The organism is Dactylosporangium sucinum (genome assembly GCF_014647515.1).
Lineage (GTDB): Bacteria > Actinomycetota > Actinomycetes > Mycobacteriales > Micromonosporaceae > Dactylosporangium > Dactylosporangium sucinum.
The window spans coordinates 1-57263 of sequence record NZ_BMPI01000034.1; the positions used below are offsets into that span (position 1 = coordinate 1).

Below are 57263 nucleotides of genomic sequence, written 5' to 3' on the forward strand. Positions count from 1 at the left end.
ATCTTCGCCGACGAACCGACCGGCAACCTCGACTCGCGCTCGGGCGCCGAGGTCCTGTCGTTCCTGCGCAACTCGGTCCGCGACTTCGGCCAGACGATCGTCATGGTCACGCACGACCCGAACGCCGCCTCCTACGCCGACCGCGTGGTGTTCCTCGCCGACGGCCACATCGTCGACGAGCTCTACGCGCCGACCGCCGACGCGGTGCTCGACCGGCTCAAGCGGCTCGACAAGGTTGAGGCCTGAGCCATGCTGCGTGCCACGATCAAGAGCCTGCTGTCCCGCAAGCTGCGGCTCACCCTGTCCGCGCTGGCCGTCGTGCTGGGCGTGATGTTCGTGTCCGGCGCGTTCGTGCTCACCGACACGCTGGGCCGCTCCTTCGACAACCTCTTCAAGTCCGTCTTCGAGAACACCGGCGTCCAGGTGACCGCGAAGCCCAAGGTCCAGGCCGGCGAGTTCGACGGCCCGGAGTCCGCGTCCACCATCCCGGCCGCGACGCTCGACAAGGTCAAGGCCGTCTCCGGCGTGGCCAGCGCGACCGGCGTCGCCTCCTCCGACGGCGCGCGGGTCGTCGGCAAGAACGGCAAGGTCGTCACCACCTTCGGCCCGCCGCGCATCGGGCAGAACTGGGTCGGCACGTCCGACCTGCTGCAGCTGCGCGAGGGCCGCGGCCCGGCCGCCGACGACGAGATCGCGGTCAACGCCACCACGGCGAAGGCGGCGGGCATCAAGGTCGGCGACGAGGTCAGCGTGCTGACCCTCCAGCCGGGGGCCAAGAAGTTCAAGCTGGTCGGCATCTTCGGGTACAGCGGCGACCGGGACTCGCTCGGGGGAGCCCTGGAGGTCTCGTTCACCACGCCGGTGGCCCAGGAGCTGATGCTCGGCGAGAAGGACGTCTTCAGCAGCATCGACGTCAAGGCGGCGCCGGGCGTCACCAACGACCAGCTCCGCGACAGCATCGCGGCGGCACTCGGCGACGGCTACGTCGCCAAGACCGGCAAGCAGCTGCAGGACGAGACGGTCGACGGCTTCAAGCAGGGCCTCGGCTTCTTCAACAACATCCTCATCGGCTTCGCCGGGGTGGCGCTGTTCGTCGGCACGTTCCTGATCCTCAACACCTTCTCGATCATCGTGGCGCAGCGCACCCGCGAGCTGGCGCTCATGCGGGCCCTCGGCGGCAGCCGCGGGCAGACGCTGGGCTCGGTGCTCATCGAGGCGGTCGCGATCGGCCTCATCGCGTCGGTCCTCGGCCTGGCCGCCGGCATCGGCGTCGGCGTCCTGCTGGCCTGGGTGTTCGGCAACGTCAGCGGGGTGGCCCTGGCCAGCATCGGCGTGCCGGCGACCGCGGTGATCAGCGCGTTCGTGGTGGGTCTGCTGGTGACGGTGGTGGCGGCGGTACTGCCGGCGCTGCGGGCCGGCCGCATCCCCCCGATCGCGGCCCTGCAGGAGGTGGCGACGCCGGACCGGCCGCTCACCAAGCTCACGGTCAGCGGCGCGCTCGTCGGCGCGGCCGGCGGCACCCTGCTGGGCATCGGCCTGTCGGGCAACGGCGGCGACAACACGCTCTGGCTGATCCTCGGCGGCGTGCTGGTGTCGTTCATCGGCGTCGCGCTGCTCACCCCGCTGCTGGCCCGCCCGGTGGTGTCGCTGCTCGGCCGGCTGTTCTCCTGGTCGGTGCCGGGCAAGCTGGGCCGGCTCAACTCGGGCCGCAACCCGCGGCGCACCGCGATCACCGCGGCCGCGCTCATGGTCGGCCTGGCCCTCATCACCGGCGTCAACGTCATCCTCAACTCGGCGAAGTCCAGCCTGAGCCAGCAGGCGGACAAGCAGGTCACCGTCGACCTGATCATCTCCGGCGACGGCGACAGCACCGGCCCGGCCCGCTTCGACCCGAAGGTGATGGACGAGGCGGCCAAGCTGCCGGGCGTGGCCAGCGTGGCGAGCGAGTACTGGGACTACGGCACCGTCAACGGCGAGAACCGCGGCATCTCGGCCTCGACCGACATCGCGGCCTACGCCGGGATGTTCAAGCTGACGGCAGCCTCCGGCGAGCTGCGCTGGACCGGGCCCGACCAGGCCGTCATCGACGAGCAGAGCGCCAAGGACCGCAACCTCAAGCTCGGGGACACGGTCGACGTCCAGTTCACGCGCGGCGAGGTCCACAAGATCAAGATCATCGGGGTGTACCACAAGAGCGACGTCGCGGGCGGCATGCTCGTCTCCGGCGACGTGGTGAAGGACTTCCGCAGCCCGCAGCCCTCCTGGGGCTTCATCCGGGCCGCCGCGGGCGCCTCGGTCGCCGACATCCAGCGCGAGGTCGACCGGCTGCTGGCGGACAACCCGGAGGTCTCGGTGGCCAACCGCGCCGAGTTCGTGGCGGCGCAGTCGGCCCAGTTCGACCAGCTGCTCACGATGATCCAGGTCCTGCTGGCCCTGGCGATCCTCATCGCGGTGCTGGGCATCATCAACACGCTGGCGCTGTCGGTGCTGGAGCGGACCCGCGAGCTGGGCCTGCTGCGCGCCATCGGCATGCGCCGCGCCCAGACGATGCGCATGGTCACGGTCGAGGCGGTGGTCATCTCGGTCTTCGGCGCGCTGCTCGGCCTGGGCGTGGGCACCGGCCTCGGCGCCGCGGTGGTCAGGGCCCTGCGCGACGAGGGCTTCTCGAAGCTGGCCTTCCCGTGGTCGCAGATGGCGACGTACCTCCTGCTGGCCGCCCTGGTCGGCGTGATCGCCGCGGTGCTGCCGTCGATCCGCGCCGCGCGGGTCAACGTCCTGCAGGCCATCGCGCACGACTGACCCTCCCCCTGGGGTCGAGCGGCCCCCCGACCGGTGCGGCGGTCGGGGGGCCGTTCGGCGTCCGGGACCCGGCTCACCGGTCCGCCCCCACGTCCCGCGGGCCCGGGTCCCTGGTCCGGGCGGCGACGGGCTGGCAGGTGGCGTAGGCGCGGATGATGGCGGGTCGCTGGTGCGGATGGCTGTTGCTGAGCGCCTCCTTCAGCCCGGCCAGCCAGACCAGGCGCGAGACCAGCAGCGCGGTGGTGCTGACGACGGCGGTCAGCAGGCTGCCGATGAGCCAGCAGAGCATGCCGGACCCCTTTCCCGATGCGAACCGATGAGCCCAGGAAAGCCGTCCGGCCCGTTGTCCGGCGAACCTCTCGGACGGATCGCGGACAGTGGTTGCGCATGGTCGGTCACCGGACGGTGACCTATGGTGTCCACGTGTCGAGCGACAGCGGTCAGCCGAGCCCGGATCCGGTTGCGGCGTTCGCCGACCGGCTGCGGCATTGGCAGGTGCAGTGCGGCAACCCGTCGGTCCGGGACCTCGAGCGGCTCACCAGACAGGCTGAGCGGCCCTATGCGCGCGGCACCATCCAGGACAAGCTGAGCGGGCGCACGGCGGCCACCCAGTGGGAGTTCGTCGAGGCATTCGTCCGGGCCTGCGCGCTCCACGCCGGCCGCCCCGCCGACGTCGACCTCGCGCCATGGCGGACGTGGCATCGGCAGCTGCTCGAGCAGCTCGCGGCCCGCCGGGCCGGCCAGCGTACCGCGCTCAACGCGGCCCGGTCGCTGCAGAACCCGGCCCCACGGCCACGGTGGAGTCCACGGCAGCGGCAGGCGTTCGCGAACGTGTGGCGGGCGTTCCTGCTCGTCGACCGGTTCAACCGGCACGGCATCGCCGACGCCATCCACTCGGGAACGGTGGATCCGAGCAGGTGGACGGTGATCTTCGACGCGCAGGCGGTGGTGAGCACCGAGCGGCTGGACCTGCCCGCCGACATGTACGACCTGGCCGACCGCGCGCTGCGCGAACTGGAGACCAACGTCAATGCGCTGCTCGACGACCTGCGCCGGCTGGTGGCGCTTCGCGAGCAGGGCGGCGACCCCAACACACCCGAGCGCCTCGACGGCGTGCGCGGCCGGCTTGCGGGCGTCATCTCGGCGTTCGACGCCAGGCTGACCGAGATGCACCAGGCGTACTCCGAGGCCGGCCACGCCGGGCTCGACGAGTGAGGCCCGCGTGCCGCAGGTGACGGCGCAGCCGGCGGCGAGGAGGAGGTCGAGGGGGCCGGGCCCCGGTCGCCGGGCCCCGGCCACCACCTGCGCCGCCGATGAACATCCCGACGCATTCGCCCACCCGGTCGGCGCGTTTCGCGGGAACTCGCGCAGTTGCAACTATCAATGCGCACCCATCGACCGCTATTGCTGCGATTCTGACCGGACGGACCGTGGTGCCGTAGACTCGTTCCGTGGCGGGATCGATCGGCGGACGGTTCGTTCCGCCACCAGAGCGGCCGTGAGCCCGGCGATCCGGCACGTGGCGTCCGCCGAGGTCCCGCGCGCCCTGGATTCGGTTCGCCGGTTGTATGCCGACGCATTTGCGGAGGACCCGTACAACGAAACCGTGGAAGACGCGAACCGCTTCGCCGAGCGCTTGGCCGAGCACGCCGGCCGCGCGGGATTCGACCTCGTGGTGGCCGAGAACGGCGGCGTCGCCGGCTTCGCATACGGATTCACGTTCGGCGCCTCCGATTGGTGGACGAATGCGCACATGCTCCCGCCGGAGGCCGCCGGCCGGGCGAAGTTCGCCGTCATGGAGTTCGCCGTGCGGCCCGGCGACCGGCACCACGGCATCGGCTCGGCCCTGATGCGGTCGCTGCTGACCGGTCGGCGCGAGACCGTCGCGACGCTGTGCGTGGACCCGCGGGCCACGGTCAAGGGCCTGTACCTGCGGTGGGGATGGCGCCACGTCACGGTCCGCCGGTCCTCGGCCGGGCAGGTCATGGACGTGATGCTGCGCCGGGCCGGCACCGGCGGGCTGAACCCGTGACGGCCGGGGCATCCGCCGACGGCCGGGCCATCGCCGCCAACGGCGCGATCGTGGCCATGGCCGCGTGCGAGCTGCCCGGCGGGCGGCTCGCGCTGGTCACCGCCGGCGAGGACCGCACGATCCGGCTGTGGGACGCGGCGACCGACTCCCCGATCGGCACGCTGAGCACCCGCCCCGGCCGGGTGCTGGCCGTGACGCCGTACCGGACCGCGGACGACCGGCCGGCCATCGCCGCCGCCACCGACGACGGCGGCTTCGTCCGCATCGACGTCGAGAGCGACCTGCCGATCGGGACGCCCGTGCGCGGGCACACCGGCGGCGGGGTCCGGGCGATGGCGGTGTACCGCACGGCGTCCGGCCGCACCGCGATCGCGACCACCGGCGACGACGGGATGATCCGCCGCTGGGACGCGGAGACCGGCGCCGAGGTCGGCGCCCCGGTGCGCGGCCACACCGGCGGCATCCGGGCGATCGCCTCCTACCGGACGGTGACCGGAGCTCCGGGGCTGGTCACGGCCGGCATCGACGGCACGGTCCGGCGCTGGGACGCGGAGTCCGGGTCGCCGATCGGGGAGCCGCTCGCCGGTCACACCGGCATGGTGCGCACGGTGACGGCCTTCGAGTTCCAGGACGGCCGCCGGGTCCTGGCCAGCGGTGGCGCCGACGCGACGATCCGGATCTGGGACGCCGCGAGCGGCGCGGCGCTCGCCACGCTCGCCGGGCACTCCGACTGGGTCACGGCCGTCATGGCGTACGACGGACCCGGCGGGCGGCCGATGCTCGCCAGCGTCGGCACCGACGGGGTGCTCCGCCGCTGGGATCCGCAGCAGGCGGCAGAGGTCTCGCCACCGGGCCGGCACGCCGACCGGCTGCTGACCCTGACCTGCTACCAGTCTCCCGAGGGCGTCGTCCTGGCGTACGGCGGCGACGCGGGCACGATCCACCGCGTCGAGGCGGCGACGGGCACCGCGCTCGGCGCGGTGAACGCCGGTCACGCGGGCCGGGTGCGCGCGATGACGCTCGTGACCGCCGACGGCCGGCCGACGATCATCACCGCGGGCAGCGACGGCACGGTCCGGCGCTGGCGGGCACCCAACGCCACGGCGGACGGGACGCCCATCGTCACCGACGGCGGGCCGGTGCTGGCGCTCAACGCCTACACCGATGCCGACGGTCAGGCGCTCGCGACCGGCGGCGGCGACGGGCTGATCCGGCTGTGGCGCCTGCGGTCGGGTGAGCGCATCGGGCGGCCGCTCGCCGGGCACCGTGGCCGGGTGCTCGGCATCGCGACCTACCCCGGGGACGACGGCGCCGCCTGCCTGGCCAGCGTGGGCGACGACGGCCGGCTCCGGCGGTGGCACCCGGGCACGGGTCGTGCGGCCGGCGAACCGGTTGCGGCGCACGACACCCGCGTGCGCTGCGTGACCGCCTACACGGACCTGTCCGGCCGGGCGTGCCTCGCGACCGGCGGCGACGACGGCACGGTCCGGCGGTGGCTCGCGGCGACCGGTGCGCCGATCGGTGAGCCCCTCGCCGGCCACGTCGGCGGCGTCACCGCGCTCGCCGGCCTGACGATGCTGGACGGGCGGCCGGCGCTCGCGGCCGGCTGCGGCGACGGACGCGTGCTGCGGTGGGACCTCGACCAGGGAGTCGCCGCCGGCGACCCGATCGAGGCCCACACCGGCCAGGTGATCGCGGTCGCCGGCTACGTGACCCTGGACGGGCGGCCGGCGGTCGTCACCGGCGGCGACGACCGAGCGGTGCGCCGCTTCGACGCGACCACCGGCGGCCGGATCGGCGGCCCGCTCATCGGCCACGCCGAGCGCATCACCGGCGTCGGCGTCCTGCACCTGGGCGGCGGCACCAGCACCGTGGTGGCCTCCGTCGGCTCCGACGGCTCGATGCTGCTCTGGGACGCCGTCACCGAGCAGGTGCTCCGCCGGGTCTTCGTCCAGCCGATCCGGCTGCACGGGCTCGCCGACCGGCGCGCGTCCCGCGACCTGCTCGGCCGGGCCGCGCTCACCGAGGAGCTCGCCCGGTTGCTCAGCTGGCACGGCGAGAGCGACGGCCCGGACGCGGAGCCCGGGCCGAGCGTCGTCAGCATCGAAGGGCCGTGGGGCACCGGCAAGACCACGATCATGAACCTGGTCCGGGAGCGCGTCGCCGCCGCGGTGCCGCCGCCGGGCCGGCGCCGGGCGCTCTCCACCCACCGGGCGCTGCAACTGCTGCGCACCGACGAGGCCACCACGGACCCGCCGCCGCCGGCCGCCCACCGCGGCTCGGTCACCGGCTGGTTCAACCCCTGGGTCCACCAGTCGAGCGACCAGGTCTGGGCCGGCCTGGCCCACGCGGTCACCGAGGCGGTCCGGCCGGTCCTGTTCCCCGACGCGGCGAGCCAGCAGCGGTACTGGCTGACCCGCAACCGGCGGCGCGTCGACCGGTACCGGCTCCGCCGGCAGCTGCGCTGGCGCGCGTTGTCGCCGTTCTTCGCGCTGGCGAGCCTGGTCGCGGTCAGCACCGCCCTCTTCAAGCTGGCCGACGTCGGCGCACACACGTTCGGCCGGATCGGCGGCGTCCGGGTGACGCCGGGCTGGCTGGCCTTCGCCATCGCCGCCCTGCTCGTGCTCGCCGGCCTGGCCGACACGGCGCGACGGTACTTCGGACCGGCGTCCGCGGTCATGCCCACCGGCCTGCTCGCCGGCCCGGTGCTCACGGACGCCGACGGGACGCCGACCGGTGTCGAGGCCCGCCGCGACCCGCTGTACGAGGCCCGGTCCGGCTACCTCTACCTGATCCAGCACGACGTCGTGCAGATGCTCACCGACCTGCGGGCCGCCGGCTACGACCTGGTGCTGTTCATCGACGACCTCGACCGCTGCGGCGCGGCGACCACGGCCGAGGTCTTCGAGGCGGTCACGCTGTTCCTGTCCGGCACCACCGAGGTGCACGCCAGGTTCGTCATCGGCATCGACCCGGCGGTGGTCGCGGCGCACCTCGACAAGGTGTACCGCGACCTGGGATCGACCGAGGCGGTGCTGCACGGCGAGGATCCGAGCCCCGGCTGGGCCTTCCTGCGCAAGGTGGTCCAGCTTCCGGTCAGCGTCCCGATGGTGCAGCCGCCGGCGGTCGACCAGTTCGTCGCCGGGGTGCTGGCCGTGCCGCTGGCCTCCGTCTCGCCGGTCGCCCCGGGCCCGGCCGGTGCGCCGGCCAACCGGACCGCGCCCGCCCGGCCGTCCTCCGGCCCGCCGGCGGCGGCCGCCGCCACCCGCAGCGGCGCGGTGGAGAACCAGCCCGAGGTGCTCGCGATCATCCGCGAGCGCATCGCCGAACAGCCGGAGCGCTCCGCCCGCGAGGCGAAGCGCATGCTCAACGTCTGGCAGCTGTACCAGCGGCTGCTCGACAGCACCGATCCCGTCTACGACGACGACGGCGTGGTCGCCCGGGCCTGCAACCTGGTCGTCCTGGCCGAGATCGTGACCCGCTGGCCCGCGCTGCAGCGCCGCCTGAACGCGCCGCTCGGCGACCGGCGGGTCCTGCAGATCCTCGCCGAGGCGGCGGACGACGACGGCCGGTGGGACGAGGCGCTCGCGACCGCGCGGCTGGCCGGCGACGACGCGGACCGGCAACGCCTGCGCGCGCTCGACCGCCTGCGCGAGCTACTGCGCCGCTACGACGGCGAGGCGATCGCCGCGCTCGCGGCCCGGGTGCTCTGACGTCGGGCCGCCCGGCTTCATCGGCTCCTTGTCGGCCCACAGCAGCGCGTGCGCGATGCTGGCCCGGCCGCTCGACGCGAGCCGGCCGGCCCGGGCCGCATGCGGATACTCGCGCTCGAGCGCGGCGGCCGCGGCCACGAACCCGCTCGGCATGAGGTCCGTCTCCGGCTGGTAGAGCAGGTCGTCGGAGAGGTGGATGGGCAGCGGCGCGAGGCCCAACCGCTGCGCCAGCAGGGACGAGAACTGGTAGTGCTCGAGACCGCCGGAGTAGTCACAGCCCGCCCAGTGCCCCCAGGCGGTGAAGTCGAGCAGGTCGTCGGCGAGCACCCGCGGAATCAGGCGGTTCGCCGTCCCGAGCTCGGCGACTCGGGTGGGGTCCACCGTGTGCTCGAGCCGGCACTCGGCGCACTCGGCCCGGGCCGCACCGGCGGGACGGTCGCGCCAGACGAGCCGGAGCCGGCGGCCGCACAGGCAGCGCAGCCAGAAGGGTGCCAGCAACTGGCCCGCCGCCGTGCCGCCGTGGAACGCGTGGCCGGACCATTCCGGGGAGGCATCGACCGTGTCCGCAACCTTGACGATGTCCGGCCACTCCGACCAGATCGCGGCGAAATGCGCACCCATGAGGCGGATCGCCCGGTGACCCGGCACAAACATCGTCGAATAGCCGAGGTCGAGGTTCATGAGGCGGCTCAGGACGATGGCCGTGTACTCCGAGCGGGATCTCGCCTGGCCGGCGGCGAACGCCAGGTGACCGGCGATCCGGTCGAGCCGCTGGTGCAGCAGGTCCCTGGACAGCGCGAGGTTCGGGTGCGCCTTCCGCAGCGCCGCGTGGTCATGATCGAGGCGGAGGTCGAGCCGGCCGACCAGGTCGACCGCGGTCGTCTCGGTCTCCGTGAACATGAAGACGTCGTGGACGTGGCGCATCGCCGGCAGCGAGAGCGCGATCGAGCCGTCGCGGCTGGTCGGGCTGGGCAGCAGCGCGTGCCGGTAGCGGCGGTCGGTGTTGATGTCGTAGTCGATGAGCGTGAACATGTGGACCGCGGGCAGCCGGTCGGCGCTGCCGCACAACCGGCGCAGCCGGTCGGCCATCACCGCCTGGCCGACGATGTTCGACGACGCGAGGTAGTTCGGCTGATGCGCGGTGCGGATCACCGCGGCGCCGGCCCGATACCTCCGGTGCTCGTCCGCGACCGCTTCGGTCAGCGTGCCCGCGCGCCGGTGGAATTCGCGCGAGATCCGCAGAATTCTGGCGCGGTCGAGTTGCGGTCCCCAGCGCTCCTGGACCACGGCGGCCCCCGGAACGTGCGGCGCAAATTCGGCGAGTGGCATCCGGTCGAGCCAGGGCACACTCGCGATCCGACGAGTTGCGCGCGCAGCGGCCACCATTGGGGCTGCGCGCTCGGTCGTCTGCACGTGCACCAGGCTATCCCCTCAGCATGTGATTACACTTCGAAGTCGGGCTAGCGACGATTCACCCTGCATCACCGGAGGGCGGCGCACACCTCCGCGGTGATGCGAGCGGGGTCCTCGGCCGACCAGATCATCCGGCCGACGCAGACACCGTTGGCCCCGGCCGACGCGCAGGCCTTCGCCCAGCGCGCCAGGCCCGCCGGTCCCCCGTCGGCCGGCGCGCCCTGGGCCAGCATCGGCCGGTATGACCAATCCCGGATCACGCCGACCGTGTCCGGGTCGGCGTCGTACGCCACCACCACGTCGGCGCCCAGCTCGCAGGCCATGCGGACGGCCGCGCACCGGTGTTCGAGGCGCAGCGCGGCCGGGGTGCCGGGCGGGTCGACGCTGATCGCCGAGACGACCAGGTAGAGCCCGGCGGCCGCACACTCGGCGGCGGCGCGGGCCACCACGCGCAGCGACGCCAGCTCGCCGGCCGCGCCCAGCACGAGGTTGACCGCGGCGCCGCGGGCACCGGCCCGTGCCGCGTCCGCGGGGCGGTAGAACAGCTCCCAGTCCGGCCAGTCCGGCCAGTTGTCGCCGTACCGGTACGTCTGGTTGCCATCGAGGCGTACAACGAGGTCGCAGCCGTCCGCGTCGCTGCCGCCGGACAGGCGCCGGCACAGCCCGTAGTTCACCACCAGGCCGGCGGGCCCGCTGCGGCGCACCGCGCGGGCGACGGCCTCGATCGGTGCGAGGCCGGGCAACGGCCCGAGCGGTGCGTGATCCATCGCGACCAGGACGCCCGGGTCGGCCAGCATGGCGACAGGGTACTCAGTCAGGGCCCACGACCAGCAAGGTAATAATGACGGTGAGCACGACGACGAGCACCAGGACGCCGACGAGCACGACCGGCCGGTGCAGCAGCCCGCCCGGCGCCGCACGCCCTGTCTTGTCCGGCGGCCGGTGCCGGACCTTGATCTCGTCCAGTGCCTCGTCGAGGTCGCGGTCCAGGCTGGAGATCTTGGCCGACAGCGACGTGATCTGGGTCCCCTGCTCGCGCACCTGGTCCGCGAAGAAGCGGATCTGCCGCCCGATGTCCTTGGTCAGGTCGGCGTACTCCTCGACGAGGTCCATCGCCTCGATCGCGGCCGCGTACGGCAGCCGGACGGTGGTCTCGAGCCGGTGGGTCTGCGCGACGGCGGCGGCGGCCATGAGCGTCACGTTGAGCGGGTCCTCGACCTCGGTGCACTGCCGCATCAGCCACTCGGTTCCCCGCCGGGCCGGGGATTCCTCCCGCCCGCCCGCCGGCGCGAGCGCGAGGACGACCTGCGAGGTGCAGTACTGGGTGATGTGCGGGTCGGCGTTGCCGGGCACCCAGCACCCCTGTCCGGCCTGCGCCTGGGTCAGCCAGAGCTCGGCACGGTGGGTGATGTCGGGCCACAGGTCGTACGAGCCGACGGAGTTCAGCCCGATGATCGCCCACGCGGTGTGCCACTCCGCCGGGGCGCGCGCCGTCCCGTCGCCGGAGTCGGCGGCGAACCGGCCCGACTCGTCGTCCCACCAGGTCCGCAGCTGGTCCAGCACCTTCTGGGCCGCGTCGATGTCGCCGAAGCGGTTGAACACCTCGAGCGCCGCGCCCAGGAACCCCGGACCGAACCAGAACGAGCGCCGGTCGGGCCACTCGTGGTCGACGCAGTCGCGCAGGTAGCCCAGCGCCTTGCGGACCTGCTCGCGGTCCTCCCCGATGCCGCAGAGGTCGAGCGCGCTGAGCACCCGGCAGGTGTCCCAGGCGTCCTCGCCCCAGGTGCCGTCCTTGTGCTGCCGGGTCAGCAGCCAGTCGGCGGCGCGCCGCACCCGCTTCGCCGGGCCCGGCTGGGCGGTGGCCTCCCCCTCGGCGGGATACAGGACGTTCAGCCGGTACAGCAGGTCGATGGTCTGCGCGGTGTAGCAGGGCTTCAGGCGGGGATACTGGTCCGAGCCCCACGAGCCGTCCGGATGCTGCGAGGCCACCGCGCGGGTGACGACCCGGATCGCCTCGACCTCGCTGGTCGGGCCGGCCGCCGCGACCAGCTGGGCCGACACCCGCCGGCCACGTTGGTCGTACACCTCGATGCGCTGCCCGACCGCCGCGGGCAGCGCCGGGTCGGACGGCATGATCTCCCCCTGCGCACTGCCCACCGCAACTCCTCACCCAACAGCGTCCACCCTACCCATTGACGCTGGTCATCGCCGGCCGCACGCGCAGACACGCTGCGGGTCGGGCGGTGTGGCCGCCTGCCCGCCGAGTATCACAGCGCCGGACGCGGAATGCGTTCCGCCGGACGGCGCGAACGGCCGGCGGCGGGCGGTCAGCGGCGGTCGCCGGGCGGGATGAGGATGCGGGTCGTGGGGGCGCCGGCCAGGGCGGGCGCCCGGCCGGGGTCGGACCACACGGCCGTGCGCAGGAAGGCGAGGAACTCCTCGGCGGCGCGGACGTCCGTGAAGTCGAGGTCGACGCAGACGTACCGCTCGTCGTCCACCGGGCGCAGGACGCGGTACTGCTGGACGCCCGCCCGGTCGCGGGCGGGCGCGAACGAGTCGAACGCGCGCCGCCAGGTCTCGTAGTCGGTGATCGGGTGCTCGATGCGGAGCGTGGTCATGCCGCCGACGCTACGGACCGGCGGGGCGGACGCCGTATCCCAGACATCTGGGGTTCTACCGTGAGGGTGTGGTCGACACGGCGGCACTGGAGCGGATCCGGCGGATCGCGGACGCCGCGACCGACTCGCGGGCGCTGCGGTCGGCCGCGCTCGCCGAGATCGGCCGCGTCGTGCCCTTCGCCGCCTACGTCTGGCCGCTGACCGACCCGGAGACGTCGGTGGCGACGGCTCCGCTGGCCGCGATCCCGCCGGCGCTCATGCCCGGCCTGCCGCGGCTCATCCGGCTCAAGTACCTCACCGCGGTCAACCGCTGGACCGGCCTTTCCGGCGCCGCTCGCCTCGAGGTACCCGAACAGAGCCTGTTCTGGCGGGAGCTGCTGCGCGACCAGGGCGTCACCGACGTCGCCTCGGCGGTGTTGCGGGACCGGTACGGCTGCTGGGCGTTCCTGGACCTGTGGCGGTGCGGCGGCACGTTCACCCGGGACGAGCTGGCCTTCCTCGACGAGGTCGCCGCGCTGCTGACCGAGCCGATCCGCCGGTGCGAGGCGGCCACGTTCAGCGCCACGACCGCGGCCCGCGACCCCGCCCCCGTGGTGCTGCTCCTCGACCCGGACCTGCGCGTGCTCGGCCAGACCTCGCCGACGCGGGAGTACCTGGCCCGGCTGCTGCCGCCGCCCGCGGACCTCGAACCCGTCCCGGCCGCGGCCTACAACGTCGCCGCGCAGCTCGTCGCGGTCGAGGAGGGCGTCGACGGGCAGCCGCCGACGGCCCGCGTGCACCTCGCCGGCGGGCGCTGGCTCACCCTGCGGGCGGCCCGGATCGGCGCGGACGCCCAGATCGCCGTCACGGTGGCGGACAGCTCGCCCGCCGACCGCACGGCGGTGTTCGCCCGCGCCTGCGGGCTCGCCGCGCGTGAGGCGGAGCTGCTGCAGCACCTGACGACCGGCGCCGACACCCGCACGGTCGCCGCCCGCATGTTCCTGAGCGAGCACACGGTCCAGGACCACCTGAAGTCCATCTTCGCGAAGACGGGCACCCGCAGCCGCCGCGTGCTGCTGTCCCGCGCCGCCGGCACCGCCTGACGGCTACGGCACGAGCTTGCGCAGGTAGTCGACGTCCACGTCGAGCAGCGAGCCGACCAGCGTGACGCCCTCCGGGTCGAGGTCGACCTCGCACGGGACGGCCAGGACCGCGCAGCCGGCGGCCCGCGCGCTCTGCAGGCCGTTCGGGGAGTCCTCGACCGCCACGCACCGGGTGGGTTCGGCGCCGACCAGGGTCGCCGCGGTCAGGTACGGCAGCGGGTGGGGCTTCGTCTCGTCGACCTCGTCGCCCGCGACCACGGCGTCGAAGTTGTCGGCGCCGATCGTCACCAACGCCACGTCCACCAGGTGGCGGTGGGTTGCCGTGACCAGCGCCAGCGGTACACCTGCGGCCCGAAGCTCGGCCAGGAGCTCCCGCGCGCCGGGGCGCCAGACCAGGCCGTCGCGGAAGAGGTGCTTCACGCGGTCCTCCAGCCAGACCACGCTCGCGTCCGTGTCGGCGCGGCCCGTCGGCAGGCCAAGGTCGGTGTGCAGGATGCGCATCGAGTCGGTCATGTTGGTGCCGACCATCGCCTTGCGGGCCGCCTCGGAGAGGGTGGCGCCGTGGTGGGCGGCCAACTCGGTCAGGCCGACCGACCAGACCTTCTCGCTGTCGACCAGGGTTCCGTCCATGTCGAAGAGCACCGCCTGCAGACCCACACCACGGATCCTGCCAAGCCGGGCGGCGGATCCCGGCACCTTCGTGCGCAACGTCACGACCGGCCGGGACTTCTGGTCCTGACCCGGCCCGAGGAAATATGACCGGAAATATCTGACTTATCACAGCTTGGTAGCTCACGAACTGGTAAGCCTGGCCTTGTAGGTTTGCACGGAATGTGAGGTACTAGGTGCTGACTGTAGTCTTGCGTGCGGTGTCCGCAATGATCCTGACCACCGTGGCGGGGGGCGTGCTCACCGGCGCCCCGGCCCAGGCCGCCGGCCACGAGCAGCACGACAAGCAGCACCGGCGCGCCGCGCACGGTACGAAAGTCGCCCACAGGAAGAAAGCCACGCACGGCAAGAAAGCCACGCACGGCAAGAAGACCGCGGACGTCAAGAAGACCGCCGACACCACGAGGACCGCGGACACCGCGACGACCGCGGACACCACGAAGGCCGCCGACGCCACGAAGACGGCCGACCAGAAGACGAACGGCCGCACGGCGCACGCCGCGCGCGGCCCCGAGACGATCAGCCCCGGCACGCTGCCGGACGCGATCCAGGGCGAGCCGTACAACGTCGGCCTGACGAGCTCGACCGCCCTGCCGCCCGTGTCGTTCTCCATCATCAGCGGCGCACTGCCGAGCGGCATGATCATCAGCCCGACCGGGCTCCTCAACGGCGTCCCGGCGGCCTCCGGCACGTTCGACTTCACCGTGCAGGCCTGGGGTTTCGTCGGCGGCACCGAGTCCCGCCCGTACACGCTGCAGGTCAACCCGGCCGGCCCGACCATCACCACCACGACGCTGGCCGACGCCACCCTGAACACGGCGTACAGCGCGACGATCGCGGTCACGGGCGGCGCCACGCCGTACACGTACGCGGTGAGCGCCGGCAGCCTGCCGGCCGGCCTGACCCTCGACCCGTCGACCGGCGCCCTGGCCGGCATCCCGACCGGCGTCGGCGGGTCGAGCTTCACGGTGGAGGTCACCGACGCGAGCTCCGCCACCGACACCCAGGCGCTCACGCTCGACGTCGTCCCGCCGCCGCTGACCGTCACCACGACGAGCGCACCGGCCGGCGTGAAGGACACCGCGTACTCGGCCACGCTGGCCGCGACCGGCGGCACCGGCGCGTACACCTGGGCGGTCACCGCCGGCGCCCTGCCGGCCGGGCTGAGCCTCGACCCGGCCACCGGCGCGATCACCGGCACACCGACCGTGACCGGCTCGGAGAACCTCACCGTGGAGGTCACCGACGCGTCGTCCGCCACCGACACGCAGGCGTTGACGATCGCCGTCACCGCGCAGGCGCTGGCGGTGACCACCGCGTCGCTCACGGCCGGCACGGCCGGCAGCGGCTACGCCGGCACGCTCGCGGTCGACGGCGGGACCGGCCCGTACACGTGGACGGTGCACGCCGGCAGCCTGCCCGCCGGGCTGCTGCTCAACCCGGTGACGGGCGCGCTCACCGGCACGCCGGCCACGCCGGGCACCAGCCAGTTCACCGTGCGGGCCACCGACGCGAACGCGACCACGGCCGACAGGGCGCTCTCGCTCGGCGTGGCCACCGCGGCGCCGGCCAACGTCCAGGCCGTCGCCGGGATCAGCACGCTCACGGTGAGCTGGGACCCGGCCGCCGGCGCGACCGGGTACACGGCCATCGCCACACCCGGCCCGGCGACCTGCACCACGACCACGGCGACCACCTGCGTCCTCGGCGGCGTCGCCGGGACCGCCTACACCGTCATCGTCGTCGCGCGCAGCGGCGGGCCCGACTCGGCCGGCTCGGCGCCGTCGAGCCCGGTCACGGTCGCCGCGCCGGTGCCGTCGACGGAGCCGCCCGCGACCAACCTGACCCTGACCACGACCCGGGGCGACGTCGACTCGGCCGCGCCCGGATCGCGGATCGTCGTGGTCGGCTCCGGCTTCGCCGCGTTCTCCACGGTGCAGGTCAACGTGTACTCCGAGCCGCGCCCGCTCGGCTCGGTCACCACCGACGGCAGCGGCGCCTTCAGCCTCTCCGTCACCGTGCCCAGGGCGCTGGCCGCCGGCCGGCACACGATCGTCGCGCTCGGATCGGCCCCCGACGGCACCGCCCGTGCCATGAAGCTCAACGTGAACGTCGCGAGCACCGGCTCGCTCGCGGTGACAGGCGTCAACACGGCCGGCCTGGCGGGGACCGCCCTGCTCAGCATCGCGCTCGGCACGGCGCTGCTCGCCCTCGGCCGGGTCCGCCGCGGGCTGCGCACCCGGCTGCTACCGGCCGGATGCGCGCACAACTTCTAGGAACCGCTCGGGCGTGAGACTGCCCGGCGGGGTACCGCGGCGCGCCGCCTCCACCACGAGGCGGCGCGCCGTCTCGTTGGCCGGGGCGGGCACGCCGTGCAGCCGGCCCAGGAGCACGATCTCGCCGTTGAGGTAGTCGGCCTCGACGGTGCCGGTGCCGCGCGCCAGGCTCTGCCACGACGAGCCGCCGTCGCGCCGCGACCGCAGCTGCAGGATGTCGCCGCGCCGCTCGGCGTCCTCCGCGGCCGACACGAACGGGATCCCGGCGGCGCGCAGCACGGCCTCGCCCTCCTCCCGCAGGGGCCGGACCGCCTCGTCGAGGCCGTCGACGTGCCCGCACAGCGCCTCCACGGCGTTGCCGAGATTCATGATGAGCTTGCGGTACTTCCACCGCATCACGTCGGCCCGCGGCTGCGAGTGGAAGCCGGCCTTGCGCAGGCCCTCCGACAGGGACGCGACGGTGTCGTCGAGCCCGCCCGGATACCGGCCGAGGTCGAGGATGCCGGGCACCGGCGCGCACTGCGCCTCCACCACCCCGGGCGCGAGATGGGCGGACGGCAGCATGACGCACACGCTGTACACCCGGGGAAAACGCCGCAACGCGAGCCGCTCGTTGACGACCCCGTTCTGCAGGCACACCACGGGGCCGTCGAACTCCAGCCGCCGGAGGGCGTCCTCGGTGTCCATGCTCTTCATCCCGAGTACCACGACGTCGCCCGGCCGCCGGTCGACCTCGGCCGGGTCGCCGTAACTTTCCAGCCGGTGCACCGTGTCGCCGCCCGGCTGGCGCAGCGTGAGCCCGTCGCGGCGGATCGCGTCGAGGTGCGCGCCGCGGGCCACGACGGCGACCTCCTGCCCCGACCCGGCCAGCCGCCCGGCCACCACGCCCCCGACCGCACCGGCCCCGTAGATGATCCATCGCACGGTCCGACCGTAACGCACGGCACACGAATTCTATTGACATCAATGCCGTCGGTCTCGGACCGTTGGCTGAATGCGTTTAGCCGGGGGAAGCGTTGTTCATGGAGTACAGCACGGTCGTCGTCGGCACTGACGGTTCCGAGGCATCGCTGATGGCGGTGGAGCGCGCGGCGACCCACCTGGCGCCCGACGCCCTGCTGATCGTCGTGTGCGCGTACTGCCCCGCGGGCCACGACTTCGACGGCGGGCTCGGTCTGCGCGCGGCGCAGGAGGCGGTGCGGTCGGCGGTCGCGCGGGTCGTGGCCGCGGGGGCGCCCGAGCCGCAGACGGAGCTGGTCGAGGGCTCGCCGCACCAGGCGCTGCTGTCGGTCGCGGAGGCCCAGTCGGCGGACCTGATCGTCCTGGCCAACCATGGGCTGGGGTCGGCGGCGGGGGCCGGGCTGGGCTCGGTCCCGTCGATCGTCACCCATCGAGCCGGTTGCGACGTGCTGATCGTCCGCGCCCCGGCCTAGGCCCTGCCCGACTTGCCCTCCCGGTCTCGGCCCGCCGCCTGCTCCAGCCACTCGAGCATCGATGGCGGTAACCGGAATGTGGCCGGCCTCACGATGGGCACGTCGCGCTCGTCGACCTGCACCATCGGCTCCATGGCAGGCCGGGCCGCGGTCACCAGTGCGCTGGTGTCGTTGGCCAGGAACCAGTCGCCGATCTCTTCCTTCGTCATGGCGCTGAAATCCGGCAGTTCACTCATCACGATCCCTCCCGAGCCAAGCCTCAAACTCGGTGCCGCTCATCGGCTTCGCCCGCGCGACCCGCCACACGAAGGAGTCGTCCTGCCGGAACAGCAGCACGCCGACGGCGCGGTGTCCTGCTGTCACGGAGTAGACCGCGAGCACGTCCTGGTCGATGCGAACGCGGAACTGGTCGTGCAGTGGTGCCTCCAGTGCCTCGGCCACCTCGGCGATGCTCACGCCGAGGAGTCTCGCAGGCGGTTCGCCGGACGCCGGCATCCGCCGGAGGAGGACCGTCACGCAGCTAGCGTATGCCGCTCCCGCCAGCCGCAGCGGCGGCGCCGCTGCGGCGCCGCCGGCTGCCACCCCGCGGCTACTTGGCGTTGAAGTAGGACGCGTCCGGGTGGTGGATGATGATGGCGTCCGTGGCCTGCTCCGGGACCAGCTGGAACTCCTCCGACAACGACACGCCGATGCGGTCCGGGCGCAGCAGCGCCACCGTCTTCGCCCGGTCCTCCAGGTCGGGGCAGGCCGGGTAGCCGAAGCTGTACCGGCAGCCGCGGAACTCGGTGCGCAGCAGGCCGTCCAGGTCGGCCGGGTCCTCCGCCGCGACCGGGCGGCCGTCCGGCAGGACGAGCTCCTCGCGCACGCGCTTGTGCCAGTACTCGGCCAGGGCCTCGGTCAGCTGGACCGACAACCCGTGCACCTCGAGGTAGTCGCGGTATGCATTCTCGGCGAACAGCTTCGCGGTGTAGTCCGAGACCGGCTGGCCGACCGTCACCAGCTGCATGCCGATGACGTCCAGCCGGCCCGACGAGCGCGGCTGGAAGAAGTCGGCGATGCACAGGCGGCGGTCGCGGCGCTGGCGGGGGAAGGAGAAGCGGGCCCGCTCGCTGTGGCCGTTCTCGTCCAGGACGACGACGTCGTTGCCCTCGGAGTAGCAGGGGAAGTAGCCGTAGACGACCGCCGCCTCCAGGACGCGGTCCGAGGCGAGGCGGTCCAGCCAGTACCGCAGCCGGGGCCGGCCCTCGGTCTCGACGAGCTCCTCGTAGGAGGGGCCGGTGCCGCCGCGGGCGCCGCGCAGGCCCCACTGGCCGAGGAACGTGGCGCGCTCGTCGAGCAGCGCCGCGTAGTCGTTGAGCGGGATGCCCTTGACGACCCGGGTGCCGAAGAACGGCGCCGCCGGCACCGCGGCGTCCTCGGAGACGTCGGAGCGCACCGAGGCGTCGTCGAGCGCGGGCAGGTCGTCGCGGAGCTCGACGGTGCGGGCGCGGCGTTCGCGGCGCGCAGCCAGCGCCGCCTCCCGCGCCGGGTCCACCACCGGCGCGCCGCCCCGCTTCGCCGTCATCACCCGGTCCATGAGCGCCAGGCCCTCGAACGCGTCGCGGGCGTAGTGGACCTGGCCCTGGTACAGGGCGGAGAGGTCGTCCTCGACGTAGGCCCGGGTGAGCGCCGCGCCGCCGAGCAGCACCGGCCAGCGGCCGGCGACGCCGCGGGCGTTCATCTCCTCCAGGTTCTCCTTCATGATCACCGTGGACTTGACGAGGAGGCCGGACATGCCGATCGCGTCGGCGTCCTTGGCCTCGGCCTGCTCCAGGATCGCCGAGATCGGCTGCTTGATGCCGATGTTGATGACCTCGTACCCGTTGTTCGACAGGATGATGTCGACGAGGTTCTTGCCGATGTCGTGGACGTCGCCCTTGACCGTGGCGAGCACGATGCGGCCCTTGCCGGCGTCGTCCTCGGACTTCTCCATGTGCGGCTCGAGGTACGCGACGGCCGACTTCATGACCTCGGCCGACTGCAGCACGAACGGCAGCTGCATCTGGCCCGAGCCGAACAGCTCGCCGACCGTCTTCATGCCGTCGAGCAGCACGTCGTTGATGATGGCGAGCGCGGACCGGCCGAGCAGGGCCTCGTCGAGGTCGGCCTCCAGGCCGTTGCGCTCGCCGTCGATGATGCGCCGCTTCAGCCGCTCGTCCAGCGGCAGCGCGGCGAGCTCCTCGGCGCGCGACGCCCTGGCGGAGGCGACGTCGACGCCCTCGAACAGCGAGATGAACCGCTGCAGCGGGTCGTAGCCCTCGGCGCGGCGGTCGTAGACCAGGTCGAGCGCGACGCTGCGCTGCTCCTCCGGGATCTTGTTCATCGGCAGGATCTTCGACGCGTGCACGATCGCGCTGGTCAGGCCGGCCTGCTGGCACTCGTGCAGGAAGACCGAGTTGAGCACCTGGCGCGCGGCCGGGTTGATGCCGAACGAGACGTTGGAGATGCCCAGGGTGAAGTTGATCCCGGGGTACCGCTGGGAGATCCGGCGGATCGCCTCGATCGTCTCGATGCCGTCGCGCCGCACCTCCTCCTGCCCCGTCGTGATGGGGAACGTCAGGCAGTCCACCAGGATGTCCTCGACGGCCATCCCCCACCGGCCGGTGAGGTCGTCGATGAGGCGGCTCGCCACCCGGACCTTCCACTCGGCGGTGCGGGCCTGGCCCTCCTCGTCGATGGTGAGCGCGACGACCGCGGCGCCGTGCTCCTTGACCAGCGGCATCATCCGCGCGAAGCGGGAGCCCGGCCCGTCGCCGTCCTCGTAGTTCACCGAGTTGACGATGCACCGGCCGCCGAGCATCTCCAGGCCGGCCTCGATCACCTCGGGCTCGGTCGAGTCGAGCATGATCGGCAGCGTCGACGCGGTCGCGAACCGGCCGGCCAGCTCGCGCATGTCCTGCGCGCCGTCGCGGCCCACGTAGTCGACGTTGAGGTCCAGCATGTGGGAACCGTCGCGGGCCTGCTGGCGGGCGATCTCCAGGCAGGTCTGGTAGTCGGCGGCGAGCATCGCCTCGCGGAACGCCTTCGAGCCGTTGGCGTTGGTGCGCTCGCCGACCATGAGGATGCTGGCGTCCTGCTGGAACGGCACGTGGTGGTAGATGCTCGCCACGCCCGGCTCGACCTGCGGGGCCCGCGCGTGCGGCGCCTGGGCGCCGAGCCGCCCGGCCACCGCCGCGATGTGCTCAGGCGTGGTGCCGCAGCAGCCCCCGACCAGCCCCGCACCGTACTCGACGACGAACCGCTCCAGGGCCTCGGCCAGCTCGTCCGGGGTCAGCGGGTAGTAGGCGCCCTGCGCGGTGAGCTGCGGCAGGCCCGCGTTCGGCATGACGGAGACGGGCACCTTCGCATGCTGTGCGAGATACCGCAGGTGCTCGCTCATCTCCGCGGGCCCGGTCGCGCAGTTGAGCCCGATGAGGTCGACCCCGAGCGGCTCCAGGGCGGTGAGCGCCGCCCCGATCTCCGAGCCGAGCAGCATGGTGCCGGTGGTCTCGACCGTCACGTGACAGATGATCGGCACGACCTTGCCGGTCGACGCCATGGCCCGCTGCGCGCCGATGATCGCGGACTTGGTCTGCAGCAGGTCCTGGCAGGTCTCGATGATGAGCGCGTCGGCGCCGCCCTCGATGAGGCCGGCCGCGTTGTCGAAGTACGCGTCGCGCAGCGACCGGAACGGCGCGTGGCCGAGCGTCGGCAGCTTGGTGCCGGGGCCGATCGAGCCGAGCACGAACCGCGGCCGCTGCGGCGTGCCGTGCGCGTCGGCGGCCGCCCGGGCCAGCCGCGCGCCGGCCTCGGACAGCTCGCGGATCCGCGACTCGATGCCGTACTCACCCAGGTTGGCGAGGTTGGCACCGAACGTGTTGGTCTCCACGGCGTCCGAGCCGGCCGCGAAATACGCCTCGTGGACGCCGCGCACCACGTCGGGGCGGGTCACGTTGAGCACCTCGTTACAGCCCTCGTGCCCCTCGAAGTCGTCGAGGGTCAGGTCCGCGGCCTGCAGCATGGTGCCCATCGCGCCGTCCGCGAGCAGCACGCGCTCGCGGAGGGTCGTCAGAAACGTGTCCGCCATACCCAAAGGCTATCGGGAAGACGGCGCTCCATCGGCCTCGGGCAAGGGCGACGCGGGCCACTCCATGTTCACGCCACTCTGCCGGAGGATGGGTGAGCCGTCCCCGTCCGCGCGTTGCTGCGGGACGTGCGCCGGTCCGCCGGCCGGATCGGGTCTTTTGGCCGGCTCGGCGGCCGGCTCGACCTCCCCGGGGGCCCACTCCTCGTGCGGCACCTTCAGGAACAACCACCCGGTCCAGACCAGGCCGGCGACCATGAGCAGCAGCGGCAGCACCGATCCGGTCGGCGGGTGCCACTGGCCGGCGAGCGGGTTGAACCAGCCGATGCCCGCGTTCGGCGATAGGCCCCGCTGCCAGCGGACCATGGCGAACACCAGCATCACGAGGTGGATCGGCACCAGCAGCACGACGTAGGCGCGGGTGAGGGTGCGGGTGCGCCGCGCGTCGAACAGCTCCTTCTGGCCGCGGTTCTCCCGCTCCAGCATCCACGCCGCGAGCAGCGGGAGGCCGCACAGCAGGGGCATCATGTACCGCCCGAGGGTGATGAAGCCGACCAGGTTCACCTGGCTGACCTGCAGGTAGCCGGGCAGCACCACGCCACCGACGAAGAACACGGCGTAGCGCCAGCGGGTCGCCCAGTCGGTGAAGATCGCGCCGAGCGCGATGAGGCCGCAGACCACCGAGATCCACAGCAGGTAGAAGGGCGTCCACAGGAACGTGTCGAACCAGCCGGCGACGCCGATCATGCCGATCACGTACAGCCACCAGTCGTCGGCGTACATCGCGATCGCCTCGCCGACCTTGATGTCGTCCGGGCCGCCCGGCGGGACGACCAGCTCACCGGTCTTCATGCCGATGATCCACGCGACCGAGGCGAGGCCGGCGACGACCACGCCCACGATCCACCACTTGGTGCGGGTGAGGCTGAACCACTCCTTCAGCCACTTCCAGCGCAGCGGCACCAGCAGCGCGAACAGGCCGAACGCCAGCCAGGCCGGGCCGGCCGAGCGCAGGCTCAGCAGCAGCACCGCCGAGATGCCCATCAGCGTGATGTGCCCGCGTTTGCGGAAGTCGGGCGGGTCGAGCAGCAGCGGAATCCCGGCGGCGAAGAGCGCGATGCCGGCCGAGATCTCCACCGAGTTCGGGTTGATGCCGCCGGCCAGGTGGGCGAGCATCGGCGTGGTGACGGTGAGCATCGTCGCGGCGGCCAGGCCGAACCGCGACCAGCGCAGCAGGCACACGAAGGCCGAGGCGAGCAGCGCGGCGCAGATCGCCGAGCTGATCAGCCGGGCCGCGACGAGCCCGCCCCAGTTCGGGAACCAGCGCAGCGGCGGGCCGACGACGAAGTAGTACAGCGGGTTGTAGCGCCCGGCGCTCGTGGACACCTCTTCGATCGGGCCGCCCTGGATGCCCGGCGAACAGTTGGCCGGTTGCTTCTGGTGGTTGCCGAAGCAGACGGCGTGCTCGTCCATGCCGGCGGGAACGCGCTGGTAGGCACCCATGCCGGGGTTGCCGAAGGCGTCGGGGACGACCGCCGGGCGGGCGAAGATCTGGCCCGGGTCGAACGAGGCAACGCCCGCAGCGCGGATGCTGTGCTGGACCTCGTCGGGTGGAGCGTCGTAAGGGGCGGCGAAGCACCAGGCCCCGAACGTCAGGAAGAAAGCGAGAAAGGAAAGCAGCCAGGCTCGAGGTCCGCTACGGAGTCCACTGCGCACCCCGGGATAGTACATAGTGATCATATACGGGCGCAGCCGACTCCCGTCGACCAGCGCGGCCGGCAAGCCATCCGGCGGTCGCCCACGTAGGCTGGGACCGTGACCGAGTTCGACGGCCTGCCCGTGCTGCGCTCCCCTGTCGCGATCGCCGCGTTCGAAGGGTGGAACGACGCTGCTGACGCGTCGACCGCCGTCGTCGAGCATCTCGAGCAGGAGTGGGGCGCCGATCCGATCGCCGCGCTCGACCCCGAGGACTTCTACGACTTCCAGGTCAACCGGCCCACGGTGCTCATGTCCGAGGGCGAGACCCGGCGCATCGAGTGGCCCACCACCCGCTTCTCGGTGGCGACCCCGCCGGACGCGGAGCGTGACATCGTCCTCATCCGCGGCATCGAGCCCAGCATGCGCTGGCGCACGTTCTGCGAGGAGATCCTCGAGGTCTGCCACTCCCTCGAGGTGAGCCGCATCGTGCTGCTCGGCGCGCTGCTCGCCGACGTGCCCTACACCCGGGCGCTGCCGGTGAGCGGCTCCGCCCCGTCCCGCTCGACGAGCGAGGCGGCCGAGCGGCTGGGCCTCACCCCGACCCGCTACGAGGGCCCGACCGGCATCGTCGGCGTGCTGCACGACGCCTGCGTGCGCGCCGACCTGGAGGCGATCTCGTTCTGGGTGCACGTGCCGCACTACGCCAACAACCCGCCGTGCCCGAAGGCGACCCTCGCCCTGCTGCACCGGGTCGAGGAGGTCCTCGACCTGCCGGTCCCGACCGGCGACCTGGCCAAGCAGTCCGCGGAGTGGGAGGAGCGGCTCAAGCAGGCCGCCGAGCAGGACGCGGAGCTGGCCGAATACGTCCGTGAGCTGGAGGAGCGGGCCGGCGACGCGGGCCTGCAGCCGCTGTCGGGCGACGAGATCGCGCAGGAGTTCGAGAAGTACCTGCGCCGCCGCGGCGGCCAGGCCGGCCCGTCGGCGACCGGGGCCTGGTAGCCGCCCGTCCGTCCGCACCCGGGGCCCGCACCCGGGGCCCGCTCGCCGCGTCGATCTTGCAGTTGTGGTGCCCGGTTGGCCCGGAAACATGACGACATTTCCGAACCACAACTGCAAGATCGACGCGGCGAGCGGCGGCCGTCAGTGCTGCCGGTAGGTGGACAGGAAGCGGCCGATCCGGCCGACCGCGTCGGTCAGGTCGGCGACCCTGGGCAGGGTCACGATGCGGAAATGGTCCGGGTTGTGCCAGTTGAACCCGGTGCCCTGCACGACCATGAGCTTCTCCTGCCGCAGCAGGTCCAGGGCGAACTGCAGGTCGTCCTTGATCGGGTGCACCTCGGGGTCGATGCGCGGGAACATGTACAGCGCGCCCTTGGGCTTCACGCAGCTCACGCCCGGGATCTCGTTGAGCATCCGCCAGGCCGTGTCGCGCTGGGCGAGCAGCCGCCCGCCGGGCAGGACGAGGTCGTTGATGCTCTGATACCCCCCGAGCGCCGTCTGCACGGCGTGCTGGGTCGGCACGTTCGGGCAGAGGCGCATGTTGGCCAGGATGTCCAGGCCCTCGATGTAGCTGCTCGCGTGCTGCTTCGGCCCGGCGAGCACCATCCAGCCGGTGCGGAAGCCGGCCACCCGGTAGGCCTTCGACAGGCCGTTGAAGGTGATCGTCAGCAGGTCGGGGGCGACGGCCGCGGTCGAGACGTGGACCGTGTCGTCGTAGAGGATCTTGTCGTAGATCTCGTCCGAGAAGACGAGCAGGTTGTGCCGGCGGGCGACCTCGGTGATCCGCTCGATCATCTCGCGTGAGTACACGGCGCCGGTCGGGTTGTTCGGGTTGATGATGACGATCGCCTTGGTGCGGGCCGTCACCTTGGCCGCGATGTCGTCGGGGTCGGGCAGCCAGTCGTTGCTCTCGTCGCACACGTAGTGCACGGCCCGCCCGCCGCACAGGCTCACCGACGCGGTCCACAGCGGGTAGTCCGGCGACGGGATCAGCACCTCGTCGCCGTTGTCGAGGAGGGCCTGCAGCGCCATGACGATGAGCTCGGAGACGCCGTTGCCGAGGTACACGTCCTCGATGTCGACGCCGTACACCTGCTTCTGCTGGTAGTACTGCACGACGGCCCGGCGGGCGGACAGCAGGCCCTTGGAGTCGCCGTACCCGTGCGCCGAGGGCAGGTTGAGGATGACGTCCTGGAGAATTTCCTCCGGCGCCTCGAACCCGAACGGGGCCGGGTTGCCGATGTTGAGCTTCAGGATGTGGTGGCCCTCGGCCTCCATCTGCTTGGCGGCGGCCATGACCGGTCCGCGGATGTCGTAACAGACGTTGGCCAGCTTCGCGGACTGAGTCACCTGCATGGCGCCCACATTACGAGCCGGTGTCCCAGGACTCCGTAGCCACTTCCCAGAATGTGGCCAACTGGACGCCGCGCCCGCTCGCGCCACGCGGAACGCTCGCGCCACGCGGAACGCTCGCGCCGCGGAACGCTCGCAGTCGGGGCCGGGCGCTCGGCAATGGCGGCGAACGCGTTGCGTCGAGCTTCCTAGGAGGCTAGTTTGGGCCCCATGACCGTGAATCCCGGGGCCGCCGAGTTTCCGCACCGGCAGATCGCCGCGCAGTTGCGCGCCCGGATCCACCGGGGCGACTGGGCGCCCGGCGAGCGGCTGCCGTCCATCCCGATGCTCGCCACCCAGTTCGGGGTGGCCAAGCAGACCGTGCAGCGCACCATCGACCAGCTGCGCATCGAGGGGCTGCTCATCACCCGGCCGGGGTCCGGCACCTTCGTCCGCGGGACCAAGCGGCGGATGAACCGGCTCTCGCGCGGGCGGTACGGCGCCGAGCGCGGATACCACGCGGAGCTCGCGGCGCGGTACCGCCAGCACCTCATGCTCGTCGCCCAGCTCCCCGCGCCCGCGGACGTGGCGGAGGCGTTCGGCGTCGATCCCGGGACCCCGCTGCTGGTGCGGCGCCACCTGGTGAGCACCGGGGAGTCGCCGGTCGAGGTCGGGGCGTCCTGGTTCAAGCCGAACGACGTGCGCGGGACGTCGATCGAGCGGCCCGACGTGTTCGGCCGGCCGCTGTACCAGGAGGTCGAGGACGAGCTCGGCCGCCGGTACACGAGCGCGAAGGACCAGGTCAGCGCCCGGCTGCCCAGCCGCGAGGAGGCCGAGCTGCTGCAGATCCGGCCGGACACGCCCGTGCTGGTGCTCCTGCACGTCGCGTACGACGAGGACCACCGGCCCATCGAGGTCGCCCAGGCCGCCTGGCCCGGCCCGATGACGTCGCTCACCGAGGAGTACCGCATCCCCGCCCCGCGCCCGGGGCTGCCCGACGACGAGCCGGGGCTGACCCTCGGCTGAGGCGACCGGCGGCCGGCGGCCGGCAACAGACGGCAGACCGCTACGGCGAGCCGACCGGCGGCACGACCGTCGTTTCCTATGATCCTTGCCGTGGAGACAGCGACCACCGGATTCCTCCTGGCCCGGCTGGGAGCGGAGGCGCGGCGGCGATGGTCGCGCATGCTCGCCGAGCACGAGCTGGCGCCGCACCACTTCGCGGTACTGATGAGCCTCGACACCGCCGGGCCGGCGCATCAGCAGCGGGTGAGCGACATGATCGGCGTCGACCCGCGCAACACGGTCGCCCTCGTGGACCTGCTGCACCGGCGCGGCCTCGTCGCCCGCGGCGTGGACGCCGCCGACCGCCGCCGGACGGTGCTGTCGCTGACCGGGCCCGGCGCCGAGCTGCTCGGGCGGCTGCGGGAGCAGGTCGAGACCGTGGAGGCGGCCATGCTCGCCGGGCTGCCCGAGCCCGACCGCCGGGCGCTGCACGACCTGCTGTCGCGGCTCGCGGCCACCGTGTGAGCGGCCGCGAGCCGGACACCGTCCGCAGACGGTCGGGCATCAGGTGATCGGGTCCGGGGCCGCCGGCGCCGGGGCCGGGGACGCCGGCGCCGGGGAGACCCGCGGGTCACCCTCGTCGGCGAAGTAGTCGGCGTGGACGGTGTCGTCGCCGCCGTCCTGCACGCGGGCCGCCCTGAGGACCACGGTCAGCAGCGCCGCGACCGCCAGGTTCACCACGACCGCGACGAACCCGACGTAGATCGTCTTCGTGCTGTCGAAGCCGAACTCGCTCAGCGGGAACGCGGAGCCGCCGAAGTGGGCGCGTTTGGTCGCCGCGTTCGGGATCTGGTACAGCATCCACATCCCCAGGCCCATCCCGGCGGCCCATCCGGCGATGAGCGCGCCGCGGTGCAACCAGCGGGTGAACAGGCCCAGCGCCACGGCCGGCAGCGTCTGCAGGATGATGACCCCGCCGATGAGCTGCAGGTCGATCGAGAACTGCGGGTCGACGAAGACCACGAAGACCAGCGCGCCGAACTTGACCAGCAGCGACATCAGCTTCGACGCCGTGGCCTCCTGGGCCGGCGTCGCGTCGCGCTTGAGGTACTCCTTGTAGATGTTGCGGGTGAAGAGGTTCGCGGCGGCGATGGACATGATCGCCGCCGGCACCAGGGCGCCGATGCCGATGGCGGCGTAGGCGACGCCGGCGAACCAGTCCGGGAAGAGCTTGTCGAACAGCAGCGGCACGACCGTGTTGTTGTCGTTCGTGCCGTTGGGGTTCTTCAGCGGCGTGATGCTCGCGGCGATCGCCGCGTAGCCGAGCAGCGCGATGAGCCCGAGCAGCAGCGAGTAGGCCGGCAGGGCCGACATGTTCCGCTTGATCACGTCGCGGTTCCGGCTGGCCAGCACGCCGGTGAGGCTGTGCGGGTAGAGGAACAGCGCGAGCGCCGAGCCCAGGGCGAGGGTGATGTACTGCAGCTGGTTGTTCGCGTTGAGCAGGATGCCGTCGCCGGGGGCCGGGGTCTTGTCGAACTTGGCGTCGGCGGCGTCGAAGATCGCGCCCCACCCGCCGAGCTTGTACGGCAGGTAGAAGATCGCGACCAGGATGACGACGTAGATGAGCGTGTCCTTGACGAACGCGATGAGCGCCGGGGCGCGCAGGCCGCTGCTGTACGTGTAGGCGGCCAGGATCGCGAAGGCGATGATGATCGGCAGGTGCCGCGCGATCGTGCCCTCGCCGGTGACGCCCATCGTCTTGAGCACGGCCTCGATGCCGACGAGCTGCAGCGCGATGTACGGCATCGTGGCGACGATCCCGGTGATCGCGATGAGCAGGGCGAGCGTCGGCGACTGGAACCGCGACCGCACGAAGTCGGCCGGGGTGACGAACCCGTGCCGGTGCGAGACCGACCACATCCGCACCAGGACCAGGAACACGAGCGGGTAGATGATCACGGTGTACGGCACGGCGAAGAAGCCGGCGGCCCCGGAGGCGAACAGCAGCGCCGGCACCGCGACGAAGGTGTAGGCGGTGTAGAGGTCACCGCCGACGAGGAACCAGGTGATCCAGGCGCCGAAGTTGCGCCCGCCGAGTCCCCACTCGTCGAGGTGCATCAGGTTGTCGGGCCGGCGCCAGCGGGCGGCGACGAAGCCCAGGGCGCTCACGCCGACGAACAGGATGACGAAGACGGCGATCTCGAGCTGATGGTCACGCCACACGGCCGCTCACCGCCGTTTCGTCATCTGGTAGACGAGCGTGGTGGTGCCCACGCCGACGGCGATGATCGCGAGCTGCATCCAGTAGAACCGCGGGAAGCCCAGGATGCGGGGGCTGTCGGCGTTGTACCAGACGGTGACCAGCGGCAGGACGATCGGGATGAACAGCAGCCAGTTCCAGGGGCTCTTGTCGCCCACCTTGGGGGTGTCTGGCTCTTCCGGGACGGTCACGGGGACCTCCTTCAGGGGCGGGGTGCGGGGTTGGCGGCCCCGCTCAGATCGACGTAACCCGATCTCCCCGCACCGCGCAGACCGCTCCGGCGCCCAATCGGCGAACGGTAGGAATCCAGCGCCCGGCGGCTGGCTCTTGACGTACGCCCTTACCGGCCCAGCTCCTCCTCGGTCGCGTTGCCGCCGGTCACGATCACGCCCACGCGGGTTCCCATGAGCCCGGGATGCCGGTGTACCGCGGCAAGCGCGGCCGCCCCGGCCCCCTCGGCCTGCGTGTGGGCGCGCCGGGCGAGCAGCCGGCGGGCGTCGTCGATGTCGTCGTCGCTCACCAGGACGAAGTCGTGCAGGTACCGCCGGAGGATCTCCTGCGGCCCGGCGAACCCGCGCCCGGTGGCGAGGCCGTCGACGCGGGTCGTGTTCGGCCGGTGCAGGCAGGTTCTGCGGTGCCAGGAATCGTGCGCGGCGGGGGCCTTGTCCGACTGCACGGCGATGATCTTCGTCGACGGCGAGACCGCGTTGGCGACGATGCATGCCGCCGCGGCGCCGGTGCCGCTGCCGACCGGCACCACGACGGTGTCCAGGCCGGGGTGCTGCTCGAACAGCTCCAGGTAGGCGGTGGCGACCCCGGCGACCAGGGCCGGCTCGTCGCCCGGGCTGACCAGGCGGGCGCGCCGCTCCCGCTGCCCGCGCTGCTCGCGCTGCTCGCTCCGTTCGCTCCGTTCGCGCTGCTCGCCCGCTAGCTCCTGTGCGCGGGCCTCGGCCTCGCCCATGGTGTCGCCGAACAGGTCGACGGTCGCGCCGAGCGCCTGCACGGCGCGGACCTTGAGCTCGGCCGCCGTGACGGGCATGACGATCGTGGCGGCGCGGCGGGCGGCGCGGGCCGCGTACGCGATGGCGCGGGCGTGGTTGCCGGTCGAGTAGGTGACGATCGGCCCGGTGCCGCGGTCTGCCAGCAGGAGGTTGAGCGCGCCGCGCACCTTGAACGCGCCGGTCGGCTGGGCGTTCTCGTGCTTGACCACCAGGCTGCGCCCGGCGGCCTCGTCCAGCAGCGGGTACGACCAGGCGGGCGTCGGCGGCAGGTGCGGCGCGAGCAGCCGCCGCGCCCTGAGGACGTCGGTCATCGTGAGCATGCCGTCCACGCTGCCGGACCCCGTCGCATACATCCAATGCCGGATGTCGGGGTTTTCCATCGGTACCGTCGATGCATGCTCGACGTGACCCGCCTGCGGGTGCTCGCGGCGCTCGCCCGCCACGGCTCGGTGACCGCCGCGGCGGCCGCCCTGCACTACGCCCAGCCGTCGGTCAGCCACCACCTGGCCCGGCTGGAGGCGGAGACCGGCACGCAGCTGCTGCAGCGGGCGGGCCGGGGCGTGCGGCTGACCGCGGCCGGGCGTCTGCTGGCCGAGCGGGCGGAGGAGATCCTGGGCCGCCTGGACGCGGCCGAGGCGGAGCTGGCCGAGCACGCCGGCCTGCGCGCGGGCCGGGTCCGCCTGGCCGCGTTCCCGTCGGCGCTGGGCTCGTTCGTGCCGCTCGCCGCGGCCCGCTTCGCGGCGGCGTTCCCGGCGGTGACGCTCACGCTGGTGGAGGCCGAGCCGCCGGAGGCGCTGTCGCTGCTGCGCTCGGGCGAGGTGGACGCGGCGGTGGTCTTCGACTACGCGGCGGCGGTCGCGGCCCCGACCACCGCGAGCCCGACCACCGCGAGCCCGACCACCGCGAGCCCGGCCGCGCCCGGCGTCCGGCTGGTGCCGCTGTTCGCCGAGCCGCTGCACCTGGTGACGCCGTTGTCCGTGGACGCCGACCTGGCATCGCTGGCTGAGGCGCGGTGGATCGCCGGCTGCGACCGCTGCCGCAGCAGCCTCCTGCAGCGCTGCTCGGCGGCGGGGTTCGTTCCGGACATATCGTTCACGACGGACGATTACGTCGCCGTGCAGGCCCTGGTGGCGGCCGGCCTGGGCGTCACGATCCTGCCCGACCTGGCGTTGCGCGCCCACCGCTCCCCCGCGGTGCGCGCCGTGCCGCTGACCGGCGGCGAACGCCACGTGAGCGCCGCCGTCTACGGCGCCCCGCCGGACCCGCCGGCCACCGCCCGCCTCCTGGAGGCGCTCTGCGCGGAGGGTCAGCGCACCGCGCCCCCGTAACGCCGCGCTTCCCACCCGACGCGTCCCAGGGTCACGACCCGCTCGCCCCGCCCCGCAATCGACGCTGGCCACCGTCCGACCAGCGGCCAGCGTCGACGCTTTCCGGGGGTGGCGTTACAGCTTGATGCCCAGCAGGGCGTCCACGGCCGCGGTCATCAGGGCCGGGGCCTCGCGGTCGTCGCCGGCGTCGGCCAGGGTGGCGTCGACCCAGGCGTCGACCGCGGCCAGGGCGCCCGGGGAGTCCAGGTCGTCGGCCAGGCGCTCGCGGAGCTGGGCCAGGAGCTCGACGCCGGACGGGCCGATGCCCGCGCGGGCCGCCTCGCGCCAGCGGGACAGGCGCTGCTGGCCGGTCTTGAGGACGTCGTCGGTCCACTGGCGGTCGTTACGGTAGTGGTCGGCGAGCAGCCCCAGGCGTACCGCCATGGGATCCACGCCGTCGGCGCGCAGGCGGGAGACGAAGACCAGGTTGCCCTGGCTCTTCGACATCTTGTCGCCGTCGAGGCCGATCATGCCGGCGTGCACGTAGTGGGTGGCGAACGGGGCCTTGCCGCTCAGCGCCTCGGCGTGCGCGGCCGAGCACTCGTGGTGCGGGAAGAGCAGGTCGTTGCCGCCGCCCTGGACGTCGACGGTGTCGCCGAGCAGGCTCTGGGCGATCACGGCACACTCGATGTGCCAGCCGGGGCGGCCGGGGCCGAGGTCGCCGCCGTCCCAGGCGGGCTCGCCCTCACGCAGGCCGAGCCACAGCAGCGGGTCGAGCGGGTCGCGCTTGCCCGGCCGCTGCGGGTCGCCGCCGCGCTCCGCGGCGAGGCGGAGCATCTCGGTGCGGGAGAGGTTCGACTCGGTACCGAAGCGCGGCGCCGTGGCGACCGAGAAGTACACGTCGCCGGTGCCGTCGTCGAGGGTGTACGCGTGGCCGGAGGCGATCAGCGCGGAGACCTTGCGGGCGATCTGCGGGATCGACTCGACGGCCCCGACGTAGCGCTTCGGCGGGACGATGCGCAGCGCCTCCATGTCCTCGCGGAACAGCGCCGTCTCCCGCATGGCGAGCACGACCCAGTCCTCGCCGTCGCGGGCGGCCCGCTCCAGCAGCGGGTCGTCGATGTCGGTGACATTCTGGACGTAGTCGACCTCGTGCCCGGCGTCCCGCCAGACCCGGTTGGCCAGGTCGAACGCGATCATGGTGGCGGCGTGACCGAGGTGGGTCGCGTCGTAGGGCGTGATGCCGCAGACGTACATGGTGGCCGGACGCCCGTCGACCTCGACCGGCGCGGTCTCCCGGCGCGCCGAGTCGAACAGCGCGAGCGGGGCAGCACCGGTGCCGGTGCGAGGCAGCGTGGGCACCGCCGGTGCCGTCCAGGACTCCATGCCCCTCAGCCTATCGGTGGATCACCCCGGGACGGCATGTGATGATCCTTGCCCGTCCGCCCGCCCCACCCCCGCCCCACCCCCGTCCGCGCCCCTCCGCGCCCGTCCGCGTCGATCTTGCACTTGTGGTGCCTGACAAAACGGGGCGATATGGGACCGTCCGGGCACCACAAGTGCAAGATCGACGCGAGAGGGGAGGCGTCAGATGGGGGGCCAGGGGATGGCGTGGCGGTCCTCGTCGGGCTCGGGGAAGCGGCGGGAGTGCAGCAGCGCGTTCACCCGGACCGACACCATGGCGACCTCGGCCGGGGTGAGGTGGGCGGAGAGGGACTCGGCCAGGCCGGAGTGGTACTGCGCGCGGAGCTTCTCGAGGACCTCGACCGCCTCGTCGGGCAGCGGCTCGCCGGCCCAGCCCCACAGCACCGTGCGCAGCTTGTCCTCGGTGTGGAAGCAGATGCCGTGGTCGACGCCGTGGACGCGGCCGTCGAGCGTGTCGATGACGTGGCCGCCCTTGCGGTCGGCGTTGTTGGCGATGGCGTCGAAGACGGCCAGCCGCGCCAGGCGCGGGTCGTCGGCGTGGGCGAGGACGTAGGCGCGGCCGTCCTCGTCGCGGGCGGACATGATGCGGCGCCAGCCCCGCGGTACCTTCTGGGCCGGCACGAAACCGAGCAGCAGGTCGTCGCTCTGCAGGTCCTCGTCGATCCAGAGCTGGCACATGCCGTGCCCGAGCGGGCCGTCGCGCAGGACGGTCGGCGGGACGATCCCCCAGCCGGTCGCCTCGGAGAGGAGCCAGCTGCTGTACTCCCGGCCGGCGAGCGTGCCGTCGGGGAAGTCCCACAGCGGGCGCTCGCCGGCGACCGGCTTGTAGACGCAGCGGGCGACGGTGCCGCCGTGGGTGATGACGGCCCGGAGCGTGGCGTTCGAGGCGTCCATGAGCCGGCCCTCGAGCTCCAGCTCGCCGTGGTGCAGCAGCTCCAGTGCCTCGTCGTCGGGCAGGGCCGGCACTTGTGCGCTACCTGCGGTAGCCGTTGTGGCGCGGGCAGAGATGACCGCGGGCGTCGAGGGGCTGGCCGCACAGCGGGCACGGCGGCCGGCCGGACGCGACGACGCGCTTGGCGCGCTCGATGAACGCGCGGGTCGCGGCCGGGGTGAGCCGGACGCGGAGGCGGTCGCGGTCGGCGGTCGCCAGCTCGTCGTCGTCCTCGTCCTCGGCCTCCTCGACCTCGTCCTCGCCGACCGCGATCGCCTCGATGACGACGGTCGCGGTGTCGACGTCGAACTGCAGGCCGAGCGTGCCGACCCGGAACTCCTCGTCGAGCGGTGTGTCGAGCGGTTCGTTGTCGGCCGTGTCGGCGACCGGCTCCACGGGCAGCTCGACGCCGAAGCGGCGCTGCGCCTCCTGCAGGAGCTCCTCGAGCTTCTCCGCGAGCAGGGACACCTGGACCTTCTCCAGGGCGACACTGATCAGCCGGCCGCCGCCGCGCGCCTGCAGAAAGAAGGTCCGCTCCCCCGGCGCACCCACGGTCCCGGCAACGAACCGCTCCGGCGGCTCGAACGCGTACACCTGGTGGCTCATGCCCGAAACTCTATCCGCACCGGAGCGCTCGCGTCCCGCGTGGGCTTCAAGATCACACGGAACCGCCCGAACCGCCACCAACCGCGGCATCCGACGACGGGGGCTCCTCCGACGGCGGCGGGGGCTGAAACCCGGACAGATCACCCCCGGTGTCGTTGAGTCGCAGCACGAACGAGCGCAGCGGGGTGTACCGGATCACCGTCACCGACGCCGGCTCGACCGCGATGCGCTGGAACAGGTCGAGGTGCATGCCGAGCGCGTCGGCGACGACCGCCTTGATGATGTCGCCGTGGCTGCAGGCCAGCCAGACGGCCTCCGGGCCGTGCTCGGCGGCGATGCGCGCGTCCCAGCCGCGGACCGTGGCGATCGCCCGCGCCGACATCTCGGCCATCGACTCGCCGTCGGCGCCGGGAAACACGGCCGCCGACGGGTGGGCCTGGACGGTCGCCCAGAGCGGCTCCTTGGCGAGCTCCTTGAGCGGGCGGCCGGTCCAGTCGCCGTAGCGGCACTCGACGATGCCGTCGTCGATCTGCACGCCGTCCCACGTGGGCAGGGCCAGCGACAGCGTCTCCACGCAGCGCGGCAGCGGGCTGGAGACGACGGCCTTGAGCGGCAGCTTCGCCGCGGCGAGCCGCTCGGCGACGGCGGTGGCCTGGGCGCGGCCCACCTCGTCGAGGCCGACGGGCTGGTGCCCGGCGAGGATCCCGCTCGCGTTGGTGCTGGTCCGGCCGTGGCGCAGGAGGAGAACGGTGGTCACGCCCCCAGGCCCGCCTTCTCCCACGCGGTGGCGAGCTGGCGCAGCGTCTGGGTGCCGTAGTCGGCGTCGCCGAAGATGATCGTGGAGATCTCGGTGACGCCGGCCTCCTTGTAGGCCTGCAGGCGCTCGGCGACCCGCTCGACCGGGCCGAGCAGCGAGGTGCGGTCGATGAACTCGAACGGCACGGCCGCGGCCGCGTCGCGGTGACGCTTGGCCAGGTAGAGGTCCTGCACCTCGCGGGCGGCGTCCCCGTACCCCATGCGGGTGGCCAGGGCGTTGTAGAAGTTCTGCTCGCGGCTGCCCATGCCGCCCACGTACAGCGCGGCGTACTGACGGACCAGCTCGGCGCACATCTGCGGATCGTCGCCGAACACCACCGGTACACCCGCTGCGATCTCGAAACCGTCGAGCGTCTTGCCGACCTTGGCCCGGCCCGCCGCGATCGACGCCGTGGACTCGTGCGCGTACTCGGGCGCGAAGAAGATCGCCAGCCAGCCGTCGGCCACCTCGCCGGCGAGCTCGAGGTTCTTGGGGCCGACCGCGGCGATGTACACCGGCACGTGGTCGCGCACCGGATGCAGGGTGAGCTTGAGCGGCTTGCCGGGGCCGTCGGGCAGCGGCAGCGTGTAGTGCTCGCCGTCGTACTGCACGACCTTGCGGGTCAGCGCCAGGTTGACGATGTCGATGTACTCCCGGGTGCGCGCGAGCGGCTTGGCGAACCGGACGCCGTGCCAGCCCTCCGACACCTGGGGTCCCGACACGCCGAGGCCGAGGCGGAAGCGCCCGCCCGACAGCTTGTCGATCGTCGCCGCCGTCATCGCCGCCATGGCGGGGGTGCGGGCCGGGATCTGGAAGACGGCGGAGCCCAGCTCGATGCGCTCGGTCTGCCCGGCGAGCCAGGCGAGCATCGACGGCGCGTCCGACCCGTACGCCTCGGCGACCCACACGCAGGAGAAACCGAGCCGCTCGGCCTCCTGGGCGATGGCCAGATGGCCCTGTGGATCATTCCACGACGACAGGTAGCCGAGGTTCAATCCGAGTCGCACTGGTGCCTCCCACGGGTCCGTCGTGCCGCCCTGCACGAGCGGCACCAGGGTAGCCCGGGGCCCGCCTACCCGCCTTCGCCGGGATCCGGCCGTATCGTTCCATGCATGCAACAGCGACCGCTCGGCCGTAGCGGGCTGGCGGTATCCCGGCTGGCCCTCGGCACCATGACCTGGGGGCGCGACACCGACGCCGACGATGCGGCCGCCCAGCTCAAGACGTTCCGCGACGCGGGCGGCACGCTGCTGGACACGGCCGACGTGTACGCCGACGGCGAGGCCGAGTCGGTGATCGGCGCCCTGGTCGGCCGGCTCGTGCCCCGGGAAGAGCTGGTCATCGCCACCAAGGCCGGCCTGCGCCCGGGCATGGCCCGCCGCCGCGACGGCTCCCGCGGGCACCTGCTGCGCGCGCTCGACACCTCGCTGCAGCGGCTCGACACCGACTACGTCGACCTGTGGCAGGTCCACGGCTACGACCCCGACTCGCCCCTGGAGGAGACGCTCTCCGCCATCGACACGGCCGTGAGCAGCGGCAGGGCCCGCTACGCCGGCGTGTCGAACTACTCCGGCTGGCAGACCGCCCGCGCCGCCACCTGGCAGGCGGCCTGGCCGGGCCGCGCCCCGCTGGTGTCGGCCCAGGTGGAGTACTCGCTGCTGGAGCGCGGGATCGAGCGCGAGGTGGTGCCCGCGTGCACGGCCCTCGGGATCGGGCTCCTGCCGTGGTCGCCGCTCGGGCGCGGGGTGCTCACCGGGAAGTACCGCGGGGGCGTCCCCGCCGACTCCCGCGCCGCGTCGCCGCACTTCGAGCGGTTCGTGGCGCCCTACCTGGACGACCGCTGTGCCGGGATCGTGGAAGCCGTCGCCACCGCGGCCGGCGGGCTCGGGGTGTCGCCGCTGGAGGTGGCGCTGGCCTGGGTCCGGGACCGGCCGGGCGTGGTCGCGCCCATTCTCGGGGCGCGGACCGTCGGGCAGCTGCTCGGCGCGCTGCAGACCGAGGAGATCGCGCTGCCGCGGGAGATCCGGGCCGCGCTGGACGACGTGTCGGCGCCGCCGTCGGGCTATCCCGAGCGCCAGACATAATTGGCGGATCATGATCCGGCGAACCGCACCTCTGGCTCTGGCTGTTCTTGTGGCGTGCCTCACTGCGTGTGATGCGCCCGCTCCTACCGGTCATCAGGACGCGACCGTCCCGACGCCGACGTGGGCTCCCGCCCCGTCCTCGTCCCCGACCGGCACGGTGTCCCCGGCCGGCGCGGCTCCGTCCGCGGTCGCCGTCGAGGCGGGGGGCGCTCGCACGGCGGTGGCCCTGCCCTCGGCGGTGGTCGTCCTGGCGGCGTCGGGTTCGGAGGTCGCGCGGGTGGCGGTCGACGAGCCGGCTACGGCTGTGGTGGCGCTGCCGGGCGGCGGGTTCCGGGCCGTGGCCGGGCGGACGGTGCTGGACGTCCCGCCTTCCTCCGCTTCGCCCACCGCTTCGCCCTCTCCTTCTTCCGCCTCTCCTTCTTCGGCCTCCCCTTCGGCATCGCCGGACGCGAAGCGCTGGTCGCTACCGGGCGTGGGGTCGGCCCTCGCGGTCCCTCCGTCGGGTGACTGGACGGCTGTGGCGCTGCCCGCGACCGGCGACGTGATCATCCTCTCCCCCACCGGCGCCGTGACCCGCACCATCCCGACCGGCGTCCGCCCCACCGCCCTGGCCGCCGACACGTCCCGGATCGCCGTGGTCGACGCGTCGGAGTCGTCACTGACCGTGTTCGACGCGGCGACCGGCGCCCGCCAGGAGGCCCTCCGCGCCGGCGACGGCGCCGTGACGGTGGCGTCCGGCGGCGGGGGCCGGTTCGTGGTCATGGACGCCCGCGACGGCGAGCTGCTGGTGTTCGACTCGGGCCCGCTGATCCTGCGCCAGCGCCACCCGGTGGCGGGGACACCGTACGGCATCGCGTACGACCCGACCCGCCGCACCGTCTGGGTGACCGTCACCCAGCGCAACGAGGTGGCCGGCTACGACATCTCGGGCGGCACCCCGCGCGAGGTGGCCCGCCACGCGGCGGTACGCCTCCCGGTCGCGGTCTCCGTCGACCCATCCTCCGGCGCGCTGGCCGTGGCCGGCTCCGCGGAGGGGCTGGTGCAGCGGATAGTGCCGTAGCAGTATCGGGACATGGACTACGAGTACGTGCCGTTGCGGTTACCGTCGAATGTCGACCGGATGACCGCCAACGCGCAGCTGACCATCCAGGCCGAGTACGGCGGCTGGGAACTCGCCCGCGTCCGCCTGTATCCCGACGGCAGCCGCCAGGTGATGCTCCGCCGCCGGGTCACCAACGAGTCCCTGCCGGGCCTGAGCACGTAGCCCAGCCCCTGTTCCACCCTGCTCCGCCCTGTTCCGCCCCGTGTTCCACCCGCTCCGCCCCGCTTCGGCGCGCTGACTCGACGCCGGAGGGGCCGCTTACGCGCCGATGCGCTCGCGCGCGAACTCGAGCACGCTGTCGCCCCGCAACGCGGCCGACCGCACCCGCGGATCCGCGTCGGCCCACAGCCACCTCCTCGGCGCCGCCGAGATCCCCAGCCACGGCCGCCACGATCGCCGACTGCAGCGAGTCCTGGTCCTCGCCGAGGTCGACCGCCGACACCCGCAGCAGCGTCTCGATCGCGCCACCGCCGGCGACCGTGGCGAGGGCCTGGGCGAGGATGTCCCGCCCATAGCAGTGGCCGTCCGCCACGAAGGCCCACAGCGCCGCGGTGAGCTCGGGCACCATCGCGGGATCGGGCCGCGCCGCCCAGCTCGCCGAGCAGCTCCACCGCCCGCTCACCCTCGTCGTCGACCACGTCGACGAGCTCCCGCAGGCTCACCACGCCCAGGATCGTAAACACTCGGCCACCACGTGCGACGCCCGCCGCTCCACTCCCGGCCCTCACGAGGACTTTTCGTATGACTGGGTACAAAACGTCTTCGCGATCATGGTGGACGCGGAACGGACCGGGCGACGCGAAACGGCCCGCCTCCCAGTGCGGTGGAAGGCGGGCCGTTCAGGTCCTTGCTGCCCGCAGGCTCAGCGCTGCCCGCAGGCCCGACGCACCCCGGGGCTAAGCGCGCCCCGGGGCTCAGTGCGCGGCCCGCAGCTCAGCGGCGGTCGGCGGACTCGTTCTCGGTGTCGTTCCGGGCCTCGGACAGGCCGGCCGAGATGCCCTCGCCCTCCTCGTCGTCCAGCTCCTCGTCGAGGTCGACGAACGCGTGCTCGTCCAGCCGGTCGACGACCCGCTCACCCTCGTTGAGGGAGAAGGGGCCGGCGCCGTCGCTGTCCTCGTACGACTCCGGGTCCAGCGGGGAGTCGACCTCGGCCACGACGACGACGCCGTCGAGGGACTCCAGCTCGGGGATGTCCAGCGCGCCGAGCGAGCCGTCGCCGGCCTGCATCAGCTCCAGGACCGCCTCGCCCACCGTCTCGACCGCGGCCGAGTCGCCGTCGCCGGGGTTGGCGCGGCGGGCGGCCTCGGCGAGGCGCAGCAGCGCGGCGACGCTGGGCACCCGGTAGTCGCGGCGCTGGCGGACGGAGATGACCCGCGGGTGGGGGTCCTCGGTCTCGGTGCCGTCGACCCCGCCGATCCCGACGCCGAACTGCCGGTCGGCCTCGTCGGGGTCGATCGCCTCCACGTCCCACGGGGTGACCTCGCCGAACGCGTCGAGGAGCAGCTCGTCGTAGCTGTTGGAGGCGTTGTTGAGCTCCACGTAGGCGCGCCACACCTCGTCGTCGTCGGCTCGCCCATCGGCGGCCTTGACCGCGGCAAGATGGTCGCGAGCCGCTGCGATCACGCGCTCGAGCGCCGCGTCAAGCTCCGCGTGCCGGTCGGTCATGATGGGACTCCCCCTGGATCGTCTGTGCTCCGGCTGGATGACTGTATTGATCAGGACTGCTGCAGGAACCGGTCGAGAACTCGCACGCCGAACTGTAGTCCCTCGACGGGAACGCGCTCGTCAATGCCATGGAACAACGCGCCGAAGTTCAGGTCGGCGGGCAGCCGCACCGGCGAGAACCCGAAGCAGCGGATCCCCAGCTTGTCGAACTGCTTGGCGTCCGTGCCGCCACTGAGCATGTAGGGCACCGGAAGGGCGCCCGGGTCCTCGGCCCGCAGCGCCGCCGACATGGCGTCGACCAGCGCGCCGTCGAAGGTGGTCTCCAGGCCGGGCTGACGGTGGATGTACTCCAGCTCGATGTCCGGCCCGACCAGGTCCCGCAGCTGCTGCTCGAAGATCTCGGACTGGCCCGGCAACGTGCGGCAGTCGATCGTCGCCGAGGCGCGCCCCGGGATGACGTTGTCCTTGTATCCCGCCGCGAGCCGGGTCGGGTTGGCCGTGTTGCGCAGCGTCGCGCCGATGATCATCGCGATCGGCCCGATCTTGCCGACGGCCGCCTCGGGGTCGTCGAGGTCGAGCTCGATGCCGAGGATCTGCGAGACCTGCTCCAGGAACGCCCGCACCGTCGGCGTCATCACCATCGGGAACCGGTGCCGCCCGACCCGCGCGACGGCCTCCGCGACCGCGGTCACCGCGTTGTCGTCGTTGATCATCGAGCCGTGGCCGGGCCGCCCCTTGGCGTGCAGGCGCAGCCAGTCGATGCCCTTCTGCGCCGTCTCGATGAGGTAGAGCCGCTGCTCGCTGCTCACGCTCACCGAGAACCCGCCGACCTCCCCGATCGCCTCGGTCACGCCCTCGAAGTAGTGCGGGAAGCGGTCGACCAGGAACTGTGCCCCATAGGTGCTGCCGGCCTCCTCGTCGGCCACGAACGCGAGCACGACGTCGCGCGGGGGCTTGCGCCCCTCACGCCGCATCTGCCGCACCAGAGCGAGCACCATGGCGTCGAAGTCCTTCATGTCGACGGCGCCCCGGCCCCAGAGATAGCCGTCCTTGATCTCGCCGCCGAACGGGTGGACCGACCACTCCGACGCGTCGGCGGGCACCACGTCGAGGTGGCCGTGGATCAGCAGCGCGTCACGCGACGGGTCCTCCCCCTCGAACCGGGCCACGACGCTCGCCCGCCCCGGCGCGCTCTCCTGGATCTCCGGCTGCAGGCCCACCTCGGCGAGCTTCTCCGCCACATACTCGGCGGCCACCCGCTCTCCCGCGCTCGTGTCCAGATCGCCGGTGTTGGTGGTGTCGATGCGCAGCAGATCGCGGCAGAGCTCGATGACCTCGTCGGTGGCGTTCATGGGGAAAGTCATACCAGGCGGCTGTGACAGTTTCCCGGCCCGGTCGGCGGCGGTTTCGAGAAACTCTCGTCCGGGTACCCCGCGGTCACCACACGTGATCGAGGAGGGTCGACGTGGCACCGCTACCCCCGCTGCCGCCCGTCGCCGACGACCTGGAGTTCGCCGGCCGCAGCATGCTCGACCTGCTCGACGAGGACCACCAGCTGATCGGGCAGCTGTGCACCCGGCTCGCCGCCGACCCGGCGTCGCGCGACCTGGAGGACGTCCTGGTGGCGACGCTGTCCCGGCACATCTCGGCCGAGGAGCAATATCTCTATCCGACGGTACTGGCGGTGCTGCCCGACAGTACCCCCTTCGTCACCGACGAGGTGGCCGCCGACGAGGCGCTGCTGACGCAGTTGCGCCGCCTGCACACGACCCCGGCGGAGGACGCCGTCCACGGCGAGGCGCTCCGCACGGTGACCGAGCACGCCCGCGAGCACGCCCGCCGTACCGCCTCGGTGTTCCCCCGCCTGCGCTCAGGCTGCACCGCCAACGACCTCGTCCGCCTCGGCAACCGGGTCGAGATCGCGCGCAGCGCCGCCCCCACCCGCCCGCACCCCGGCACGCCGGCCACCCCGCCCCTGAACAAGATCGTCGACCCGGCGGTGGCCGTGGTCGACAAGCTCCGAGACGCGCTGACGGGCCGCACCACCTGGGCCGAAGACCTTACAGAACGGAACGTTTATCGATCTCGCACGGGAGGTACCAGAACACCATGACACTGCTGCTGACCATCATCGCGATCCTGATCGGCATTGCTGGCGTGGTGGCGCTGCTTCGGCGCCAGATCCTCTGGGGGATCATCCTGATCGTCATCGCGCTGCTGGTCGGCCCGGGTGGCGTGAGCATCTTCAGTTAGGCGCGGACGGCCGGCGCCCCCTTCCGGCCACCCCGCCCGAGGAAGACGGGCCCCGGCGTACCCTCACACCGGGGCCCGCTCCGTGACACGCACCCCCGATTTCTCAAGATCGGAGGGGGACGTGTACTGTGTTGGAACGCAAGCCGGTCGAAGTGGCGGAATGGCAGACGCGCTAGCTTGAGGTGCTAGTGCCCGCAAGGGCGTGGGGGTTCAAGTCCCCCCTTCGACACCGATTCATAGCATCCATGCGTCATTTGACGCAGTCGGGTTCGAGTGCGCTCGAACACTCAGCCAAAGCATCAGTGCTGAATTCTGTCGGCTGGCGGTGCCGCCGATGACCAGAACTGTGCCCCCGGTCGTGCTGAGCTCCCCAGCGGACGCATCCAACGGTCAGGGATCGACGGGACGGCCGCTCCGCGGCCCGTTGCCGTTGCCGACGTTCACCGATCGACGGGTCCGCCATACGGTGTACGCGCTGTCCGCGATCGACCACAACGGCAGGCTTGCCGACCAGGCCGTCGTCCGAGCAATGAGCTGGGCACCTGGCACCCGTTACACCATCCAGGAGCACCGTGGCCTGCTGATCGTTGACGCCGACCGCCAGGGTGTATTCGCGGTTACCCGCCAGGGTCACCTGTACACACCTGCGGTGGTCCGGCGTCGATGCGCGGTGGCGACGGGCGACCGGCTCCTCATCGCCGCCGAGCCGGCTGAGGGCCGCCTGGTGATCCATCCACCAGCCGCCATCGACGCCATGATCGCCGAGTACCACGCCTGTGTGCTGGGCGGTGATCCAGCATGACCGCCGCCCGCGCGGACCTCGAAGCGGCCCGGCTGCTCCTTGACCGCCTCGGTGTATCTCCGGCCGACCTCCTCCAGGCCGATCACAACGACCGGCAGATCCCGACGTTCGCCGAGTACGTTCCAATCGTCGAAGCGGCCGTGAGCGACGGCAGCCGTCGCGCGTATAGGTCCTATTGGAGGCGACTGGTCGAGAAATGGGGCGACCGGCGCCTCGATGAGCCGAGCCCGTCCGACATCGAACGCCTCATTCAGGAGATTAAGGCTAACGTCGTCGCCCGGCGCAACGCCCGCGGCGGCCGCAGCGCGGCAGAGCTGTTCGTCGCCGCAATGCGCTGCCTCTACAAGCGGGCAGTAGCCGACGGACACATCACCGCCGCGGAGGACCCGGCCCAGAAGGTTGCGAAACCCCGCCGGCTGCCCAGCACCCGCCGGGCGGTCGCCGACGCCCGGTTGGCCGAGATCAACCAGATCGCGGCCACTACAGGCGACGACCCGGATCTGGACACCCTGCTGCTGCGCCTGCACACCGAGACGGCATGCCGCCGCGGCGGCGCGCTCGCGCTACTGCCGGCCGATCTCGACCCGGACCAGTGCCTGATCCTGCTGAGAGAGAAGGGTGAGACGGTCCGCTGGCAGCCCGTGTCCCCGACGCTGATGCGACACCTCCTGCGACACATTGAAGAACGCCCAGCCACACCGGCAACGGCCGTCCTGCGCTACCGCAACGGGCGGCCGATCTCCCGACGACGGTACGACCACCTCTGGCAACGCATCGGCGCTCACCTGCCGTGGGTGGCGATCCAGCAGATCAGCACCCACTGGCTGCGGCATACAACGCTGACCTGGGTGGAGCGCCGCTTCGGTCATGCTGTCGCGCAAGCCTACGCCGGCCACCTCGGCGGGGATGCAAGCGTCACCTCCACCTATGTCCGCGCAACGCTGCAGGAGGTAGCCGCGGCCCTCGCAGCGCTCACCGACGAACCGCACCCGCTCGCTTGACCGCACCCGCCAAGAGGCGTTGACGAGCCCGGCCCGGCGGCCAATTCGCCGGACCGGGCTTGTCAGCGTCTGCCCTACACCCCTTGCGATCCGCTCGTCGAATGGTCCATTCGCCGCCATGCAAAGCGGGAGTCGAGTACGTCGGCCAGGGCCATCCGGGCGGACGTTTCGTCGTCGTACTCGGTGTGCCGGTTGCGGCCGGACTCGACGCCGCCTTCCCGGAGCCAGACGTCCCAGCGTTGGCCGTCGGTGCGCAGCCAGACGTCAAGCCGGGATAGGCGGCCCCAGGCGCCGTTCCACCAGTGCTCCACCGTCCGCACATTGCCCACGCGTCGAGAGCGTAGTCGAACGCCCGTACGAATGGCGTGGGTTCGCGCAACTCAGTCGGTTGTCAGGCGGCGGCGATCAGGTCGGCGAGGTCAACGCCGACGGCCGCCAGCGTATGTTGCGCGGCGGCCATGTCGAGGCCGTCGATCACCGTGTTGCCGTGAATGATGCGGCACCACTCGGTGCCGTCGCGTCGCCAGATCTCGATTCGCCAGGCGCCGTCCGGGGTCGCCATCGAACCGGCGAGGTGCGGCTGTCCGGGCTCGCCGGGTCGCGCGCTGGTCGGGAGTTCGCGGTCGGGGCGGACACCGCGCCAGGACGGATGGCGCAGCAGGCCGTCGGGGGTGCGGTTGCGGTAGGCGACGTCGCCGATCACGACCGGCTCGACCCAGGTGGCGTCACGGCCGTACTGGCGTGGCACGTCTGGAATCGGTGGCGTCATGCGGTGCAGCGGAGCCAGCATCTGTTCGAGGTGGTACAGGTCGATCTGCCGGAAGCCGGTGCCGACTCCGCCGGCGAAGCGCAGCGTGGCTCCGGTGTCGAACGTGGCGATGAGCAGCGAGCCGATCGTCCCGGCGCGACGGCCCTGGCCGGGGCGGTAGCCGATGATCACCACTTCCGTGGTGTTGACGAACGGGTGCTTGACCCAGTCCGGGGACCGCCGGCCGGGCTGGTAGGTGGAGCCGAGACGCTTCGCCATGACGCCCTCGAGCCCGAACGCGTGTGCGGCAGCGATCGTGCGGTCGCGGTTTTCGAAGTACCGCGGTACATGGACCGCGTAGGTCCCGGCCTCGTTGGCGCCCTTCTGGACGAGGCCCGGCAGACCGAGCCCTTCGAGGAGCGAGCGGCGCCGCTCGTACGGAAGGTGGACGGTCGATTCGCCGTCGAGATACAGCAGGTCGAAGACGTAGTACCGCACCGACACAGCCGCCAGAAGCGCCGCACTGGGGCGCTCGACATGCATCCGGTCCTGCAACCGGGCGAACTCCGGCCGCCCACCGGCATCAAGGGCGACGAGCTCACCGTCGAGCACCACCACCCGCCCCTCCACCAACGTAGGCAGCGCGTCGAGTTCCGGATACGTGCGGGTGATGTCGCGGTCGTTTCGGGACCGGGCCTGCACCGAGGCACCGGCGACGGCGGTAATCGCCCGCACGCCGTCCCACTTGTACTCGTACCGCCACTGCGAGCCGCCTGGCACCTCTCCACTGGACGCCAGCATCGGCGGCACGGGAGCAGGCAGCCGCGGCACGGCGAGATCGGTCATCTAGATCAACCGACCGCAACATCGACTAACTTCGAGTCGGGAGCGATTCAACAGCGCGCTCACAACGACGTGGTCTACCCACAATCAGCGCTGCTCAACGACATGATCTGCCCTGGCCGCGACAAGTGCGCTGAGCGCGGCCTGCAGCTGCCCCACCTGTGCGAACGTCAGGTCATGAGGCTCCTCTTCGCCGCGGCGAGTCACGAAGGTGACGCCGATGAACGAGGTTCTTCCATTGCCACTCACGACCTCAAGGTTGATGCCACATCCTGCGCGGTCGTCGAATCGCACGGTGCAGGTCGGCGTCGTCTGCGCGCTTCGGCCGATTTCGGCGTTCTCAGCTATCATCATCGTCCTCCAACAGCGCAATAGACGGTTGATCCACCTTCGTTTCGCACGCCGCCCATCGCATCCTCCTCGCCAGGTTGATGGCCGGTGCCGGGACGAACGGGTCTTACTTCAAAGCTCCATGCTTCTGCCGTTCCTCCGGACTACCGGCACTCGCCCCGGGCCATGCGTTCAGCGAACCTCACGTTCGGGATGGCTCCCATTGCGCCAACTGCGCAAAACTGTTGCATCGACGTTGCGCCGGCGGCGCTGCGCTGCATGAATGGATTTATCACGAAGGTCTAACGGCGACGGGGGATGAACGATGGCCGGCAGGCGGCACCGGTTGACGGCGCGCCGGAAAGCTGTCGGGCTGAGTCAGGAACGGCTCGCCGAGATCGTCCGGGTGGATAGATCGACGGTGGTGCGGTGGGAGCGTGCTGACACGGCCCCTCAGCCGTGGCATCGACCGCGTCTCGCTGCCGCCTTGAAAGTCTCGATCGACGAGTTGGCTGAACTCATCGCCGACGTTGGCGAACCGCCGTCAGGCCTCGACGATCGGCTTGACTACGTGCTGCGGCATCCTGGCCGGGTCGATCTTGTAACTGTCGCCTACCTGCGGGAGCAGGTCCAGCAGTTCGACGAGCAGTACGAGGCGGTGCCCTCGACGCTGCTTTTGGCTTCGGTTGGCCAACTGCACGGGCAGATCACGTTCCTTCGCCGGCATGCAGGCGCCGGTTCGGTCCAGCGGGAGTTGGCCGAGGCGACCGCCGAGTCCGCCACGTTGATGGGCCAGCTGGTCTGGGACGCCTCTCAGCGGCGAGACCATGGTGCGGCTGGCGCCTACTTCGACCAAGCGGTTACAGCGGCCCAACAGGTACAGAACGCTGCCACGGCGGGCAACGCCTTGCTGCGGAAGAGCTATCTCGCGTTGTACGGAACCGGCAATCCGGCGGCCGGGCTCGCTCTGGCGCATCGGGCCGCCGTAGCGAGCGAGTCCGACAGTCAGGTCATCGCCGGCCTGGCGCAGCTCCACGTCGCCGAGGCCCACGCCATGCTCGGCAAAATCCGCGACTGCGAGAACGCACTCGGCCTCGCAGAGCACTATTTCGGCCGGATCGCGAATGACGATCCGGCCGCCGTCCTGTATTGCCCTAGCCAGCAGGGCCGTCTGGCCGGCTCGTGTTGGCTGTTCCTGGGTCGGCCCGAGCAGGCTGAGCCGATCCTGGAGTCGACCCGCCAGTACTTGAGCCAACAGCGCAAGTCCGCCGCCATCGTGTTGGCCAACCTGGCGCTCGCCAGCATCCGGCAGCGGCAGATCGATACCGCCGCGGCGCGACTCCACGAGGCCATCGACGTCATCGAGCGGACCCGCAGCGGTGGCGGCTTGAAGGTGGTGTTTGCCGCCATTCAGGAGCTGCGGCCTTGGCGGAGGGAGCCAGCCGTCGAGGACGTGAACGATAGGCTCGTCGCGCTGATGACCACCGCGTAGGAGCACCCAATGTCGGATCGAGCGATCGACAGGGAGAAGGACGCCGTCCGCCAACGTGTCTGGGACGCGCTGCGGGCTGAGGGCGCCGCACCGCCGGACGTCCACGGACACATCCCGAGCTTCTTCGGCGCCGACGAGGCCGCCTCCCGGCTCGTCGCGCTGGACGCATGGCGCGAGGCAGCTGTCGTCAAGGCGAACCCGGATACAGCGCAGCTTCCTGTCCGGATCGCAGCGCTGCACGACGGCAAGCTGCTGTACATGGCCGTGCCAAAGCTGGCTACCGTCGCGCCGTTCTACCTGCTCGATCCGACGCGGTTGACCGCGCCGGCGGACGTCATCGCCACCAGCAGTGGCGCCGCAGCTCGTGCCGAGCGAATCGGGTTGGCCCAGATGCAGCCGGTTGACCTCATCGTCTGCGGCAGCGTGGCCGTGAACCGGGCCGGGGTCCGGGTCGGTAAGGGCGCCGGCTACTCGGACATCGAGGTTGCCCTCCTGGCGCAGGCCGGACTCATCGGACCACAGACCACGATCATCACGACTGTCCACGAGCTGCAGGTGGTCGGTGAGGGACTGCCCGAGACGGAGCACGACTTCAGCGTCGACCTGATCGTGACGCCGCGAAGGACGATCGCGTGCGGGCCATCACGCCGCCCAGCGGGCATCATTCGGGAGCATCTGACCGACGCCAAGATCGCAGACATTCCGGTGTTGATGCAATACGCCACCCGCGAGCACTGAGCATCGAGTTGCCAAGCAGCTCGATCTCATCCACCGCCAGTGTGGTCTTCGCCGCCGTGTTGCTGGGCGTTGGTACGGGTCCGTCGGACGGTCACGCAGGACGACGAACCCGGCCGCCGCGTCATGCCGCCGTACCGCAGGACGCCCCACCTACAATGGCCGGGTGGCACCTGATGAGGAAGTAGACGGTGAACCGGCGCTCCCCGAGCACCGGCCGACCGGGTTCGATCGCCGTCGGCCACGCCATCGACTACGTCCCCACCAATCAGCTCCCATTTACGCTCGCCTATGTCATCGTCAGCCCAGTCCCAGCTGACCGGCTCGGAGAGCTGCTGCACCACGCCCTGAACACACTGGTCCAGCCCGGCGGACCGCTCCTCGTTAGCCATACGGGCCAGCAGCTGGCACCGACCGCGCCGACACCGCCGACGCCGTGCGCCAGCTGGGATTTCCGGTCGCGGGAGCGGCACGCGCCGAAACGAGCACGAAGGCAACGTCTACAGCACGGGTCGACCGACTGTCCGTATGAACCGGCCGTAAATGCCTGGAGGCGGCAGGGCGATCCACATAGCGTGTTGGTATGCCGTACGACGAGGTACCGTCGACACCTTCCTCGCCGCTGGGTTCGGCGAGGTTCGAGCGATGGTCTGCGTTGGCGGTGCTGGATGCTGCGAGTGTGTCGCCGGCTGCAGCTCATCGCCAGGCCCTGATCGCTCCGGTCGTCGGGCTGCTTCACCGCCGAGGTCTCGACGGTACAGTGACCGCCCTCGCCGGTGATCTCCAAGAGCTGCTGGCGGAGGGCGCCGAGATGGCTTCCCCGGCGATGGCGGCAGACAGTTTCGAGCCGCTGGATGTCCGTCTCGGGGTCCGCGGGAGATTCGGGCAGGAGTTGTTCCGGCTTGCGCCTGGAGGCTGGGAACGACCTTTGTCCATCGTCGAGGACGCGAAGTTGCTTGCTCGGGCGTTGGACTCGACGCTTGAGCAACGGCTCGGATTCGGGCTGGCGGATCTTACGGAGCTCGCGCTCCGTCACATGGATGAGAGCCTCGATCGGCTGTCGGCGTGCTGGCCGACGGCGGATGGCCGATCGGTGCCCGTATGGGAGCGCGATGCTGTCGTCACCGACGAGGAAGTGTCGGCTGCCGTGTCGAATCTTGACATCGCGTCGGCCGTGTCCCGTTGTCACGACCCAGACCGGGCGGGACGTGCGCTGCGGTGGGCCAGCTGCGCACCGGACGGTTTGGAAACGGCCGTTGACGGGCAGGCCGCGACATTCGGTCCTGTCATCGCCGTGAGGCATGGTGAACAGTTCCGAGCGCTCCCTACCGGGTTTCTGATCGACGGGCTGTACGCCGCGATGCACGCCCTCTGGGCGATCGCGGTTGAGGAGCCGGGCGGGCGGGAGCGCTGGTCGGAGGTTGCACGCGGACGGGTGCTGGCATTGATTTCCGGCCCAGGGGCGCTGCTGGCAGTCGGCGCGGACGCCGGTCGCGGTCCGATCGTCGCGCTACAGCAGATCCACGACGGATTGGTACTGGCGGTCGACGTTGTTGCTGCGGGCATCGATGGGCTGGCACTGGCGGATGCCGAGGATCGTCTTCGCGCGTTCGTTCCCGGAGCAACGGTCCGCACCCGAAGGGGTGAGATGACGCTGGACTTGGATGAGGAGGTCGTCAGGCTGGCCGTGGTTGCCGGGCCGGAGGAGTTGATGATCTTCCGTGGTGAGGAGAGTGTCCCAGTTCACGTGATGCTCGCCGAAGATCTGCGTTGGATCCTGGGTGGAGCTGACCGCCGGGATGATCTGGCCATCTTCCTGCTCGACTGCCAGACGCCGGTCTCCGAGCGGCAGTTCTCGTTCGGTCCGTTCGACCTTTGGGAGGTATGGCGCGGCAACGGCGGCGCGTTCCACCGTCTCGGCGCGCCGTTGGCGATGCTGCTGTTCGAGCCGCATCACGAGCGCGCCGAATGGCTCCATCACGCAAGGCTCGGCTGGCTGGATGAGGCCCTGGTACGCCTGGAACTTCCGGGCCTCACAGCGTGGCCGAACGTCGCCCCGGACCGCCGGGGACCCGCCGCCGCGACGCTCACCGACCGATTCCGCAACGAGGCCGTTGACGTCGCCGTCCTCGACGACGGCACAGTGATTGGCGTCAGGTACCGCGTCGACGTGAACGGTCATGTCCGGCCGGCGAATATCGCCCACGCGATCTTGTGGAAGCTTCGGCAGGTCGGCGGCGTCGCGTCCGTACTCGCCAGCGCGTCCGTACCAGGCCGCGTACGTATCCAACTGGCAGGACCGGTCGACCTCGGAGGCGACACCCTGCGAGTCGTCAGGAGCACCGACGACGACGGCTACGTCCTAGGCTTTTCCGAGGATTTCGGCGAGGAGCTGCTGTCCGACGCATCCTCCGCGGAACGCCATATCGCCGTGCTGCTCTCGGCTGGTCTTCCCGACCGGCTGGCACATGACTTCGTGACCGCATGGGCTGCTGCGCCACCAGGTATCGCGATCGATGCGTCATCTCCACCGCAGCGCGCTCGGATGCTCGGCTCGTTCCAACCGCCGCACGGCACATTCCAAGCCCGGGCCGAGCGGGCCACCGCCTCGCGGCTGTTGGGACTGGGCGTCCGGCCCGGAACTCGCCAGGGAACCGAGGCTCGAGACTTGGAGAGCCGGCAGATCTATCCGCTGTTGCTCGAGCTGTACCGCGAGGCGACCGCGCGGTTCGACGGGCCGACGCTCGTCCGCGCGATCTTGCACGACCTCGAACGGGTACACCTCGGTCGCTGGCGCGACGAGGGCCACCAGGGTCGGCTCGCCGCCCTTGCTACACCCGACATCGACATCACCACCGCAGTCACGGAGGCACGTGGCAAGGTCACGGCAGCCACGCGAGCGCTCACACTTGCCGCCGAGGAGGCCCTCCGCGGCCTGCCGCAGGGCGCGGATGTGCCGCGTCACCTTGACCTGCAGCAGATCTACGGCATTGCCTACCTGCTCTTCGAGTCGGGAATGCGAAGCGAGACGATCCACCAGCGGGTGTCCGGCGCCAAGTTGGAGATCACCGAAAGTTATGAGTTCGTAGTCCGGCCCGCTGACCTGGACTTCGACGTGGACGCATTCAACCGGGCGCTCACGATGGCCAATCCTCCGCAGCGACTAATCGCACCCGAGCCGGACGAGGCCCCCGACGAAACTCTTGCCACTGCCGTCGAACGTGTTCCGCCAGAGATCACAGGCGTCGACTCGGCGATGCGGGCATCGCTCGGCTTCGGCGTTTACGCCTTACTGTGCGTGCTCGACACGGTAGCCAACTGGGCCGTTGACGACGACGAGCCGGTGGTGTCCGTTCCGGCGGCCGAACTCGTGGCCCAGGCAGCGGAACTTACTGACGGCGACCTGCACGAGTTGACGGCTGCGGTGGGGTGGCTCACGTTACGACCGGCGGCACTGCAAGGAGAAATGCTCGAACACTGGGAACTCGACCGCCGGGCAGTACGGCTCGCAAGTCGGCCCTTGGTCAGCGTGGGAGCCGAAGGCGTGTTCATCTGTCCCTGGGCGGCATCGATGAGCCGACGGATCTTTCTCGGGCACCTCTCCGACGGCCGACTGCCGTGGCCACAGTCGGCGCTGCCAGACCCCGTCAACAAGCAGCTACAGGCGTTCCGCCACAGCCGGAACATCGCATTGGAACGGGAGATCATCACGACCCTATCGCAGCGGACCCACTTGAAAGCCCTCGGCAACATCAAGAAGGCGAAAGTACTGGGGCTGACCACCCTGCCCAGGGAGATCGACGGCATTTGCATCGACATGGTCCAAGGACGAATCTGGGTGCTCGAGGCCAAGGACCGGACTGTCGCATTCTCCCCGCACCAACTGCGCACAGCCATCGACGAGTTCCACGAACCGGGCGGCTACATCGACAGGCTGCTCGCCAACGTGGACCTGATCCGGGCCTCAGCATCGACCGTCGCGACGACAATGCGCGTCGAGAACCCCGGTAGAGCCTGGCACGTGCAAGGACTCATGGTCACCCGAAGAATCGAGCCGGCAGCGTATGCCGGGGGCAACCGGGTTCTCTTCTGCACCGCCGACACCGTTGCCGAGACCGTCGACACCGACGTCATTCCCGCCCGCCCGTACCAATCCCTCGTGCCGACCTACGCCAGACCAAGCGACGAAGCCACGCTTGGCGTCGACCTCGTTGAGTGATTACGGCCGGGACAGCAACCGAGTCTCACATCGGCAAAGCAACTTTGCAGGGGCCCCTCGTCGCATCGACGTGGGCGAAGCGCGTTGGCCGCGCCTAGCGATGCTACGGCCGGCTGGCTATCCGCGCTCACCAAAGAGTCAGCGGATTGGCCGGCGCAGACCGCGCCTGATCGCGAAGGTCAACGGCTTCCCCACCCATACCGGCCCGCCCCTCGACCCTGACGGTCGGCGATTCAGTTGCGGCGTCCCGTTCAGGCGAGGCGTCCTCACATGGCTCGTCCACCTGGGACTCGACTCTCCACGAACGATGTGAGCGACGGCACTTCGAGGAGGTGGCTGTGCTTAAGCTGGCTGCCACCAGGACATTGGGCCGTACCGGACGCGACCAGCTCGCTCGTCTGCAGTACGCGGTTCGTATCGCTGATCGATAGACCGGCAGAGAGGACATCGCCGTGCCAAGTGACGCCGAGGCGCTGGCCGCGTTCGGGTACGAACTTGGTTTGCTGAAGCGCATCCGACGCTCCGGCTGGTGGCACGCGGGCGTGCGGGACCCGGAGTCAGTCGCCGAGCACACGATGCGGACCGCCCAGCTCGCCGCAATCATCGCGGCCGAGGAAGGCGGCGATCCCGCCCGTGCCGCGTTTCTGGCCCTGTGGCACGACACCCAGGAGACCCGTACCGGCGACCTGCCGCACACGGCCAGCGCGTACCTGAGGAAACCTGACCCGCGTCGCATCACGGCTGATCAGACCGACCGTCTACCCCAGCGCACCCGCGATGCGATCCGCGGTGCTGTCGACGAGTACGAGTCACGGCAGACGCTCGAAGCCGTATGCGCCAAGGACGCGGACAAGCTTGAAATGCTGCTGCAAGCCGTCGAGTACCGCGACCTCGGCGTCCATCGGGTCGACGGCTGGATCGACTCGGCGCGCAACGACCTCAAGACCGCAACCGCGAGACGAGTCGCCGAGGCGGCCGTCACGCTGTCTCCGCTGGCTTGGCGCGACCGGTAGGAACTGGATGGCCCGGCGAGCGAAGTGTCAGCGGCTCCGCAGGAACTCGCCGATGAGGTCGTTGATAGCTGCATAAGTATCCGGCGAGAGGTCTTCGGGGACCTCGACCTCACGGGTACGGACGAGGCCGTCCAGCAGCGCTCGAAGCTCTGCCGAGCGGCCGTCCGCGCGAGCGACGCGCATGGCGTCGATCCAGGGGTGATCGTCGAGACGGGCCGGGTCGGCGAGCCAGGCTCGCTCGACGGCCCAGCGCGCGCCGGCTCCGTCACCGGCGTCGAGGCACAGGTCGACCAGTCGGTGTGCGGTGTCAACGACGGCGGAGGCGAGGTTGTGGGGCTGGATGTCGCTGCCGGGCAGCCAGGTGTACGGGTTGCGGTAGCCGGACGAGTAGGGCAGGTCGGCGCCGGCGAGTGGTTCGCCGCGGACGAGCTCGAGAGCGCGGCGGAGGTCTTCGGCGCCGTCTGCTCCCCTGGCTTCGCCGCGGGCGCGGAGGCGGCGGAAGAGTTGCCAGTCGAGCAGGGCGCCGGGCGCGAGCCGGTAGAGGCGGTCGGAGCCGGCGTTGGGCGGCAGCCACTGCGTTCCGTCGGCAGCCTCGCCGAGCCAGCGGCGGGCCTTGCTGATCGCGACGCGTCGGCTGCGGGCGTTGACCCGCCGGTCGGGCCACAGGGCGTCGTCGATCTGCTCGCCGGTGGCCCCGACGCGCCCGCGCTGGGCCAGGTACACCACGAGTTCGGAGTAGAACCGGATGCGTTCCTCGGGCGGTTCGCCGGGTGCCTCCACGACGGCCGGGCCGAGGACGGCGATGCGCGGCCGGCTTCGATCCGGCCGGTACCAGGCCTCGATGTCGGCGTCGAGTTCTGCATCGTTCGGTGCGTCGGAACGCGCGGCAGGTCGGCGTTTGGCGGTGACCGTTGCGAGCGTGCTGACGATGACCGGCCGCGTCGACGTGAGTGCGACGGTGCGCGCCGTCGGGGGCTGTTCAGGTGGCACAGCCTGAGGCCTTTCTTGCTCGCGGGCGAGGGGAACGTCGCCGGCGTTGGTGAGATGGCCGTGCGCGTCCGTCCCCTCGGCCCAGGGCTCCTGGTCGGTTGCGGCTGGTACGTCCTGGTCGACCCGCGCGGTGGCGCGAGCGGTGCGCATGACCGAGGCCAGGTGGGAGAGCTGGTCGCGGGGCAGGCGGCTGGCGGTCGCGTTGGTGATGCTCAGCCAGTCGACGGCGAGGCTGCCGTCAGCCGTGACGTCGATGCGCCATCTCGTGGCGGCCGAGGTGACGACGGTCGCCGCGACCGCACACCGCCCTGCCCGCTCCAGCTGGAGTTCCAGCTCATGTACCTCGTTGTCGGCGCCTTCGGGGTCAGCGATGAGTAGCACGTGCGGCATCCAGGCGTCCGCGGCGATGTCGCCGATGCGGCCGGCAAAGGCCGAGGGGATGTCGGCGTCGCTCATGGCGGCGGCGTTGGCGGCCGCTCGGCGCCCGGCTCGGTGGATGGCCTCGCTGACGGACGCAGTCGTCGTGACCCGGCCATCGCCGAGCTCCACGAGGCTTTCGGCGTCGTCGGATTGGAACCCGGCGAGCACGACCTCGACGTCGTCGCTCCATTGGTTGGTAGCCAGTTCGGCCGAGACGTAGCGCAGCAGGTCGGCGGCTCCAGCGGGGTCACCGCCGATACTGAGCAGGCCTGCTCGTTCGAGGTCGATGAGCAGGTGATCACCACCGGGCCGGGAAGCGACAGTCACGAGGGCCGGTAACGGAGCGAGCACATCATCGACGTTGGGGACCTCGGCGGTCGCCGGCAGCGTCCAGGTCATCGCGGCTTCGGTGGTTTCGAAGGGTGGCGGGGCGGCTGGGTCGGCCTCGGCGAGCATGAGGTGAACGTCGCCTCCGGACAGCCACACGGCGGCGGGGTCGGGCGTCTTGGTTTGCCCTCGTTGGCGGAGTCCGACGGCGAGCGTCCGTAGCGCGTGGTCGAGTCGGTTGACGTCGACAGGTTGAGCGGCGGAGCGAACTCGCCGTTCGACGGCCGGCTCAGACGGCTGCGGTATGCGGCGGCCGGGTCGGCGATGCTGGCGTTGGCGCTGACGACGCCGGGTGATGCGGAACATCACAAGCGCCGCGAGCAGGCCGGCGGTCGCGAATGCCGCGGTGACGGGCAAGGATGCGTCCAAGCCGCTGTCGTCATTCGGCTCGTGAAGGGACTCGGCCGACTGGGACGGCGCCGGCTCACTCGGTACCGGCGACGGAGCAGGCGGCGGTTCGCTGGGCACTGCTGGTGGTGGTGGTTGGGCGACCGCGGCGAGGGATCCGCTGGCGTGGGCCCGGGCGCCACGGTCGTGGGCGTCGGGTGGCAGTTGGACGCGCTGGCGTGCCTCGATGTGGTCGGGGAATCGCGGGTCCGCACGTTCGAGGTCGGGGTTGAGCGCGGCGATCTCCGGGTAGCGATCGCCGTCGCCGAGGAACCGGTCGGCGACGTGGTACAGCCAGTCACCGCGCTCGACGACGTACGTCGGCGGGGTCGCACCGACCGCGACCGCAGGCGCGGCGACGGCAGGCGCTACGGAGATGGGTTGTGCGTCGGCGCTCGCGACCGCGGGTGTGACACCGATCGCGAGAGCAGCTGCGACAAGCGCAGCCGCACGGCGTTGCTGCCAGCTGAGGCCAGCGATGTGGGGCGCACGTCGACGCAGCGCGAAGGACACCAACTCGATCAGCAGCGGTACGGCGAAAGACGCCCAACCGAACCACCCGGCCCACGTCAGTGCCGCGAGGAACAGGGTGCCGTCGTCGTGTGCGGTGAGCCGCTCGGCGACCTGCGACCAGGAGGGGACACGGTCCGGCAGCGGGTTGCCGGCCAAGGCATAGAGCGCATACGGGATGCCGCCGAGGGTGAGCAAGATGCTGGCCTGCGCCGTAAGGCGCCTCGTGTGTGTGCCCATGGTCAGCCCACCAGCAGGGACGCGGTGACGGTGGCGGTCGCGGGGATCGTCGTGACTCCGGGCAGGACGTCGACGAGCAGCGGGTCGTAGTACACCGTGACTGTCACGACGATGTGCTGCCCGTCTTCGGAGACGACGGCTTGCCACTGGGTGACGCCGGCGGTGACGAGGTAGTCGCGTATCGCGTCAATCGCCTTCGCGGTGTCGACCGCCTTCGTCTCGCCGTTGATGGCTTCGGGCAGCCGGATCGCCTGTCCCCCGGCTCGGGCCGCCTCGGCGGCGATATTGTCGGCCCGCTGGGCGGTTCGGACGTATCCCGCGCCATCGCCGGCCAGGCCGATCATGGCGAAGAGCCCGGGCAGGACGATCGCGTAGAACAATCCGATCCGGCCGGCGTCCGGCTCAGACCTGGCGGCGGCGAGCAGCTTGCGGATCATCCGGCTCGGCTCCTGAACAGATCCAACGGTGAGGCGTACTCCACCCTGATCCACCGATCGGTCGGCGTTCCCGGCAACGCCCCGGCGGACAGGTCGACCCGGCACTCG

The 57263-nt window shown here is 71.6% G+C and carries 51 protein-coding genes, 1 tRNA gene and 1 pseudogene (1 of these 53 running past the window's edge); 24 read left to right on the plus strand and 29 right to left on the minus strand.

All coding sequences use genetic code 11. The features are described from left to right. Both IEZ31_RS30360 and IEZ31_RS30365 read left to right on the plus strand, forming a co-directional pair. Window positions 1–246: pseudogene (locus IEZ31_RS30360) on the plus strand (ABC transporter ATP-binding protein); the annotation flags it as partial. Between the two features lie 3 nt (window positions 247–249). Beyond that, the gene (locus tag IEZ31_RS30365) at window positions 250–2799 is read left to right on the plus strand and encodes an ABC transporter permease (RefSeq protein WP_190253445.1); all 2550 of its coding nucleotides are present in this window, start codon (window positions 250–252) and stop codon (window positions 2797–2799) included. 73 nt (window positions 2800–2872) lie between these two features. Here IEZ31_RS30365 and IEZ31_RS30370 read toward each other — a convergent pair whose 3' ends face one another. Continuing rightward, entirely contained in the window at window positions 2873–3088 is a 216-nt protein-coding gene (locus IEZ31_RS30370; RefSeq protein WP_190253446.1) for a hypothetical protein, read from the minus strand. 134 nt (window positions 3089–3222) lie between these two features. Here IEZ31_RS30370 and IEZ31_RS30375 point away from each other — a divergent pair, with 134 nt between their 5' ends. From IEZ31_RS30375 to IEZ31_RS30385, 3 genes are all read left to right on the plus strand, one after another. After that, window positions 3223–4014, plus strand: coding sequence for a hypothetical protein (locus IEZ31_RS30375; RefSeq protein ID WP_190253447.1), 792 nt, complete (start codon window positions 3223–3225; stop codon window positions 4012–4014). Between the two features lie 304 nt (window positions 4015–4318). Next, on the plus strand, window positions 4319–4831 hold the full coding sequence (locus IEZ31_RS30380) for a GNAT family N-acetyltransferase (protein ID WP_268241701.1): 513 nt from the start codon (window positions 4319–4321) through the stop codon (window positions 4829–4831). Continuing rightward, window positions 4828–8544: a P-loop NTPase fold protein gene (locus IEZ31_RS30385; protein ID WP_190253449.1), complete on the plus strand. Its 3717-nt coding sequence runs from the start codon at window positions 4828–4830 to the stop codon at window positions 8542–8544. The genes IEZ31_RS30380 and IEZ31_RS30385 overlap by 4 nt, the downstream gene beginning before the upstream one ends. Here the strand turns inward: IEZ31_RS30385 and IEZ31_RS30390 are convergent. From IEZ31_RS30390 to IEZ31_RS30405, 4 genes are all read right to left on the minus strand, one after another. Further along, window positions 8488–9873 carry a hypothetical protein gene (locus IEZ31_RS30390; protein WP_190253450.1) on the minus strand — a complete coding sequence of 462 codons (1386 nt, stop codon included), beginning with the start codon at window positions 9871–9873 and terminating at the stop codon, window positions 8488–8490. The genes IEZ31_RS30385 and IEZ31_RS30390 overlap by 57 nt on opposite strands. Window positions 9874–10025: 152 nt before the next feature. Beyond that, window positions 10026–10754: a hypothetical protein gene (locus IEZ31_RS30395; RefSeq protein ID WP_190253451.1), complete on the minus strand. Its 729-nt coding sequence runs from the start codon at window positions 10752–10754 to the stop codon at window positions 10026–10028. 13 nt (window positions 10755–10767) lie between these two features. Continuing rightward, window positions 10768–12114, minus strand: coding sequence for a prenyltransferase/squalene oxidase repeat-containing protein (locus IEZ31_RS30400; protein WP_190253452.1), 1347 nt, complete (start codon window positions 12112–12114; stop codon window positions 10768–10770). Window positions 12115–12284: 170 nt separating this feature from the next. Then, window positions 12285–12575 (minus strand): hypothetical protein, encoded by a 291-nt coding sequence (locus IEZ31_RS30405; protein WP_190253453.1) that lies wholly within the window; start codon window positions 12573–12575, stop codon window positions 12285–12287. Between the two features lie 68 nt (window positions 12576–12643). Here IEZ31_RS30405 and IEZ31_RS30410 point away from each other — a divergent pair, with 68 nt between their 5' ends. Further along, window positions 12644–13657 (plus strand): helix-turn-helix transcriptional regulator, encoded by a 1014-nt coding sequence (locus tag IEZ31_RS30410; RefSeq protein ID WP_190253454.1) that lies wholly within the window; start codon window positions 12644–12646, stop codon window positions 13655–13657. A 3-nt stretch (window positions 13658–13660) separates the two neighbouring features. On the opposite strand, the gene IEZ31_RS30415 is transcribed toward IEZ31_RS30410, so the two are convergent. Then, complete coding sequence (locus IEZ31_RS30415; RefSeq protein ID WP_190253530.1) at window positions 13661–14299, minus strand: HAD family hydrolase; 639 nt, start codon at window positions 14297–14299, stop codon at window positions 13661–13663. Window positions 14300–14535: 236 nt separating this feature from the next. Between IEZ31_RS30415 and IEZ31_RS30420 the strand changes: the two genes are divergently transcribed. Continuing rightward, the gene (locus IEZ31_RS30420; RefSeq protein WP_190253455.1) at window positions 14536–16602 is read left to right on the plus strand and encodes an Ig domain-containing protein; all 2067 of its coding nucleotides are present in this window, start codon (window positions 14536–14538) and stop codon (window positions 16600–16602) included. Here IEZ31_RS30420 and IEZ31_RS30425 read toward each other — a convergent pair. Next, complete coding sequence (locus tag IEZ31_RS30425; RefSeq protein WP_190253456.1) at window positions 16573–17526, minus strand: ketopantoate reductase family protein; 954 nt, start codon at window positions 17524–17526, stop codon at window positions 16573–16575. The genes IEZ31_RS30420 and IEZ31_RS30425 overlap by 30 nt on opposite strands. Window positions 17527–17624: 98 nt before the next feature. On the opposite strand from IEZ31_RS30425, the gene IEZ31_RS30430 reads away from it, so the two are divergent. Beyond that, window positions 17625–18035 carry a universal stress protein gene (locus tag IEZ31_RS30430; protein WP_190253457.1) on the plus strand — a complete coding sequence of 137 codons (411 nt, stop codon included), beginning with the start codon at window positions 17625–17627 and terminating at the stop codon, window positions 18033–18035. Here the strand turns inward: IEZ31_RS30430 and IEZ31_RS30435 are convergent. From IEZ31_RS30435 to IEZ31_RS30450, 4 genes are all read right to left on the minus strand, one after another. Continuing rightward, entirely contained in the window at window positions 18032–18274 is a 243-nt protein-coding gene (locus IEZ31_RS30435; protein WP_190253458.1) for a hypothetical protein, read from the minus strand. The genes IEZ31_RS30430 and IEZ31_RS30435 overlap by 4 nt on opposite strands. Then, entirely contained in the window at window positions 18264–18491 is a 228-nt protein-coding gene (locus IEZ31_RS30440; protein ID WP_190253459.1) for a hypothetical protein, read from the minus strand. The genes IEZ31_RS30435 and IEZ31_RS30440 overlap by 11 nt, the downstream gene beginning before the upstream one ends. A gap of 133 nt (window positions 18492–18624) precedes the next feature. Continuing rightward, a complete protein-coding gene (metH, locus tag IEZ31_RS30445; protein WP_190253460.1) occupies window positions 18625–22140 on the minus strand; it encodes a methionine synthase in 3516 nt (1171 codons plus the stop codon). A gap of 9 nt (window positions 22141–22149) precedes the next feature. After that, window positions 22150–23853, minus strand: coding sequence for a glycosyltransferase family protein (locus tag IEZ31_RS30450; protein WP_190253461.1), 1704 nt, complete (start codon window positions 23851–23853; stop codon window positions 22150–22152). Window positions 23854–23952: 99 nt separating this feature from the next. Here IEZ31_RS30450 and IEZ31_RS30455 point away from each other — a divergent pair, with 99 nt between their 5' ends. Next, on the plus strand, window positions 23953–24834 hold the full coding sequence (locus tag IEZ31_RS30455) for a PAC2 family protein (RefSeq protein ID WP_190253462.1): 882 nt from the start codon (window positions 23953–23955) through the stop codon (window positions 24832–24834). A gap of 141 nt (window positions 24835–24975) precedes the next feature. Here the strand turns inward: IEZ31_RS30455 and IEZ31_RS30460 are convergent, their stop codons facing one another. Beyond that, window positions 24976–26190, minus strand: a complete 1215-nt coding sequence (locus IEZ31_RS30460) for a pyridoxal phosphate-dependent aminotransferase (protein WP_190253463.1) — start codon at window positions 26188–26190, stop codon at window positions 24976–24978. Between the two features lie 207 nt (window positions 26191–26397). Here IEZ31_RS30460 and IEZ31_RS30465 point away from each other — a divergent pair, with 207 nt between their 5' ends. Both IEZ31_RS30465 and IEZ31_RS30470 read left to right on the plus strand, forming a co-directional pair. After that, a complete protein-coding gene (locus tag IEZ31_RS30465; protein WP_190253464.1) occupies window positions 26398–27192 on the plus strand; it encodes a GntR family transcriptional regulator in 795 nt (264 codons plus the stop codon). Window positions 27193–27282: 90 nt separating this feature from the next. Next, window positions 27283–27696 (plus strand): MarR family winged helix-turn-helix transcriptional regulator, encoded by a 414-nt coding sequence (locus IEZ31_RS30470; protein ID WP_190253465.1) that lies wholly within the window; start codon window positions 27283–27285, stop codon window positions 27694–27696. 39 nt (window positions 27697–27735) lie between these two features. On the opposite strand, the gene mctP is transcribed toward IEZ31_RS30470, so the two are convergent. The 3 genes from mctP to IEZ31_RS30485 all read right to left on the minus strand — a co-directional run bounded on the left by mctP (window position 27736) and on the right by IEZ31_RS30485 (window position 30752). Then, window positions 27736–29394, minus strand: coding sequence for a monocarboxylate uptake permease MctP (gene mctP, locus IEZ31_RS30475; protein ID WP_190253466.1), 1659 nt, complete (start codon window positions 29392–29394; stop codon window positions 27736–27738). 6 nt (window positions 29395–29400) lie between these two features. Then, window positions 29401–29622 carry a DUF3311 domain-containing protein gene (locus IEZ31_RS30480; protein ID WP_190253467.1) on the minus strand — a complete coding sequence of 74 codons (222 nt, stop codon included), beginning with the start codon at window positions 29620–29622 and terminating at the stop codon, window positions 29401–29403. A gap of 149 nt (window positions 29623–29771) precedes the next feature. After that, window positions 29772–30752, minus strand: a complete 981-nt coding sequence (locus IEZ31_RS30485; protein ID WP_190253468.1) for a threonine ammonia-lyase — start codon at window positions 30750–30752, stop codon at window positions 29772–29774. 75 nt (window positions 30753–30827) lie between these two features. On the opposite strand from IEZ31_RS30485, the gene IEZ31_RS30490 reads away from it, so the two are divergent. Beyond that, window positions 30828–31760 carry a LysR family transcriptional regulator gene (locus tag IEZ31_RS30490; RefSeq protein ID WP_190253469.1) on the plus strand — a complete coding sequence of 311 codons (933 nt, stop codon included), beginning with the start codon at window positions 30828–30830 and terminating at the stop codon, window positions 31758–31760. Window positions 31761–31874: 114 nt separating this feature from the next. On the opposite strand, the gene mshC is transcribed toward IEZ31_RS30490, so the two are convergent. From mshC to IEZ31_RS30515, 5 genes are all read right to left on the minus strand, one after another. Beyond that, window positions 31875–33125: a cysteine--1-D-myo-inosityl 2-amino-2-deoxy-alpha-D-glucopyranoside ligase gene (gene mshC, locus IEZ31_RS30495; protein WP_190253470.1), complete on the minus strand. Its 1251-nt coding sequence runs from the start codon at window positions 33123–33125 to the stop codon at window positions 31875–31877. A 201-nt stretch (window positions 33126–33326) separates the two neighbouring features. Next, window positions 33327–34130 carry an SCO1664 family protein gene (locus IEZ31_RS30500; protein ID WP_190253471.1) on the minus strand — a complete coding sequence of 268 codons (804 nt, stop codon included), beginning with the start codon at window positions 34128–34130 and terminating at the stop codon, window positions 33327–33329. 7 nt (window positions 34131–34137) lie between these two features. Then, window positions 34138–34701: a DUF3090 domain-containing protein gene (locus IEZ31_RS30505; RefSeq protein WP_190253472.1), complete on the minus strand. Its 564-nt coding sequence runs from the start codon at window positions 34699–34701 to the stop codon at window positions 34138–34140. Between the two features lie 52 nt (window positions 34702–34753). Then, complete coding sequence (locus IEZ31_RS30510) at window positions 34754–35458, minus strand: histidine phosphatase family protein (RefSeq protein ID WP_190253473.1); 705 nt, start codon at window positions 35456–35458, stop codon at window positions 34754–34756. Continuing rightward, entirely contained in the window at window positions 35455–36504 is a 1050-nt protein-coding gene (locus IEZ31_RS30515) for an LLM class F420-dependent oxidoreductase (protein WP_190253474.1), read from the minus strand. The genes IEZ31_RS30510 and IEZ31_RS30515 overlap by 4 nt, the downstream gene beginning before the upstream one ends. A gap of 105 nt (window positions 36505–36609) precedes the next feature. On the opposite strand from IEZ31_RS30515, the gene IEZ31_RS30520 reads away from it, so the two are divergent. Then, window positions 36610–37581, plus strand: coding sequence for an aldo/keto reductase (locus tag IEZ31_RS30520; RefSeq protein WP_190253475.1), 972 nt, complete (start codon window positions 36610–36612; stop codon window positions 37579–37581). A 93-nt stretch (window positions 37582–37674) separates the two neighbouring features. Here IEZ31_RS30520 and IEZ31_RS30525 read toward each other — a convergent pair whose 3' ends face one another. Further along, complete coding sequence (locus IEZ31_RS30525) at window positions 37675–37968, minus strand: hypothetical protein (protein WP_190253476.1); 294 nt, start codon at window positions 37966–37968, stop codon at window positions 37675–37677. Between the two features lie 130 nt (window positions 37969–38098). Here IEZ31_RS30525 and IEZ31_RS30530 point away from each other — a divergent pair, with 130 nt between their 5' ends. Next, on the plus strand, window positions 38099–38641 hold the full coding sequence (locus tag IEZ31_RS30530) for a YncE family protein (protein ID WP_190253477.1): 543 nt from the start codon (window positions 38099–38101) through the stop codon (window positions 38639–38641). Window positions 38642–38653: 12 nt separating this feature from the next. Continuing rightward, a complete protein-coding gene (locus IEZ31_RS30535) occupies window positions 38654–38845 on the plus strand; it encodes a DUF5703 family protein (protein WP_190253478.1) in 192 nt (63 codons plus the stop codon). Between the two features lie 771 nt (window positions 38846–39616). On the opposite strand, the gene IEZ31_RS30540 is transcribed toward IEZ31_RS30535, so the two are convergent. After that, complete coding sequence (locus IEZ31_RS30540) at window positions 39617–40348, minus strand: hypothetical protein (protein WP_190253479.1); 732 nt, start codon at window positions 40346–40348, stop codon at window positions 39617–39619. A 50-nt stretch (window positions 40349–40398) separates the two neighbouring features. Further along, the gene (locus IEZ31_RS30545; RefSeq protein WP_229835996.1) at window positions 40399–41700 is read right to left on the minus strand and encodes a M20/M25/M40 family metallo-hydrolase; all 1302 of its coding nucleotides are present in this window, start codon (window positions 41698–41700) and stop codon (window positions 40399–40401) included. A gap of 113 nt (window positions 41701–41813) precedes the next feature. Between IEZ31_RS30545 and IEZ31_RS30550 the strand changes: the two genes are divergently transcribed. The 5 genes from IEZ31_RS30550 (at window position 41814) to IEZ31_RS30570 (ending at window position 44404) form a co-directional block, all read left to right on the plus strand. Continuing rightward, window positions 41814–42461: a hemerythrin domain-containing protein gene (locus IEZ31_RS30550; protein WP_190253481.1), complete on the plus strand. Its 648-nt coding sequence runs from the start codon at window positions 41814–41816 to the stop codon at window positions 42459–42461. Beyond that, window positions 42458–42601, plus strand: a complete 144-nt coding sequence (locus tag IEZ31_RS30555; RefSeq protein WP_190253482.1) for a GPGG-motif small membrane protein — start codon at window positions 42458–42460, stop codon at window positions 42599–42601. Before IEZ31_RS30550 ends, IEZ31_RS30555 begins: the two co-directional genes overlap by 4 nt. A 146-nt stretch (window positions 42602–42747) precedes the next feature. Continuing rightward, window positions 42748–42830, plus strand: a tRNA-Leu gene (locus tag IEZ31_RS30560). Window positions 42831–43031: 201 nt separating this feature from the next. Further along, window positions 43032–43403 carry an AbrB/MazE/SpoVT family DNA-binding domain-containing protein gene (locus IEZ31_RS30565; protein ID WP_229835997.1) on the plus strand — a complete coding sequence of 124 codons (372 nt, stop codon included), beginning with the start codon at window positions 43032–43034 and terminating at the stop codon, window positions 43401–43403. Next, window positions 43400–44404: a tyrosine-type recombinase/integrase gene (locus IEZ31_RS30570; protein WP_190253483.1), complete on the plus strand. Its 1005-nt coding sequence runs from the start codon at window positions 43400–43402 to the stop codon at window positions 44402–44404. Before IEZ31_RS30565 ends, IEZ31_RS30570 begins: the two co-directional genes overlap by 4 nt. A gap of 74 nt (window positions 44405–44478) precedes the next feature. On the opposite strand, the gene IEZ31_RS30575 is transcribed toward IEZ31_RS30570, so the two are convergent. The 3 genes from IEZ31_RS30575 to IEZ31_RS30585 all read right to left on the minus strand — a co-directional run bounded on the left by IEZ31_RS30575 (window position 44479) and on the right by IEZ31_RS30585 (window position 46349). Continuing rightward, complete coding sequence (locus IEZ31_RS30575) at window positions 44479–44733, minus strand: hypothetical protein (RefSeq protein WP_190253484.1); 255 nt, start codon at window positions 44731–44733, stop codon at window positions 44479–44481. A 62-nt stretch (window positions 44734–44795) separates the two neighbouring features. Continuing rightward, on the minus strand, window positions 44796–45998 hold the full coding sequence (gene ligD / locus IEZ31_RS30580) for a non-homologous end-joining DNA ligase (RefSeq protein ID WP_229835998.1): 1203 nt from the start codon (window positions 45996–45998) through the stop codon (window positions 44796–44798). A gap of 84 nt (window positions 45999–46082) precedes the next feature. Beyond that, window positions 46083–46349, minus strand: a complete 267-nt coding sequence (locus tag IEZ31_RS30585; RefSeq protein WP_190253485.1) for a hypothetical protein — start codon at window positions 46347–46349, stop codon at window positions 46083–46085. A 301-nt stretch (window positions 46350–46650) separates the two neighbouring features. Between IEZ31_RS30585 and IEZ31_RS30590 the strand changes: the two genes are divergently transcribed. The 4 genes from IEZ31_RS30590 to IEZ31_RS30605 all read left to right on the plus strand — a co-directional run bounded on the left by IEZ31_RS30590 (window position 46651) and on the right by IEZ31_RS30605 (window position 53784). Next, complete coding sequence (locus IEZ31_RS30590) at window positions 46651–47817, plus strand: helix-turn-helix transcriptional regulator (RefSeq protein WP_190253486.1); 1167 nt, start codon at window positions 46651–46653, stop codon at window positions 47815–47817. A gap of 9 nt (window positions 47818–47826) precedes the next feature. After that, entirely contained in the window at window positions 47827–48555 is a 729-nt protein-coding gene (locus IEZ31_RS30595) for a 5-formyltetrahydrofolate cyclo-ligase (protein WP_190253487.1), read from the plus strand. A gap of 580 nt (window positions 48556–49135) precedes the next feature. Beyond that, the gene (locus IEZ31_RS30600; RefSeq protein ID WP_190253488.1) at window positions 49136–52771 is read left to right on the plus strand and encodes a hypothetical protein; all 3636 of its coding nucleotides are present in this window, start codon (window positions 49136–49138) and stop codon (window positions 52769–52771) included. Window positions 52772–53223: 452 nt separating this feature from the next. Continuing rightward, a complete protein-coding gene (locus IEZ31_RS30605; protein ID WP_190253489.1) occupies window positions 53224–53784 on the plus strand; it encodes an HD domain-containing protein in 561 nt (186 codons plus the stop codon). Between the two features lie 27 nt (window positions 53785–53811). Here IEZ31_RS30605 and IEZ31_RS30610 read toward each other — a convergent pair whose 3' ends face one another. The 3 genes in view from IEZ31_RS30610 to IEZ31_RS30620 are tightly spaced (at most 2 nt apart) and all read right to left on the minus strand, a layout consistent with a single transcriptional unit that may run on beyond the window. Beyond that, complete coding sequence (locus IEZ31_RS30610) at window positions 53812–56718, minus strand: peptidoglycan-binding protein (protein WP_190253490.1); 2907 nt, start codon at window positions 56716–56718, stop codon at window positions 53812–53814. A 2-nt stretch (window positions 56719–56720) separates the two neighbouring features. Then, a complete protein-coding gene (locus IEZ31_RS30615; protein WP_190253491.1) occupies window positions 56721–57155 on the minus strand; it encodes a pilus assembly protein TadG-related protein in 435 nt (144 codons plus the stop codon). Beyond that, a protein-coding gene (locus tag IEZ31_RS30620; RefSeq protein ID WP_373294719.1) for a TadE/TadG family type IV pilus assembly protein crosses the window boundary here: on the minus strand, window positions 57152–57263 show its end. It continues 290 nt past the right edge of the window; only the last 112 of its 402 coding nucleotides appear in the window; its start codon lies off the right edge, out of view — the gene reads right to left on this strand; it ends in the stop codon at window positions 57152–57154. Before IEZ31_RS30620 ends, IEZ31_RS30615 begins: the two co-directional genes overlap by 4 nt.

Bases quoted from the DNA above. Each gene is read 5' to 3' on its own strand.
- IEZ31_RS30610 (WP_190253490.1), bottom strand. From the start codon at position 56,718: ATGGGCACACACACGAGGCGCCTTACGGCGCAGGCCAGCATCTTGCTC.
- IEZ31_RS30370 (WP_190253446.1), bottom strand. From the start codon at position 3,088: ATGCTCTGCTGGCTCATCGGCAGCCTGCTGACCGCCGTCGTCAGCACC.
- IEZ31_RS30600 (WP_190253488.1), top strand. From the start codon at position 49,136: ATGCCGTACGACGAGGTACCGTCGACACCTTCCTCGCCGCTGGGTTCG.
- IEZ31_RS30545 (WP_229835996.1), bottom strand. From the start codon at position 41,700: ATGAACGCCACCGACGAGGTCATCGAGCTCTGCCGCGATCTGCTGCGC.
- IEZ31_RS30555 (WP_190253482.1), top strand. From the start codon at position 42,458: ATGACACTGCTGCTGACCATCATCGCGATCCTGATCGGCATTGCTGGC.
- IEZ31_RS30365 (WP_190253445.1), top strand. From the start codon at position 250: ATGCTGCGTGCCACGATCAAGAGCCTGCTGTCCCGCAAGCTGCGGCTC.
- IEZ31_RS30540 (WP_190253479.1), bottom strand. From the start codon at position 40,348: ATGACCGACCGGCACGCGGAGCTTGACGCGGCGCTCGAGCGCGTGATC.
- IEZ31_RS30520 (WP_190253475.1), top strand. From the start codon at position 36,610: ATGCAACAGCGACCGCTCGGCCGTAGCGGGCTGGCGGTATCCCGGCTG.
- IEZ31_RS30460 (WP_190253463.1), bottom strand. From the start codon at position 26,190: ATGCAGGTGACTCAGTCCGCGAAGCTGGCCAACGTCTGTTACGACATC.
- IEZ31_RS30590 (WP_190253486.1), top strand. From the start codon at position 46,651: ATGGCCGGCAGGCGGCACCGGTTGACGGCGCGCCGGAAAGCTGTCGGG.
- IEZ31_RS30490 (WP_190253469.1), top strand. From the start codon at position 30,828: ATGCTCGACGTGACCCGCCTGCGGGTGCTCGCGGCGCTCGCCCGCCAC.
- IEZ31_RS30570 (WP_190253483.1), top strand. From the start codon at position 43,400: ATGACCGCCGCCCGCGCGGACCTCGAAGCGGCCCGGCTGCTCCTTGAC.
- IEZ31_RS30465 (WP_190253464.1), top strand. From the start codon at position 26,398: ATGACCGTGAATCCCGGGGCCGCCGAGTTTCCGCACCGGCAGATCGCC.
- ligD (WP_229835998.1), bottom strand. From the start codon at position 45,998: ATGACCGATCTCGCCGTGCCGCGGCTGCCTGCTCCCGTGCCGCCGATG.
- IEZ31_RS30485 (WP_190253468.1), bottom strand. From the start codon at position 30,752: ATGCTCACGATGACCGACGTCCTCAGGGCGCGGCGGCTGCTCGCGCCG.
- IEZ31_RS30615 (WP_190253491.1), bottom strand. From the start codon at position 57,155: ATGATCCGCAAGCTGCTCGCCGCCGCCAGGTCTGAGCCGGACGCCGGC.
- IEZ31_RS30595 (WP_190253487.1), top strand. From the start codon at position 47,827: ATGTCGGATCGAGCGATCGACAGGGAGAAGGACGCCGTCCGCCAACGT.
- IEZ31_RS30430 (WP_190253457.1), top strand. From the start codon at position 17,625: ATGGAGTACAGCACGGTCGTCGTCGGCACTGACGGTTCCGAGGCATCG.
- IEZ31_RS30390 (WP_190253450.1), bottom strand. From the start codon at position 9,873: ATGCCACTCGCCGAATTTGCGCCGCACGTTCCGGGGGCCGCCGTGGTC.
- IEZ31_RS30395 (WP_190253451.1), bottom strand. From the start codon at position 10,754: ATGCTGGCCGACCCGGGCGTCCTGGTCGCGATGGATCACGCACCGCTC.
- mshC (WP_190253470.1), bottom strand. From the start codon at position 33,125: ATGGAGTCCTGGACGGCACCGGCGGTGCCCACGCTGCCTCGCACCGGC.
- IEZ31_RS30420 (WP_190253455.1), top strand. From the start codon at position 14,536: ATGATCCTGACCACCGTGGCGGGGGGCGTGCTCACCGGCGCCCCGGCC.
- IEZ31_RS30405 (WP_190253453.1), bottom strand. From the start codon at position 12,575: ATGACCACGCTCCGCATCGAGCACCCGATCACCGACTACGAGACCTGG.
- IEZ31_RS30535 (WP_190253478.1), top strand. From the start codon at position 38,654: ATGGACTACGAGTACGTGCCGTTGCGGTTACCGTCGAATGTCGACCGG.
- metH (WP_190253460.1), bottom strand. From the start codon at position 22,140: ATGGCGGACACGTTTCTGACGACCCTCCGCGAGCGCGTGCTGCTCGCG.
- IEZ31_RS30505 (WP_190253472.1), bottom strand. From the start codon at position 34,701: ATGAGCCACCAGGTGTACGCGTTCGAGCCGCCGGAGCGGTTCGTTGCC.
- IEZ31_RS30585 (WP_190253485.1), bottom strand. From the start codon at position 46,349: ATGATGATAGCTGAGAACGCCGAAATCGGCCGAAGCGCGCAGACGACG.